Source organism: Eubacterium xylanophilum ATCC 35991, assembly GCF_000518685.1.
GTDB classification, from domain to species: domain Bacteria; phylum Bacillota; class Clostridia; order Lachnospirales; family Lachnospiraceae; genus Eubacterium_F; species Eubacterium_F xylanophilum.
Genome location: NZ_JAEB01000012.1, coordinates 1 through 57,671 on the forward strand (window position 1 = coordinate 1; position 57,671 = coordinate 57,671).

At 40.9% G+C, this 57,671-nt stretch carries 54 protein-coding genes and 1 riboswitch (1 of these 55 running past the window's edge); of the genes, 48 read left to right on the plus strand and 6 right to left on the minus strand.

The window, feature by feature from the left end; all coding sequences use genetic code 11:
- The 8 genes from L877_RS11925 to L877_RS0103080 form a co-directional block, all read left to right on the plus strand.
- On the plus strand, positions 1-575 hold a 575-nt coding region (locus tag L877_RS11925; RefSeq protein WP_034784963.1), incomplete at its 5' end, for a hypothetical protein.
- Between the two features lie 41 nt (positions 576-616).
- Positions 617-1,702, plus strand: coding sequence for a DUF6273 domain-containing protein (locus L877_RS0103050; protein WP_207637220.1), 1,086 nt, complete (start codon positions 617-619; stop codon positions 1,700-1,702).
- A 79-nt stretch (positions 1,703-1,781) separates the two neighbouring features.
- On the plus strand, positions 1,782-2,762 hold the full coding sequence (locus L877_RS0103055) for a phenylacetate--CoA ligase family protein (RefSeq protein WP_169729780.1): 981 nt from the start codon (positions 1,782-1,784) through the stop codon (positions 2,760-2,762).
- Between the two features lie 4 nt (positions 2,763-2,766).
- The gene (locus L877_RS0103060; protein ID WP_207637221.1) at positions 2,767-3,009 is read left to right on the plus strand and encodes a hypothetical protein; all 243 of its coding nucleotides are present in this window, start codon (positions 2,767-2,769) and stop codon (positions 3,007-3,009) included.
- A gap of 4 nt (positions 3,010-3,013) precedes the next feature.
- Positions 3,014-3,289 (plus strand): acyl carrier protein, encoded by a 276-nt coding sequence (locus L877_RS11930; protein ID WP_034784965.1) that lies wholly within the window; start codon positions 3,014-3,016, stop codon positions 3,287-3,289.
- The gene (locus tag L877_RS0103070) at positions 3,286-4,128 is read left to right on the plus strand and encodes a cupin domain-containing protein (RefSeq protein WP_026834841.1); all 843 of its coding nucleotides are present in this window, start codon (positions 3,286-3,288) and stop codon (positions 4,126-4,128) included. The genes L877_RS11930 and L877_RS0103070 overlap by 4 nt, the downstream gene beginning before the upstream one ends.
- A gap of 14 nt (positions 4,129-4,142) precedes the next feature.
- Complete coding sequence (locus tag L877_RS0103075) at positions 4,143-5,486, plus strand: AMP-binding protein (protein WP_026834842.1); 1,344 nt, start codon at positions 4,143-4,145, stop codon at positions 5,484-5,486.
- Complete coding sequence (locus L877_RS0103080; protein ID WP_026834843.1) at positions 5,483-6,955, plus strand: hypothetical protein; 1,473 nt, start codon at positions 5,483-5,485, stop codon at positions 6,953-6,955. The genes L877_RS0103075 and L877_RS0103080 overlap by 4 nt, the downstream gene beginning before the upstream one ends.
- 90 nt (positions 6,956-7,045) lie before the next feature.
- On the opposite strand, the gene L877_RS14045 is transcribed toward L877_RS0103080, so the two are convergent.
- Genes L877_RS14045 through L877_RS11940 form a run of 3 tightly spaced genes read right to left on the minus strand, consistent with a single transcriptional unit; the run spans position 7,046 to position 9,049 of the window.
- Positions 7,046-7,183, minus strand: a complete 138-nt coding sequence (locus tag L877_RS14045) for a hypothetical protein (RefSeq protein ID WP_156922972.1) — start codon at positions 7,181-7,183, stop codon at positions 7,046-7,048.
- 38 nt (positions 7,184-7,221) lie between these two features.
- Complete coding sequence (locus L877_RS14050) at positions 7,222-7,671, minus strand: IS256 family transposase (RefSeq protein ID WP_051437640.1); 450 nt, start codon at positions 7,669-7,671, stop codon at positions 7,222-7,224.
- Between the two features lie 55 nt (positions 7,672-7,726).
- Positions 7,727-9,049 carry a carboxylesterase/lipase family protein gene (locus L877_RS11940; protein WP_051437641.1) on the minus strand — a complete coding sequence of 441 codons (1,323 nt, stop codon included), beginning with the start codon at positions 9,047-9,049 and terminating at the stop codon, positions 7,727-7,729.
- Between the two features lie 161 nt (positions 9,050-9,210).
- Positions 9,211-9,387: riboswitch (Lysine riboswitch) on the plus strand.
- An 81-nt stretch (positions 9,388-9,468) separates the two neighbouring features.
- Between L877_RS11940 and dapA the strand changes: the two genes are divergently transcribed.
- The 25 genes from dapA to rnr all read left to right on the plus strand — a co-directional run bounded on the left by dapA (position 9,469) and on the right by rnr (position 37,464).
- Positions 9,469-10,362: a 4-hydroxy-tetrahydrodipicolinate synthase gene (dapA, locus tag L877_RS0103095; RefSeq protein ID WP_026834844.1), complete on the plus strand. Its 894-nt coding sequence runs from the start codon at positions 9,469-9,471 to the stop codon at positions 10,360-10,362.
- 27 nt (positions 10,363-10,389) lie between these two features.
- Positions 10,390-11,151, plus strand: a complete 762-nt coding sequence (gene dapB, locus L877_RS0103100) for a 4-hydroxy-tetrahydrodipicolinate reductase (protein ID WP_026834845.1) — start codon at positions 10,390-10,392, stop codon at positions 11,149-11,151.
- 10 nt (positions 11,152-11,161) lie between these two features.
- Complete coding sequence (locus tag L877_RS0103105) at positions 11,162-12,553, plus strand: UDP-N-acetylmuramoyl-tripeptide--D-alanyl-D-alanine ligase (protein ID WP_026834846.1); 1,392 nt, start codon at positions 11,162-11,164, stop codon at positions 12,551-12,553.
- A gap of 13 nt (positions 12,554-12,566) precedes the next feature.
- Positions 12,567-14,786: a replication restart helicase PriA gene (priA, locus tag L877_RS0103110; protein ID WP_026834847.1), complete on the plus strand. Its 2,220-nt coding sequence runs from the start codon at positions 12,567-12,569 to the stop codon at positions 14,784-14,786.
- A gap of 18 nt (positions 14,787-14,804) precedes the next feature.
- Positions 14,805-15,290 carry a peptide deformylase gene (gene def / locus L877_RS0103115; protein ID WP_026834848.1) on the plus strand — a complete coding sequence of 162 codons (486 nt, stop codon included), beginning with the start codon at positions 14,805-14,807 and terminating at the stop codon, positions 15,288-15,290.
- Positions 15,290-16,216 carry a methionyl-tRNA formyltransferase gene (gene fmt / locus L877_RS0103120; RefSeq protein WP_026834849.1) on the plus strand — a complete coding sequence of 309 codons (927 nt, stop codon included), beginning with the start codon at positions 15,290-15,292 and terminating at the stop codon, positions 16,214-16,216. Before def ends, fmt begins: the two co-directional genes overlap by 1 nt.
- Entirely contained in the window at positions 16,197-17,495 is a 1,299-nt protein-coding gene (gene rsmB / locus L877_RS11945; protein WP_051437642.1) for a 16S rRNA (cytosine(967)-C(5))-methyltransferase RsmB, read from the plus strand. Before fmt ends, rsmB begins: the two co-directional genes overlap by 20 nt.
- Before the next feature lie 2 nt (positions 17,496-17,497).
- On the plus strand, positions 17,498-18,541 hold the full coding sequence (gene rlmN, locus L877_RS0103130; RefSeq protein ID WP_026834850.1) for a dual-specificity RNA methyltransferase RlmN: 1,044 nt from the start codon (positions 17,498-17,500) through the stop codon (positions 18,539-18,541).
- A 34-nt stretch (positions 18,542-18,575) separates the two neighbouring features.
- On the plus strand, positions 18,576-19,298 hold the full coding sequence (locus L877_RS0103135; RefSeq protein WP_026834851.1) for a Stp1/IreP family PP2C-type Ser/Thr phosphatase: 723 nt from the start codon (positions 18,576-18,578) through the stop codon (positions 19,296-19,298).
- A 68-nt stretch (positions 19,299-19,366) separates the two neighbouring features.
- Positions 19,367-21,394: a Stk1 family PASTA domain-containing Ser/Thr kinase gene (gene pknB / locus L877_RS11950; protein WP_051437643.1), complete on the plus strand. Its 2,028-nt coding sequence runs from the start codon at positions 19,367-19,369 to the stop codon at positions 21,392-21,394.
- On the plus strand, positions 21,394-22,293 hold the full coding sequence (rsgA, locus tag L877_RS0103145) for a ribosome small subunit-dependent GTPase A (RefSeq protein ID WP_341349121.1): 900 nt from the start codon (positions 21,394-21,396) through the stop codon (positions 22,291-22,293). The genes pknB and rsgA overlap by 1 nt, the downstream gene beginning before the upstream one ends.
- 51 nt (positions 22,294-22,344) lie before the next feature.
- Positions 22,345-23,004: a ribulose-phosphate 3-epimerase gene (rpe, locus tag L877_RS0103150; RefSeq protein ID WP_026834853.1), complete on the plus strand. Its 660-nt coding sequence runs from the start codon at positions 22,345-22,347 to the stop codon at positions 23,002-23,004.
- A gap of 25 nt (positions 23,005-23,029) precedes the next feature.
- Positions 23,030-24,127: a redox-regulated ATPase YchF gene (gene ychF, locus L877_RS0103155; RefSeq protein ID WP_026834854.1), complete on the plus strand. Its 1,098-nt coding sequence runs from the start codon at positions 23,030-23,032 to the stop codon at positions 24,125-24,127.
- A gap of 12 nt (positions 24,128-24,139) precedes the next feature.
- A complete protein-coding gene (gene lgt, locus L877_RS0103160) occupies positions 24,140-25,003 on the plus strand; it encodes a prolipoprotein diacylglyceryl transferase (protein WP_034784968.1) in 864 nt (287 codons plus the stop codon).
- Positions 25,004-25,294: 291 nt separating this feature from the next.
- A complete protein-coding gene (gene mraZ / locus L877_RS0103165) occupies positions 25,295-25,723 on the plus strand; it encodes a division/cell wall cluster transcriptional repressor MraZ (protein WP_341349122.1) in 429 nt (142 codons plus the stop codon).
- A 15-nt stretch (positions 25,724-25,738) separates the two neighbouring features.
- Positions 25,739-26,674, plus strand: a complete 936-nt coding sequence (gene rsmH, locus L877_RS0103170) for a 16S rRNA (cytosine(1402)-N(4))-methyltransferase RsmH (RefSeq protein WP_026834857.1) — start codon at positions 25,739-25,741, stop codon at positions 26,672-26,674.
- A gap of 35 nt (positions 26,675-26,709) precedes the next feature.
- A complete protein-coding gene (locus L877_RS0103175; protein WP_026834858.1) occupies positions 26,710-27,150 on the plus strand; it encodes a hypothetical protein in 441 nt (146 codons plus the stop codon).
- A 114-nt stretch (positions 27,151-27,264) separates the two neighbouring features.
- Positions 27,265-29,190, plus strand: a complete 1,926-nt coding sequence (locus L877_RS11955) for a peptidoglycan D,D-transpeptidase FtsI family protein (RefSeq protein ID WP_207637222.1) — start codon at positions 27,265-27,267, stop codon at positions 29,188-29,190.
- 44 nt (positions 29,191-29,234) lie between these two features.
- Positions 29,235-30,200: a phospho-N-acetylmuramoyl-pentapeptide-transferase gene (mraY, locus tag L877_RS0103185; RefSeq protein ID WP_026834859.1), complete on the plus strand. Its 966-nt coding sequence runs from the start codon at positions 29,235-29,237 to the stop codon at positions 30,198-30,200.
- A gap of 33 nt (positions 30,201-30,233) precedes the next feature.
- The gene (murD, locus tag L877_RS0103190; RefSeq protein ID WP_026834860.1) at positions 30,234-31,565 is read left to right on the plus strand and encodes a UDP-N-acetylmuramoyl-L-alanine--D-glutamate ligase; all 1,332 of its coding nucleotides are present in this window, start codon (positions 30,234-30,236) and stop codon (positions 31,563-31,565) included.
- Positions 31,562-32,749: an FtsW/RodA/SpoVE family cell cycle protein gene (locus L877_RS0103195; RefSeq protein ID WP_084554748.1), complete on the plus strand. Its 1,188-nt coding sequence runs from the start codon at positions 31,562-31,564 to the stop codon at positions 32,747-32,749. Before murD ends, L877_RS0103195 begins: the two co-directional genes overlap by 4 nt.
- Positions 32,750-32,761: 12 nt before the next feature.
- The gene (locus L877_RS0103200) at positions 32,762-33,490 is read left to right on the plus strand and encodes a cell division protein FtsQ/DivIB (RefSeq protein ID WP_026834862.1); all 729 of its coding nucleotides are present in this window, start codon (positions 32,762-32,764) and stop codon (positions 33,488-33,490) included.
- 146 nt (positions 33,491-33,636) lie between these two features.
- Positions 33,637-34,968, plus strand: a complete 1,332-nt coding sequence (gene ftsZ / locus L877_RS0103205; protein ID WP_423219297.1) for a cell division protein FtsZ — start codon at positions 33,637-33,639, stop codon at positions 34,966-34,968.
- Between the two features lie 40 nt (positions 34,969-35,008).
- Complete coding sequence (gene secG, locus L877_RS0103210) at positions 35,009-35,251, plus strand: preprotein translocase subunit SecG (protein WP_026834864.1); 243 nt, start codon at positions 35,009-35,011, stop codon at positions 35,249-35,251.
- A gap of 80 nt (positions 35,252-35,331) precedes the next feature.
- Positions 35,332-37,464 (plus strand): ribonuclease R, encoded by a 2,133-nt coding sequence (gene rnr, locus L877_RS0103215; RefSeq protein ID WP_026834865.1) that lies wholly within the window; start codon positions 35,332-35,334, stop codon positions 37,462-37,464.
- An 853-nt stretch (positions 37,465-38,317) separates the two neighbouring features.
- Here the strand turns inward: rnr and L877_RS13335 are convergent.
- On the minus strand, positions 38,318-39,181 hold the full coding sequence (locus L877_RS13335) for an AraC family transcriptional regulator (RefSeq protein ID WP_051437645.1): 864 nt from the start codon (positions 39,179-39,181) through the stop codon (positions 38,318-38,320).
- A gap of 320 nt (positions 39,182-39,501) precedes the next feature.
- On the opposite strand from L877_RS13335, the gene L877_RS11965 reads away from it, so the two are divergent.
- The 6 genes from L877_RS11965 (at position 39,502) to L877_RS0103260 (ending at position 45,911) form a co-directional block, all read left to right on the plus strand.
- A complete protein-coding gene (locus L877_RS11965; RefSeq protein WP_084554749.1) occupies positions 39,502-40,941 on the plus strand; it encodes an MATE family efflux transporter in 1,440 nt (479 codons plus the stop codon).
- 244 nt (positions 40,942-41,185) lie between these two features.
- Positions 41,186-41,650 carry an SsrA-binding protein SmpB gene (gene smpB / locus L877_RS0103240; RefSeq protein ID WP_026834867.1) on the plus strand — a complete coding sequence of 155 codons (465 nt, stop codon included), beginning with the start codon at positions 41,186-41,188 and terminating at the stop codon, positions 41,648-41,650.
- Positions 41,651-41,737: 87 nt separating this feature from the next.
- Positions 41,738-43,219 (plus strand): threonine synthase, encoded by a 1,482-nt coding sequence (thrC, locus tag L877_RS0103245; protein WP_026834868.1) that lies wholly within the window; start codon positions 41,738-41,740, stop codon positions 43,217-43,219.
- A gap of 21 nt (positions 43,220-43,240) precedes the next feature.
- The gene (locus tag L877_RS0103250) at positions 43,241-44,089 is read left to right on the plus strand and encodes a damage-control phosphatase ARMT1 family protein (RefSeq protein WP_026834869.1); all 849 of its coding nucleotides are present in this window, start codon (positions 43,241-43,243) and stop codon (positions 44,087-44,089) included.
- A gap of 13 nt (positions 44,090-44,102) precedes the next feature.
- Positions 44,103-44,876, plus strand: coding sequence for a phosphoribosylformimino-5-aminoimidazole carboxamide ribotide isomerase (hisA, locus tag L877_RS0103255; RefSeq protein WP_026834870.1), 774 nt, complete (start codon positions 44,103-44,105; stop codon positions 44,874-44,876).
- A gap of 54 nt (positions 44,877-44,930) precedes the next feature.
- Positions 44,931-45,911 carry a Gfo/Idh/MocA family protein gene (locus L877_RS0103260; protein WP_026834871.1) on the plus strand — a complete coding sequence of 327 codons (981 nt, stop codon included), beginning with the start codon at positions 44,931-44,933 and terminating at the stop codon, positions 45,909-45,911.
- 818 nt (positions 45,912-46,729) lie between these two features.
- Here L877_RS0103260 and L877_RS0103275 read toward each other — a convergent pair.
- Both L877_RS0103275 and L877_RS0103280 read right to left on the minus strand, forming a co-directional pair.
- A complete protein-coding gene (locus L877_RS0103275) occupies positions 46,730-47,476 on the minus strand; it encodes a DUF3169 family protein (RefSeq protein WP_026834872.1) in 747 nt (248 codons plus the stop codon).
- Positions 47,477-47,480: 4 nt separating this feature from the next.
- Positions 47,481-47,684, minus strand: a complete 204-nt coding sequence (locus tag L877_RS0103280; RefSeq protein ID WP_026834873.1) for a helix-turn-helix transcriptional regulator — start codon at positions 47,682-47,684, stop codon at positions 47,481-47,483.
- A gap of 268 nt (positions 47,685-47,952) precedes the next feature.
- Between L877_RS0103280 and thiS the strand changes: the two genes are divergently transcribed.
- The 9 genes from thiS to L877_RS0103325 form a co-directional block, all read left to right on the plus strand.
- Entirely contained in the window at positions 47,953-48,147 is a 195-nt protein-coding gene (gene thiS, locus L877_RS0103285) for a sulfur carrier protein ThiS (RefSeq protein WP_026834874.1), read from the plus strand.
- Between the two features lie 79 nt (positions 48,148-48,226).
- Entirely contained in the window at positions 48,227-49,006 is a 780-nt protein-coding gene (locus L877_RS0103290; RefSeq protein ID WP_207637223.1) for a thiazole synthase, read from the plus strand.
- 129 nt (positions 49,007-49,135) lie between these two features.
- Positions 49,136-50,290, plus strand: coding sequence for a 2-iminoacetate synthase ThiH (gene thiH / locus L877_RS0103295; RefSeq protein ID WP_341349123.1), 1,155 nt, complete (start codon positions 49,136-49,138; stop codon positions 50,288-50,290).
- Positions 50,283-50,882: a thiamine phosphate synthase gene (locus tag L877_RS0103300; RefSeq protein WP_026834877.1), complete on the plus strand. Its 600-nt coding sequence runs from the start codon at positions 50,283-50,285 to the stop codon at positions 50,880-50,882. Before thiH ends, L877_RS0103300 begins: the two co-directional genes overlap by 8 nt.
- Before the next feature lies 1 nt (position 50,883).
- Positions 50,884-53,199 carry a leucine-rich repeat protein gene (locus tag L877_RS13815; protein ID WP_084554751.1) on the plus strand — a complete coding sequence of 772 codons (2,316 nt, stop codon included), beginning with the start codon at positions 50,884-50,886 and terminating at the stop codon, positions 53,197-53,199.
- Positions 53,189-54,388 (plus strand): AAA family ATPase, encoded by a 1,200-nt coding sequence (locus L877_RS0103310; protein WP_026834879.1) that lies wholly within the window; start codon positions 53,189-53,191, stop codon positions 54,386-54,388. The genes L877_RS13815 and L877_RS0103310 overlap by 11 nt, the downstream gene beginning before the upstream one ends.
- Positions 54,385-55,554: a cysteine desulfurase NifS gene (nifS, locus tag L877_RS0103315; protein WP_026834880.1), complete on the plus strand. Its 1,170-nt coding sequence runs from the start codon at positions 54,385-54,387 to the stop codon at positions 55,552-55,554. Before L877_RS0103310 ends, nifS begins: the two co-directional genes overlap by 4 nt.
- A 232-nt stretch (positions 55,555-55,786) precedes the next feature.
- A complete protein-coding gene (locus L877_RS13340) occupies positions 55,787-56,278 on the plus strand; it encodes a cell wall hydrolase (RefSeq protein WP_026834881.1) in 492 nt (163 codons plus the stop codon).
- A gap of 887 nt (positions 56,279-57,165) precedes the next feature.
- Positions 57,166-57,671 carry the 5' portion of a hypothetical protein gene (locus L877_RS0103325; protein ID WP_026834882.1) on the plus strand. The gene runs 256 nt beyond the window's last position, so only the first 506 of its 762 coding nucleotides appear in the window; the start codon lies at positions 57,166-57,168; its stop codon lies beyond the right edge, outside the window.

Sequence of the window (57,671 nt, forward strand, 5' to 3'; positions counted from 1 at the left end):
ATATGAGAATGAGACAAGGAACGTTGTTAAAGAACAAATCGCCTTATGATACCTTGATAGATTTTTTCAAGAGAATCAAACAGCAAAAAGATAATGGAATGGAGTTTATTGATAATCGTAAATTAATATATGATTATCTTAAAGGTATGAAGAAAGAAAATGTAGTAATGTACAAGTATTATTATGAAGACTTTAAGAAAAAGAATAAAAAGAAATTGAATACAACAGAAGCTCTTATGTATCAGTGGGATTTTATAAAAAGACAAATAGACGTGGAAAAAGACCCGTTTTTGTTGGATTTGCCTCCTGGAGACTATTATTATGCCAATCAGGATGTCGGTCATCAAGTGCTCGTTCTTGGATACAGGCAGTATGATTATGCAAGCAAACAGTTTGATACGGGTTTGAATATGAGTGGTTATCTTTTGATTAACGATGGATGGTCAAAAACAGGACATTGGAACGATGGAGACTATCATACAGACTATACATTTAAAGATAGATTTATCAATTATAGTTCGTCAAAAATATACGAATCATGGATTATGACAACATGTCATTTTATTGGAAAGTAGGTGAAAACATGTACAAAAAAATTATAATAATGATCACATTTTTGCTGTGTACATTATTCTTGAATCATAGCAAGGTAGATGCTTCTTTACAACAAGGAGATAAAGAAATAACTCATGTTTATTTTGGAAACTATTGGCAAACGGATGCAGGTAAAAAAGAACCTATAGAATGGGAACTAAAAGGAGTAAAGAATAATGTGGCGTTTCTTCAATCGGCCAAAATACTTGAATATATGGTTTATGATGATACCTGGAGTGGAAACTCTACTTGGGCCACATCTTTTTGTAGGCAATGGCTTAATAACAAGTTCCTCTTTGATGCTTTTAATGCACGCGAGAGAAGTATGCTAAAGCAAGTCTTACAAGATGAATATAGAAAACAGGATCTTAGCACAGTATATTTATCAGGAATATTTGAAGGTTACGCAATAAAAGCAACAAATTATGCTCTGAGGAAATATCCTGGAATGGATCCTTATGTTTGGTGGATAACAAATCTATGGATTCAATCCGAAGGAAGAAAAGTTGCATACAGTACAGTGGAGGATACTATTGCACCTGGAGTGTATGTAGGTTATTGGAAAACGCAAGAAGGGAATACATTGACTGTTAGAAATGTTATGTTTGGGATAAGACCGGCTATATATTTAGACATATCCAAAGCTGATTGGAAAACTTCGCGATTTAGAAAAAAAAATATTGAGACCAATGAGTATGAAAAATATAAAATAGAGTATCTAAACGAACAAGATAAAGTTGGAGTTGAGACAGTTGACACAGAATATCCAAATCAAATTGGTGGGAAATCACAATCTGTGTCTAATGGTGGAGTTATCAAATACAAGATAAAAAAACCAAGTATCGTATCAGCCAAAAGATCGAAAAGCAAATCGGTTATTCAGTGGAAGAAGACAGACGATTCTACCTCATATGACCTTTGGTATTCGACGTCTAAGAAGTTTACAAAGAAAAAGACCAAGAAGATTAAATTGACGAAGACCAAGTATACTATAAAGAAATTAAACAAGAAAAAGAAGTATTATGTCAAAGTCAGAGGAAAGCTAAAGGTTGATAGAATATCAGCTAACGGGAAGTGGTCAAAAGTTAAAGTAATTAAACGGAAGTAAGAAGGAATATATTTTCTTTACAGTTGTCAGAAAAGAATATATAATATTTAATATATTAAGTTGAATGGGAGGAAGAGTGATGCAATTAAACCAAGACCAAAAACGGTTTTTTTCAGAATGTTACAATAGCATTGAATTGTACCAGGATTTGTCTCGGAACATGAGAATTACAGAACAAAATATCGAGGAATTATGGGACGATTTACCTATCTTAGATAAGACAGATATCGTCAATAACCAGGATAGAATCATATATCCTCCGGCAATAGCGAAGAATCTTAATGGAACTCTGCACGAAGTTTATACATCCGGAACTACCGGAGAGTGCTTACAAGTGACATGGAGCTACGGAGATGCTAGAAGGTCATTGAGTTCGTTATGGGCTGTTAGAAAACAAAGATTTGACATTGCTCCTCCTGAGCGTATGTGCTTTTTCCGTGCTTCTTCACGCAGTTGTAATAGTGAAAAAGCTATATTTGAAAAGGTTTCTGAAACTCAAATTGCAATATATAAGGAGAGTGTAACTTTAGAAAGTTCATCACGTATACATAATTTAATTAGTTCTTTTTCGCCTGTTTGGATGATAGTACAACCATCTATTATTCAAATTATAATTAGCGCTTGGAAGGAGAAGGGATTAAAGCCGCCCAAGTCGATAAAGTATATCGAGTGTACAGGTGAGATGCTTTCCGTTCCGGAGAAAAGAGAAATTGAGGATTTTTTTGGATGTCAAGTGATGGATCAGTATGGCACAATGGAGGTAAATTCTATCGCATGCTCATGCGAATGTGGGAAGATGCATGTTATGGACAGTAACGTTATAGTTGAAGTTGTTGATAAACATGGGAAAACACACAGAGAAGGAGAGGGAGAAATTTGTGTTACATCTTTAACCAACAGAAGTATGCCATTTATTAGATACAAAACCGGAGATCATGGACGATTGGTTTCCAAAACTTGTTCATGTGGAAGAAGAGGTTCGATCCTGGAATTGTCATATGGCAGGGTGAATGATAAGCTTATTGTTGATGGGAGAGAGAAGTATTTATACATTGTTTAAGCCAATGGCACGATTGGTCAATGAGCATGGTTTTGATATAAAGCAATTCAAGGTAGTTGAACTAAATAATAGAAACTATGTATATTATTTGGTTATGGACGAAAAACTTAAGACTGAAGTTGATCAATTTATTATTGATACGGTTGAGAAGGATTTTGGATCGTGCCAGATCACAGTAAAAACATGTGACCGCATTGTTCCTTGCGCTAAAACAGGGAAAATGTGTATATTTGAAAGGAAATATTAGCAAAATGAATGAAGATATAATTGACAAAATTATTGAGATATATAGCGAAAAGCGAGAGTGTTTATGTGACCCAAGTGATTTGTTAAATAAAGATATTTATGACGATTTGGGTTTTGATTCCGTAGATGCCGTAAACCTTATGACCTACCTAGAGGATAAATATAAAATCAGTTATGAGGATGCAGGTTATGGAATTACTAATCATTCTACTTTAAAGGATTTTATAAATTTTTGCGAGAACATATATGATGGAAGTGTAATTGAAGAGGGGAGAAGATGAAAGAAAACATAATTGAAAGAGATTATGTACACGATTTTTTATGTTTGCATAAGAAGTCAGTTACAAATGGGGACCATGAACTTCATAAGCATAATACGATTGAATTGCTATTTATAATTCGCGGGGAAGGTGACGTTTTAATAGGAGAGGATAAGTATAACTTTACTACTCCGTGTATCTGTGTGATCCCTTCTTGCGTGAGTCATGGAATTCTCGGACTAGAGCAAGACCAAATATATGAACGGTATACAATTAATATAAGTGTTAATTATGTGAGGCTACTTTTAGATAAGATTGGAAATAATAATCTCATATCTTTTTTAAGTAAACCATTATATATTTCAAATAATACACTTGGTTTGTTTGAAAGTGAGATGGAATTAGAACTTGAGATACTGGATCGTTTAGTATTTAGCAACTCACGAGAAGAGGTTGATCGGATTCAATTTGATTTAATACTCTTACTGGGATATATCATATCCCTAAAAAATAGAAATCGGGCGCTCTTTTTTACTATCAAGGAATTTAGTAAAATTAGAGAATTAGATTACCGTGATGGCAGTATAGATTATTCATTTAAAAACATTCCGTACACTGAGAAAACCATTAATAGGGCACTTAAGAGTGCTTTTGGAATCACAAAAAGGGAATTGATTTGCAAAAGCAAGCATATTGTAACAGATGAACTGGACAGATGCATGTGTAACGACATCGATATTTGTAAAACTCTCGGATATCGAGACGTTCGTTCTATAAAAAAACTTAAAGACAGTGACCGGGCTGATAGTTACAGAGTATCTGAGAAGCAAAAGATTAGAATGATGTATTTTTTAGGTTAGGGAGTTGGAGTTATATGAGAGATTTTTGGCAATTTCACAGATTTGGGAATAAAATTGCAATAATTGAAGAAGATCGTCGGGATGTGACGTACAGGGAATTTGATTCATTAATTTGTCAGTTTAGCGCTATTATCCAGCGCAAAAGTGTGGTTGCTATTGTGTGCCGCAATAATATTTCCACAGTTTGTGCATATTTTGCATGCTTATATAATAATAGTATTCCTATCCTTGTATCAGATGAGTTGGATGGAGATTCAGTATTAAATATTGTGCTTAGATATAAATCAAATTATATTTGGATGCCAAGTGATCGTGCTGAAGAAATAAAAAGAGATTACTCAGTGGTTTATTCTAATGATGATTATGTTCTGTGTAACATTCAAACTGAGAAAATTAAATTCAATGAAAATCTTGCTCTATTATTAAGTACGTCAGGCACAACTGGCAATAGTAAATTTGTTAGGATTAGTAAAAGTGCTCTTATGACAAATACGACAGATATATGCAAAGCTCTTGATATAAGCTCAAATGATATAGCTATAGCCTATCTGAAGTTAAATTACACGTACGGTTTATCTGTGCTCCAAACGCACTTGTATGCGGGAGGAACTGTAGTTTTAACAGAGAAAAATATAATGAGTAAGAGCTTTTGGAAACTCGTAGATAGAAGTAGAGTGAATACTTTTTCAGGTGTTCCTTTTTGTTATGAGATCATACAATGCATGAAAATAGATTTCTCTAAATATAAAAATATTAGAAAATTTACTCAAGCGGGTGCTGCAATGCAGATTGAATTATTGCGGCACTGGTCAGACTTGTGTGAGATTAAAGGATATCAGTTTTATGTCATGTATGGACAGACCGAGGCAACGGCAAGGATGACGGTATTAGATTTCGACAAGCTTAATGATAAGCTGGGCTCAGTTGGTAAACCCATAGGAAATGGAAGAGTTGAACTATCGCAAGAAGGAGAGATTATATACAAGGGCCAAAATGTTATGATGGGATATGCACATGATTATAGAGATATGTACAGAGAAGATGATTTGAAGGGGGTACTAAGAACTGGTGACTATGGATGGATTGACAAAGATGGTTACCTGTTCCTAGACTCCAGAAAATCTAAAATAAGTAAGGTAAACGGTAAACGGCTAGATGTTAAAGAGCTTAGAGAGATGCTTGTTTTAGAAGATGAATTTAAAGTCGATTATCAAGTGCGAATTGAAAGTGGAAAATTGTGCATTTGCACAAAAGAGAAACCAGATGTTGACTTAGTCAAGCATGTGGCAAAAAAAATCCAAAAGACTGTAAATATTCCATATAAATTGATTCAGATTAGGCAGGGGGTGTATCATTGATTATTGTAAAAGGAATGGACTGTATAGAAAACGCGATGTTAGATGTATGTAAATTCCATTTAAGTGAATATGAAATATTGTTCTATAATAGTCTGCAGATTAGCTATAAAAAAAAGATCCCGATCGGTGACGGGGCTGTTTATGACGACAAAGTCCTAATAAAAAATGTAGAAGAGATATTCGGATATGAATTCAAACCTCTTGTCTTTGAAAGTGGGTTAGTGAGAAAAAACGTGGAAAGAGCTTTTGATCAATATGGCAGGCTTATACTCGGAATTCGTTCAAATTACTGTCCTTGGCAAAAAACATATGGAACATCTGCAGGGAGCTTGCACTTTTTAGTTTTGACCGGAATTGACGAAGAAGGACTCATTTGCGCGGATTCTCTTCCTAAAAGAGATAATGCACGCATTAAATGGGAAGATGCTGAGCAAGGCTTGAAGCAGATTGTAGTCTTACAAAAATGTAAAAAAGTTAAATTAAAAAAGATTGATAAAGAAACGGTAATAGCCCAGACTAAAAAATCATTTAAACCGAAGACGATAAAGAAGCTAACAAAATTAATTTCTCACAATTTTGATCCCGGGACAGAATTCAAATCAGAAACTTATATTTGGAGAGTTCCGATTTACGGTCTAGTTCAAAAATGGTACAGTATGCATATGCAATTTGATGTTTTCTTGAAAAAATATGACAATAAAATGCAGTGGAATAAAGAAATTGTTGAGTTAAATAATAGTATAGTAAGGATATATGAAGAGATAAAAATATATATTGTTAAAATTTTTGGGCTTTATTCGGAGCGATGTTTAAGTAAAAATGATATAGAATTGCTTACAAGAATAATTGTAAAAAAAATGGATATTGCTGCAGAAAAAGAGATTTATCTCAAGAATATGATTATTGGGATAGAAGGGTATATACCACAGAATAATATAACTCAAAAATCTATAACAGACAGCAAATACAAGATGTATAGCGTTCCAATAAAATATACTGAGAAGACTCACTTTGTAAGTGGAAGAGATTATAAGACAAGTATTCATATTCCTTATGGCAAAGAGATAAGTATTGGAGAGGACAAGTATTGTGTTCCTGCTTTGGATTCTTTAAATGACTGCATGCCTATGAATGGACAGGAGTATGTTATTGATAAAAAAATAAATAAAATTGTAATAATGGGTTATGGTACATATGAATCTCAAATTGATTTCATTAGAATTTATTACGGAGAGAAAAGTGAAAGTAAGACTATCGCTTTTTCCGACTGGACCCAAGAACCGCTAAATGGCGAGGAAGTTCTTGTATCAGGGAAATTTTATCCGTTAAATCCCGATGGTATGATACATAAAGGAAAGCTTGTGGCGGTTGAAGTTCCGGTTGAACGAGAAGAAATATGTAGCAAAATTGTATTGCCAAGATGCAATAGGATAATAGTTGTGGCAATGTGGATTGGCACCAATGAATAATTGACAATTCTGTCCGAGATTCATTGGTAGCCATGCCATTTGCCGTGTAATATCATGCGCTTGAATCAAACAAATTAAAAGAAGAATTAATCAATAATCTTCTGACCCGGTAACCATACTGGTGGTTGAGATTTTCTTATTCCCTGCAGCAAAAACCAATACGGTAGGTGAGCCTGCGTCGCTAAACATGGAGGACGCGGTAATACCCTTGCCTTTCGTGCTATCCATGCAAAGTTTTCCGAGTCAAGTCCTTTTCTTGGTGTAAATTAAAAAATCTCACCATCCCAAGTACTTTTACTTTCATTTTTATACACATCAAAACCGATTATTTCTCTTACTCCGGAACTTGATACTGCATATGCAATCATTAGTGCCTTTGATACAATTCTCGAGTTCTCTCGAACTTTAAAATATGTTGCATCCACTGTTATAAATGGGTATTCACAATCTAAAGGACGATTTCTAAATTCATTAACCTTCTGATCTAACTCCTTACAGGCCTCAGATACAGTAGATTTTGAAAAAGATTTGTCACATAATGTTTCCATAACTTTTGCAACTTTCCGTGTTGAAACGCCATTTACAACCATCTCTGCCATTGATGTGATTAGCGCAGCTTCACTTCTACAATAATTGTCAAACACAAACGTCTTGAATGGTTCTCCATTCCGCTCATAAGGTTCAGCCTTCAATTGTTCAGCGGATTCCGCTTTCATGATACAATTAATGCTTTCTTGCAGAAGCTTTGCAAAAGCATCCCCCTTTAGTGGTCTATGAAAAGATTGTAAAATTAGGATTATTCATATCGCTTGTTTTCCATTGTGGAAGGTCATTCTCACGAAAATCTTTTCCGTTTGGATTACCGGTTTTAATAAAATTGACAAAGTAGCTGGACATAGTATTGGCCAAATCATAGTGATGACCGGTGAATGGCCTCCAGCACATAGCCAGGGTTTCAAACCAAAACCACAAGTCAACTGAGTGAAAACATCCTGGATTGTCAAAGCCAGGTATATGAGGTTTAAACCCATATGTATAGAGTGAACGCTTCGGATTATTTTTCAAAATCTCCTCGACGGCATATCGAACAGAGTTTTCAACTATATTGGTATCTCCTTCTATAAATTCATCTTTGGTGAATCCTGTGATAATAGGGACAGGATTTGCTTCACCGCACACCAAACGATCAAGGGGATTGCCAATGTAATTAACTCCGTCGTCAATTGGAAACATTCGAGGATGATTTAGTGAGAATTCTCCGTACTTATCGCGTATGAATTCGGCGGGTAATCTGCGGGCTTCTTCTAAACTTGATACTCCAAGAAAATCAAAGAAGGCCTCACCCAGTTTCTCAGCTTCGGTTAGTGAGATAGGTGTAAATATATCCTCTTCTGGCTTGGTAGGCATAATTAAGCCGCTGAAGATAGCTGCGCTCTTGACTTTTCCGGCGTTTAAGTGAGTGGTGAGCTGTTGCATTGTACTGGCACCACCTGCTGACTGACCTGCAATACATATATTATCGGGATCACCGCCGAAGGAGGCGATGTTTTCAATTACCCAATCTAGTCCCGCTTTTTGATCTAGAAGTCCGAAGTTAGAAGGGGCATCAGGGGCCTCCGCGCTCAACTCAGGATGAGCCAAAAATCCCATAACTGCTATTCTATAACTAACTGTGACAACTACGATTCTACGCCTGGCGAGCATCTCGCCGTCAAATTCCATCTCGCTGGTGTATCCCCACTGGAAAGCACCGCCAAAGTACCAAACAACCACCGGAAGCTTCTCGTCAGCTTTTTTTGCAGGTGTCCAGACGTTGAGATAGAGACAATCTTCACTGACGGGGATTTCTGAATCCACATGCCACTCTCTACAGTATATATCGTCGCCGATACCCGGCACGTCCTGCATTGGGATAGGAGCATAGCAGTAAGCATCTCTAATTCCTTCCCAGCACTCACAGGGCTTTGGAGCCCGCCAACGGTTCTCGCCGATTGGTGGAGCAGCGAATGGTATACCCTTAAATGCGGTTATCCTTGCGTTATTTCCTCTAATTCCACGTAATTCTCCATATTTTGTTTTGACTGTTCGCAACATAGTCAAGTTCCCCCTTTAGTGTAGTATTGTTCACTACTTTAATTATAGTATGAATCTGTTAATTTGTGAAGAAATTTTTCTTCAAAATAAAAAATGTTCTGATAATTTAAAAAAAACGGTTGACAGTTTTTGGGTTAAGTGTTACAGTAGTTTATAAGTTCATAGATTGTAGAGGCGCAGTTATTCATCAGTAACAATCAATACGTGACAGAACACGGTTTATGTGTTTGTGAAAGGGAAGACTGCCGAAGGACGCATGTTTCTGTGCATGTGGGCCTGGGCATATGTTTAAGAGACATATGACTGTCATCAGCTTTTGATGGAGTGCTACGTTGATTATATTGATTAGACTAAGAGTATTCCATGAAGGAATACTTTTTTTTATGGAAGTGATATTCCAAACTGAAAGGAGAATTTTTATGTCAGTATTTACAGGAGCAGGTGTAGCTTTGGTTACCCCTATGAATCAAGATGGAAGTGTCAATTATGAGAAGTTGGCAGAGTTGGTGGAGTTCCATATCAAGAATTCTACAGATGCTATCATTATTTGCGGAACAACAGGAGAGGCTTCAACTCTCAGCGACGAAGAGCACATTGAGTGCATCAGGTATTGTTGTGAGGTTGCAGACAAGAGAATCCCTGTTGTCGCAGGAACAGGTTCTAACTGTACACAGTCAGCTATAGACTTGTCTGTCAAGGCAGTTGAGGCTGGTGCAGATGCATTGCTCGTTGTGACACCATATTACAACAAGTGCACACAGAATGGACTTAAGGCTCACTATAAGGCTATTGCTGAGGCGGTAAATGTTCCAATTATTATGTACAATATTCCTGGACGAACAGGAGTTAAGATTATGCCAGAGACAGTAGTTTCTCTCTGTGAAGAAGTGTCAAATATCGTTGGTGTTAAGGATGCGACAGGAGATCTCTCAGAAGTTGCAGATGTACTTGGACTAGCTAAGAAGAGAGGAGTTCAGGTGGATCTTTACTCAGGAAACGACGATCAGATTGTGCCAATTCTTTCACTCGGTGGAAAGGGCGTTATCTCAGTTCTTTCGAACATTTTGCCACAGGAGACACATGATATGACTCAGGCTTACTTCGACAAGGATACAGAAAAGGCAGCTGACCTTCAGCTCAAGTATTGTGATCTTATCAGAGGTTTGTTCTGTGAGGTCAATCCAATTCCTGTGAAGAAGGCCATGAACCTTATGGGAATGAACGTGGGAAGCCTCAGAGCACCACTTACAGAGATGGAAGACGTTAATGCTGCAAAGCTTGAGAAGGCTATGAAGGATGTAAAACTCATCTAGAGATTGTTTCTTACAGGAGGAAAACTAATGAAGAGAATTATTATGAGCGGCTGCAATGGCGCTATGGGAAATATGATTACCAAGATAGTCAGTGAGGACAGTGAGTCACAGATTGTTGCCGGAGTTGATATTAATGACGATGGAAGCAAAGATTATCCAGTGTTTTCAAGTATAAAGGATTGTGATGTTGAGGCAGATGCTATCATCGATTTTTCAACACCGGTAATATTGAATGATTTGCTCGATTACTGTAAGGATAAGAAAATACCTATCGTACTTTGTACAACCGGATACTCCGATGAGCAATTAAAGCTCATAGAGTCATCAGTTGATGAAGTTGCAATCCTTAAGTCAGCTAATATGTCTCTTGGAATTAATACACTTATTAATCTTTTGAAAGAGGCCACAAAGGTGTTCTCTCCCGAGGGATTCGATATTGAGATTGTTGAAAAGCATCACAGACTTAAGCTTGATGCCCCATCCGGAACAGCTCTCGCTTTGGCAGATGCTGTAAATGAGGCCGCTGATAATAAATACGACTACGTATATGACAGATCTCAGAGAAGAGAGAAGAGACCTGATAATGAGATTGGATTGAGTGCAGTCAGGGGTGGAACAATCGTAGGTGACCACGATGTTATCTTTGCCGGCACGGATGAAGTAATCACATTCTCTCATACTGCATATAGTAAGGCCGTATTTGCCAAGGGTGCAGTTGCAGCAGCCAAATTCATGGCTGGAAAGACATCCGGAAGATTTGATATGCAAGATGTTATAGCTGCAAAGTAGGAGAGTATATATGAAAGCGATGACTATAGAAGAGGTGATAGAAGCCACTTCCGGTACACTTCTCAAGGGAAATCCATCTGATGAGATTACAAATGTTGTATTTGATTCAAGGGAAGTCGGAGAGGGAACATTGTTTGTTCCGATTATCGGAGAGCGAGTGGATGCTCACAAGTTTATCCCGGATGTTATGAAAGCAGGGGCTGTGGCTACATTTACCTCTAACAAGGATATCCAGTTGTCTGATGGAAACTATATATTGGTTGAGGACACTTTAGCTGCTATGCAGGATTTGGCAGGTTACTATAGAAAGCAATTTGACATTCCCGTCATAGGAGTTACGGGAAGTGTTGGAAAAACCACAACCAAAGAGATGATCAGCGCTGCGCTTGGGGCTGGATATAAAGTTCACAAAACAGCGGGCAACAGCAATGGTCAGATAGGGCTTCCAATCACACTTTTTGGAATAGACGATGAAACAGAGATAGCTGTAATTGAGATGGGAATGAGTCTTCCGGGCGAGATGGCTAGAATTGTCGATATTGCTCGTCCCCAGACGGCAGTGCTAACCAACGTCGGTGTTTCCCACATTGGAAACCTGGGAAGCAGGGCAAATATTGCCAAGGAAAAGGGCAATATTGTGAAATATCTGACGGAATATTTTTACATATGTGGAAACGGTGATATGATACCTTTGACCAAGGAAAATGTTCCGTACGACATATGCGAAAATGACATAAAAACCATATATTATGGCGAAGATGAATCTCTTGATATATATGCCAGTGACATAGAGGTTGGTGAGAATTCTCAGAGTTTTGTCTACAATGGAAAGAGTAAAGTTAAAGTAACTCTCTCTGTTTTGGGAAGTCATAATATTAACAATGCTCTAGTGGCAATGGCCCTGGCAGAACAGTATGGAGTGGATCCGACAAAAGCGGCAGAAGCATTGAGCGAATATAAGAGCTATGATATGCGTGGTGTTGTCAAAGAAGTTGATGGCATCAGAGTCGTAGATGATACATATAATGCAAGTCCTGATTCTGTGAATAGCAATGTAAAGATGCTGTTTGATTATCCGGGTGAGGGAAGAAGAATAGCGGTATTGGCAGACGTTCTGGAGTTGGGAGAGCAATCAGAGGAGCTCCACAGAGGGATGGGAAGCTTTATTGCTGGACTTGCCAGAGAAGGTAAGCGACTGGACCTTGTGGTGACTTATGGCGATATGGCAAAGTATATCTGCAAACAGATTTCCGAGGAAAGTGATATTCCGACAGAGAGTTTTGACGATCACGACAGCGTTGCTAAGTATCTAAAGGACTATGCCAAAGCCGGAGATGTGATTCTTGTCAAGGGCTCCAGGGGAATGCAAATGGATAAGGTCGTAGATATGATTTGCAATTGAAAGGATGTAAGGAATGTTCGCAGATGTGATAATTGATATTAGTGCAGAAGCACTCGACAGAACATTTCAATATAGGATTCCAGAGATCCTAAGAGAACAAGTTAAACTAGGGACACCCGTGAGTGTCCCTTTTGGTCGTAATAAAAAGCTTAGACAGGGATATGTGGTTAATATTTCGGCAGAGCCATCCTTCGATCCGTCTAAGATTAAGGAAATTGTAAAAGTAGAGAAAAATCTAGTATCCATAAAGTCCCAGTCGATACAGTTGGCGGGATTTATCAGGGATCGCTACGGGACAACTATGAATGAGGCCCTTAAGACAGTTATTCCCGTCAAGAAAAAGATTAAAAATCTAGAAGAAGTATTCCTGACCCTGAGGGTGGATGAGGAAGAGGCGAGAGCAAGACTCAGTGAATATAGGAGAAAGAATCACAAGGCAAAGGAAAGGCTTTTAGAGGCAATCTGTGACAACGAAGTTGTAACGTCCAGGGATGCAAAGCATGAACTAAATATTTCTAAATCCACTATTGATGCACTGGTAAAAGATGGTGTTATAAATGTGGACAGGGAGAGAAAATACAGAAATGTTGTTTCGGATAATGTCGACAACTCTGCCGGTGAGAAGGTATTAAATACAGAACAACAATTCATAGTTGATGATTTTAAAAAAGAGTATATGTCCGGCGTAAGAAGACCGTATTATATTTATGGAATAACCGGAAGCGGAAAGACAGAAGTCTATATAAATATAATTAAGGATGTTGTTGCACAGGGCAAGCAAGTGATTGTCCTGATACCGGAGATTTCCCTTACATTTCAGACGGTTGCGAGATTTAAAAATGTATTTGGAGACCGGGTATCTGTTCTTCACTCAAAGTTATCAGAGGGAGAGAGATATGATCAGTATGACAGAGCTCAAAGAGGTGAGCTCGATATCATGATCGGCCCACGTTCAGCGCTGTTCACACCATTTTCTGATCTGGGACTAATAGTTATGGATGAGGAACATGATGGCGGATATATAAGTGACAGAAGTCCCAAGTATCATTCCGATGAGGTGGCGTTATTCAGGGCGGAAATGACAGGGGCTAGTGTTGTTTTTGGATCGGCGACGCCAAGTGTGAAGGCATATCTCAAAATGCAGAAGGGTATTTACAAGACTTATAGGTTGGATAAAAGGGCGGGAAATGCCAAGTTGCCTTCGGTTAGTGTGGTGGATTTGCGAGAGGAGTTCCGCTCGGGGAACAGATCGATTCTCAGCGAATTATTGCAGGAAAAGATATGTGACAGGCTCAATAAAGGCGAACAAACTATACTTTTTTTGAATAGAAGGGGATATGCAAGTTTTGTTTCTTGTAGAAATTGCGGAAATGTGATACAATGTTCACATTGTGATATATCTTTGAAGGCCCACAAGGACTACAGCGGTAGAATAAGAAAACTGATGTGTCACTACTGTGGCGATACCGTTCCTATGCCGGAGAAATGTCCCAAGTGCGGAAAACCCTATATTGGAACATTTGGAATGGGAACACAGAAAGTCGAGGAGATGTTGCAAAAGAGGCTGCCCAATGCAAGGATAATGCGCATGGATGCGGATACTACTGCCGGAAAGCGGGGACATGAGCGTATTATCGAAGAGTTTAGAGCAGGGCGGGCTGATATATTGATTGGGACCCAGATGATTGTCAAGGGACATGATTTTCCTGGTGTTACTCTTGTCGCAGCTTTGGCGGCTGACATGAGTATGTTCGACAATGACTATCAAAGTATGGAGCGAACATTTCAACTGCTTCATCAGGCCAGTGGAAGAGCAGGCCGTGGTGACAAAGAGGGAGAGGTAATCATTCAGACATATTCACCCGACAATTATGTCATTAAGAGCGTGAAAGCACAGGATCCGAGCATTTTCTATGAAAATGAGCTGGCATACAGAAACCTGATGAGTTATCCGCCTTATCAGTATCTCTTGATGATAAATATAAGCGGAAATAGCAAGAGTTATGTGGAGAAACTGTGTAGCAAACTTGCGGGTTGGATAAATAAGAATTACGAGGGAATCAAGTTGATTGGTCCCAACCTGGATTTGATAACCAAGAGAAATGATAAATATGTTATGGATATGTACTTGAAGTCTGAAGAGCAGGAAAGGCTAATCGGATTAAAGGAGGATATTCAAAAAGAGGTTGAGGGGAGTCGCCTCCCTGTAAGGATACAATTTGAAATCAAGTAAAGATTTGGAGAGAAAGATATGGCATTAAGACAAATTAGAATTTATGGAGATGAGATTCTCACAAAGAAATGTAAAGAGGTTAAGGAGATAACTCCGAAGATTGAAACTTTGGTCAATGACATGTTTGAGACTATGAGAGACGCTGAGGGCGTGGGACTTGCGGCACCTCAGGTTGGAATTCTCAAGAGAATTGCAGTTATCGATGTTTCGGAGGAACAAGATCAACCAATAGTTCTTATTAACCCTGAAATCTTAGAGACATCCGGAGAGCAAGAGGGCTCTGAGGGATGCTTGAGTGTTCCAGGAAAAGCCGGAATTGTCAAAAGACCAAATTATGTAAAGGTAAGAGCTACCGATCTCGACGGACAGGAGTATGAGATTGAGGGCGAAGAACTGCTTGCAAGAGCACTTATTCACGAGATAGAGCACCTTGATGGACAGCTTTATGTTGACAAAGTCGAAGGCGAGCTTGTGGATGTGGAAGACATGATGGAGGAAGAATAATGAATATAATATTCATGGGTACTCCGGACTTCGCCGTTCCCGTCTTGCGAGAATTGATAGAGTCTGGGAAACACCAGGTTACAGCGGTTGTCACACAGCCGGATAAAGCCAGGGGAAGAAGTGGTAAGCTGACATTCACCCCCGTCAAGGAATTGGCCCTAGAGCATGGAATTCAGGTCTATACACCTGAAAAAGTTAAGGCGCCTGAGTTTGTGGAAGTCTTGAGGGGAATTCCGTGTGATTTGATCGTAGTTGTGGCATTCGGACAGATTTTGAGCAAAGAGATTCTAGATATGCCCGAGTATGGATGTGTAAATGTTCACGCGTCTTTACTTCCTAGGTGGAGAGGAGCTGCACCTATTCAGTGGTCAATTATAGCAGGAGATGCAAAGACGGGAATAACTACCATGCAGATGAATGAGGGACTTGACACAGGAGATATATTGCTCACTGAGGAGATAGAACTCACAGGTGAGGAGACTGGCGAGAGCTTGTTTGATGATTTGTCTAAGATGGGAGGACCGCTCCTTATAAAGACCATAGAGGGACTCGAAAAAGGAGAGATAACACCTGTCAAGCAAAATGATGAAGAGAGCACATATGCCAAGATGCTCACGAAGGATTTGGGAAAGATAGATTTTAGCAAATCAGCTGTAGAGATTGAGAGACTTATAAGAGGCCTCAATTCTTGGCCAAGTGCCTATACATATTTTGGCAAAAAGATGCTCAAGATATGGGAAGCCAGGGTTTCTGATGTGGAGAGCGTTGGAAATATAGGCGAAGTAGTCAGAGTTGACAAGGAGAGTTTTGGAATCCAGACGGGGCAGGGAATCTTGCAGATTCTCGAGGTTCAGCTGGAGGGAAAAAAGCGAATGAAAACAGCTGATTTTATGAGAGGAAATAATATTGAGGAAGCAAGCTTTTGAATCGGTATATAATACTCTTGAAAAAGGTGATAATATAAGGTATAATTCTGATGAGCGATTTGTAAAGAGACTCGTCTATGGAACAGTAGAGAGAGCTATAGAATTAGATCATATAATTGATCACTTTGCGAGTAAGAATATAGCTGATATGGATGATAATCTTCGGACCATTTTGAGGATGGGGGCATATGAGATTATATATATGGATTCGGTACCTGAATCTGCCACCTGCAACGAGATGTGCAATTTGGCCAAGAAGGTATGCGAGAAGTATGTGCCTGTTGTCAATGGAATTCTTAGAAATATTGCCAGAGCTGATATTGAAGAGGTAAGAGAGGAGATTTCAAAGAGCATAAGGGATGTTGTAAAGAAACTATCATTCCTTTATTCAACTCCGGAAAACCTGGTGAAGCTGTTGATTGACAGCTATGGTAAGAAGACTGCAAAGAAGATTATGGCATCATTTTATGATGATAAGCAGATTAGCCTCAGAGCATTTACAAAGAATGCTACTGTTTCAAAGGTCAGAGAACTCTTTGAAGCGAATGGGATTGAGACGATAGATAGCGAGTATAATCCCAATATGTTTTTGATTGAATCCCAGAGCGTGGAAAAACTGCCGGGGTTTGCTGAGGGGTATTTTACCGTTCAGGATGAAAGCGCTTCACTACCTGTTATGGTTGCGGGAGCCAAGGGCAGAGATTGCATAGTTATGGATGTCTGTGCCAGCCCGGGAGGGAAGACATTTCAAATGGCGGACCTTGTGGGACCTAATGGGATTGTATATGCCGGGGATAAGACGGATGAAAAGGTCAGACTGATTGAATCAGGGATTAAGAGACTTGGAATTTCCAATGTAAAAACCGCGGTGAGAGATGCTTTGGTAGATCATCCCGATCAAACTGAGATGGCGGACATAGTAATATGTGATGTGCCATGTTCAGGAATAGGAGTTATAGGAAAAAAGCCTGAGATCAAGTACCATGCAGTAGAGAGATGTCAGGAGTTAATAGAATATCAGAGGCAGATAGTTCGTTCTTCGGTTGGGGTGTTAAAACCCGGCGGAACATTTATCTATAGTACTTGTACTATCAATCCCGCAGAGAACGAAGATAATGCTCGGTGGATAGAAGAGGAATTGGGTCTAGAACCCGTCAGCCTAGACGAGTATCTGCCGGAGAAATTGGTCAACAAGATGACCGGAAAGGGCATGCTAACGATGTTGCCGGGGATACACAGAGGCGATGGATTTTTCGTAGCTAAGTTTAGGAAGGTGTAAAGATGGAGCTCCGAGACCTTAAGAGTTTGACAATGGAAGAGTGTATAGAGGTTGCCGAGAAACTCGGTGAGAAGGGTTTTAGGGGCAAGCAACTATACAAGTGGTTGCATCACAACCGAGTAGAGAATTTAGATGATATGAAAAATCTTCCCGGTAAATTTAGGGATAGGTTAAAAGAAGAATACTATATAGCCAATGTGAAAATAGTCAGAAAGCAAGTATCTAAGAATGGAGATACGGCAAAGTACTTGTTTGAGCTAGAAGATGGAAAGTTTATCGAGAGTGTGCTCATGAAGTACAAATACGGTAATAGTGTTTGTATATCTTCTCAGGTAGGATGTCGCATGGGATGCACATTTTGTGCCTCAACTTTGTTGGGGTTGGAACGAAGTCTTACGGCAGGTGAGATGCTGTCTCAGATATATAAGATCAATGAAGAGACAGGGGAACGAGTATCCAATGTCATTGTCATGGGAATGGGCGAGCCGATGGATAACTATGACAACTTGCTCAGATTTATAAGGATTATCAATGACGAAGATGGGTACCATTTGAGCCAGAGAAATATCACAGTATCCACATGCGGAATTGTTGAGGGGATTAGAAAGCTTATGCAGGAAAAGTTGCAAATAACTCTGGCAATAAGCCTTCATGCACCCAATGACGAGATTCGCAGACAGACCATGCCTGTGGCGAATAAGTATAGCATGGATGAGATTTTTGAGGCATGTCGCGAATACAAGGATGTAACGGGACGAAGAGTGACATTTGAGTATACGGTTATCGACGGAGTAAATGACAGTAAGGATAATGCTCTGGAGCTTGCGAGACGATGCAAGGGCATGGGTTGTCATATTAACCTCATCCCACTCAATGAGGTCAAAGAGAGAAAATGCCGTCGTGCAAAAGAAGAAAACATAGAAGATTTTAAAATAATACTTGAAAAAAATAAAATAAATGTTACTATTAGAAGAGAGATGGGTGGCGACATAGATGCCGCATGCGGTCAGCTTCGCAACACACATCTCGAACAAAGCGCGCATTAGAGCGGGTTTTGCTAACGATAAGGAGGTCACATAAGTGCAGTGTTTTTCGATGACAGATGTGGGGCTTGTCAGAAATTCTAATCAGGATTTTGTATTTTGTTCCGGAGAACAAATAGGGGAGTTTCCCAATCTGTTTATTGTGGCTGACGGAATGGGTGGTCACAGAGCTGGAGATACAGCTTCTAGATTATGTGTCGAGAGTTTTGTATCTCAAATCAAACAAAGTGCCAAGACTACGCCGATAGGATTGTTCAATGAAGCTGTGGAAGTGGCAAATGCCAGTATTTTTGAGAAATCAAGTACAGATGAGCACTTGCAGGGCATGGGAACAACGGTAGTTGCGGCGGTTGTTATAGGTGATACTGCCTATATTGTCAACGTTGGAGACTCCAGACTCTATTTGTATGGTGAGGGATTTAGACAGATTACAGTCGATCATTCCCTTGTAGAAGAGATGGTTCAGTCTGGAAAGATTCAAAAAGAAGATATGAGAACTCATCCGAATAAGAATATTATTACACGAGCTCTTGGAACTACTTCAAAGGTCAAAGCAGATTGCTTTGAAGTTGAAGTGAATCAGGGGAACGTGCTTTTGTTGTGTTCAGATGGACTTACCAATATGCTCGAGGATACGGAGATAGAACGGATTATAAGTGAGAATATTGATAATATGGAAGAAGCGGGCAAGAAGCTCGTGAATGCAGCAAATTCATCAGGTGGAAAAGACAATATAAGTGTTATATTAGTTAAAATATAGTAGAAGATTATATTACAGGTTATTTCTTATTATGGAATAGTTAAGGAAGCGAAATTAAGGAGGAAACCGTGTTGATAGAAGCAGGAACCATTATTGCAGATCGCTATGAGATTTTGGAAAAAGTCGGAAGTGGCGGTATGGCAGATGTTTACAAAGCCAAATGTCATAGGCTTAATAGATATGTGGCAATCAAAATCCTCAAAAATGACTACAGCGAGGACACTAAATTTGTCACAAAATTCAAGGGCGAAGCACAGGCCGTTGCCGTGTTATCTCATCCCAATGTAGTCAGCATTTTTGATGTAGGCGAGGAGAGAGGGATGTACTATTTCGTCATGGAGTTGATTGACGGAATCACCTTGAAAAAGTACATAGAAGAGAAGGGAAAGCTCACCATCAAGGAGGCAGTTGGAATCGCACTTCAGATTGCCAACGGACTTGATGCAGCCCATAGAAATAATATAATTCACAGAGATATAAAGCCTCAGAATATTTTGATTGCGAGGGATGGAACAGCAAAAGTTACCGATTTTGGTATAGCTAAGTCGGCAAGTTCCAATACAATTACAGCTAATGCTATGGGGTCAGTACACTACATATCTCCGGAGCAGGCGAGAGGTGGATATAGCGATGAGAAGAGCGATATCTATTCACTGGGTGTTACAATGTATGAGATGCTCAGCGGAACACTTCCATTCAACGGAGAAACTGCAGTAGCTATTGCATTGGCCCATGTTCAGGAGGATGTGGCGCCGCTTGCAGCTATCGATGCTACAATCCCTAGGGGACTAAGTAATATCGTTGCCAAGTGTATGCAGAAAAAGCCGGAACTTAGATACTTGTCTGCAGCAGATCTCATCGCAGATTTAAAGATGTTTATGCAAGATCCATCCGGAGAATACGGCATTATCGGTGGCTTATACGACGATGAAGCTACTAAGTATATGTCAAGAGAAGAAGTTAAGACCATTCGTGAGGCTTCTAGAAACAATATTGGAAGTCCGGTTAAGGTTGCTGAAAATGAGCCGGAAGATGTGGATGACAACCAGAAGATGCTAAACCGCGCAGTTGTCGGGGGAAGTATCGCAGCAGCACTGGTTATCGGCGGAATTGTGATATATATTCTCGGACTATTTATAGGACTTTGGGGCGGAAGCTCACCGGCGACACCACAAGATCCTGCGACTTCTGCGACTCCAACTCAGGCGGCACAGCAGCAAGGAGAGGCCCTTCCGGACTTTTCGAATGAGTTAAAGGACAAGGTAGTTGTAGAACTTGGCAATATGGAACTCAAGTATACGCTCGTGGAAGAGGCGTCTGATACTGTTGAGAAGGATAATGTCATAAGAACTAATCCGGCAGCAGGATCAATTGTAAAGCCGGGTGATTCTGTAGAGCTTGTGATTAGTACAGGCGTTGAGCAGATTAGTGTGCCGGATGTATCTAGAAGCACTGTGGGAGATGCTATGAATGACCTTCAACAGAAGGGATTTACTGTAAAGCAGGGAGACGACGTATACAGTAGCGTTCCTGTCGGAAGAGTGGCATATACAAAGCCTGCAGCAGGAAAGAAAGTGAATAAGGGTGCAACAATCACTCTCTTTGCAAGTAAGGGCGAAGAGGTTAAGGTTACAACCGTTCCAAATATCGTAGGAATGAGAAGGAGTAAAGCTAAGGCGGCTTTGAAGGCAGCAGGTCTTGTCTATGGAAGCGAGTCTCAGAATTACTCATCGACTACTCCTAAGAACCGCGTTTGTGTTCAGAGTGTAGCTTCCGGAAAACAGGTGGAAGAGGGAACCCAAGTGGATGTTACAATCAGTCTTGGTGAAGAGACCACTTACTCATATGTAGGTAGCGTGACTATCGATAATCCATTTGAATATGAGACGGATCCATCTGCTAAGTTTGAGTTTGTGCTCACACAGTCCGGTGCATCGGATAAGGTAGTAAGAAAAGCAACTCTTAGCTACAACAGTTTCCCATATACAATCAGTGATGTGGAGGGAGCTAATGCCAATACAGGTAAGATTGTTGTTTACAAGGATGGCGAGAATGTTGCCTCGTATTCAATAAGCTTTAAGAAGGTTGCCAACTGATGATTAAGGGTAAGATAGTCAAAGGTGTAGGTGGTTTCTATTACATCAATACCTCGAAAGACGGAATCGAAGATATCTATGAATGCAAGGCCAAGGGCGTTTTTCGCAAGAAGAAGGAAAAGCCACTCGTGGGAGACAATGTAAAGATAAATATTGTAGACTACGAAAAAAAGCTTGGCAACATCGAAGAGATTCTCCCACGAACCAATAGGTTGATCAGGCCGGAAGTCGCCAATGTGGATCAGGCCATGATAATATTTGCAATGGAAAATCCAAAGCCAAACTTTAACCTTCTGGACAGGTTTCTTCTTTGGATGGACCAGGAAAATGTTCCGACAGTGATATGCTTTAACAAAGAAGATTTGGTTAGCGAGAAATACAAGGATGAGATTGCTGCCATCTACGGGAAAAGCGGAAAGAAGATTATATATGCCAGTGCCAAAAATGGCATCGGAATAGAGAATATAAGGGAGATCCTTGAAGATAAGACTACGGTTGTTGCCGGACCATCAGGTGTAGGAAAATCTAGTATTATCAACGGAATATTTTCAAGGAATATTTCTAATACAGGCGATATAAGCGAAAAAATAGGGCGAGGAAAGCATACTACAAGACACTCTGAGTTGTTTTTTGTCGGAGGAAATACATATCTTTTTGACACTCCCGGTTTCAGTTCCTTAAAGGTTCCGGAAATCGACAAGGAGGAGTTGGCTGGATATTATGAAGAATTCTCCGAGTACATTGGTGAGTGCAGATTTCTTGGATGTACTCACACCCATGAGCCGAATTGCAAGGTCAAAGAGATGCTAAGTAAAGGAGCTATATCAGAAGTGAGGTATAACAACTATATGCAGATTTTTGATGAGCTTAAGGAATGGGAAAAGAACAGATATAAATAGTCTATGTGGTATTTAGAAAAAAAGTCTATAAGGAAGGCAAGAGGTAATTATATGACATACAAGCTAGCACCGTCGATATTGGCGGCGGACATTTCAAAACTTGGTGAAGAGTTGGAGGCTGTAAAGAGAGCAGGAGCAGATTATATTCATATTGATATTATGGATGGGATGTTTGTTCCCAATATTTCCTTTGGAATAACGGTAGTTGAAGGAATTAGAAAATGCGTAGATACTTTTTTTGATGTCCATTTGATGGTTCATGACCCTATTAGATATATAAGGGATTTTGTGGAGGCGGGAGCTGATGGACTTACTGTTCATTATGAAGCATGTGACGATTTGGATGCGACAATTGATGAGATTAAAAGCTTTAACAAAAAAGTTGGAATAGCTATTAAGCCTATGACAGACGTGAGTGTCGTTTTGCCATATATGGAAAAAGTGGACATGATTCTCGTTATGACAGTAGAGCCTGGATTTGGTGGACAGAAAATGAGAAAAGAAATGTTCGAAAAGATAAAAACTATTAGAAGTTATGCAGAAGAGATTGGCCATGAAGTTGATATTGAGGTAGATGGTGGAGTTGGTGTTGACAACCTAGATGAGGTTCTCGATTCAGGCGCCAATGTCATAGTTGCCGGAACCAAGATATTCAAAGGCGACATAGTGGCAAATATGGATAGCTTTAAGAGTATAATTAATAAAAGATAAAAGAATAATCTAAGGAGATGACATAATGAAACTAGGAATCGTAGGATTGCCAAATGTAGGTAAAAGTACACTATTTAATTCGTTGACCAAGGCCGGAGCGGAGTCAGCTAACTATCCGTTCTGTACAATTGATCCCAATGTGGGAGTTGTGCCTGTGCCAGATGAGAGACTGGATGTCTTGGCCAAAATGCATAATTCTGGTAAAATCGTGCCCGCAGTAATCGAGTTCGTAGATATTGCAGGACTTGTTAAGGGGGCTTCTAAAGGTGAGGGACTAGGAAATCAGTTTCTCTCCAATATTCGTGAGGTTGATGCCATAGTCCACGTAGTTAGATGCTTTGAGGACAGCAATATTGTCCATGTAGACGGAAGTATTGATCCACTTCGCGATATCGAGACAATTAATCTCGAGTTGATTTTCTCTGATATCGAAATCTTAGATAGAAGACATGCCAAGGCAGTTAAGGCTGCGAAGTCAGATAAGAAGGCACTTGGCGAAGTTCAGTTTATAGAGAGATTGAAGACATTCCTCGAGGAGGAACATCTTGCCAAGAACTTTGAGTTAAACAATGAAGACGAAGAAGGTTGGTTTAGTGAGTATAATCTGCTCACTGCGAAGCCGGTTATATATGCTGCCAACGTGGCAGAAGATGATCTTGCAGACGATGGAGTAAACAATGCACAGGTTGCCAAGGTCAGAGAATTTGCAGAGGCAGAAAAATCAGAAGTATTTGTAATCTGCGCTCAGATCGAGCAGGAGATTGCAGAGCTTGATGATGAAGAGAAGAAAATGTTCCTCGACGACTTGGGATTGTCAGAGTCGGGTCTTGAGAAGCTTATCAGAGCTAGTTATAAACTCCTTGGTCTTATAAGTTATCTCACAACAGGTGAGATGGAGACGAAGGCGTGGACAATTACCAATGGAACCAAGGCTCCACAGGCGGCAGGAAAGATTCATACGGACTTCGAGCGAGGATTTATCCGAGCTGAGGTTGTTTCATATGATGATATTGTTGCCAATGGTGGTAAGAGCGGTGCTAAGGAGAAGGGACTTGTTCGTTCTGAGGGTAAGGAATATGTAGTTAAGGACGGAGATGTAATCGAATTCCTTTTCAATGTGTAAGAGAGGAGCATTATGGGCGACATTTCATTTCCACATCTTGGAATTACTATAAGTAATCTTCCCAAGGGGTTTGAAATCTTTGGGTTTCACATCGCATTTTACGGTATAATAATTGCCCTGGGGATGATTGCAGGACTTGCAATAGCAACTCGCGTGGCCAAGAGAACAAATCAGAATCCGGAGTTGTATACGGATTTTGCTATGATTGCCATTATAGTCTCGCTGATAGGAGCGAGAGTATACTATGTGGTATTCAGCTGGGATAGTTACAAGGACAATATTATTGATATTTTTAATGTCAGACAAGGTGGTTTAGCCATATACGGAGGCGTTATAGGGGCAATAATCACGGCGATTATATTTTCTAAAGTGAAGAAGTATAATCTTAAACTTTTGCTGGATACCGGTGTTGTTGGCTTGATATTAGGTCAGATTATCGGAAGATTCGGAAACTTCTTTAATAGGGAAGCCTTTGGAGAGTATACGGATAATATCCTTGCGATGCGTCTGAGATATGACCAAGTTAACACGGATACTGTTACAGACTTGATGCGCCAACATATGGAAACTGTAGATGGAGTGAGTTATTTTCAAGTTCATCCCACCTTTTTGTATGAATCATTGTGGAATCTAGGGGTACTGATACTACTACTGGTATTTACCAAGAGAAAAAAATTCCACGGTCAGATTTTCTTGCTATACTTAATTGGTTATGCTCTCGGCAGAGTGTGGATTGAGGGACTTCGAACTGATCAACTTCAGATTGGATCCACAGGAATTGCTGTATCCCAGGTTTTATCGGGGGTATTGATTGTTGCCGGCATAGTTATGTGGGTGATTTTTAGCAGGAAAAAGCTTCCGGTGGAGACTGAATAAAAAGGGTGGAGCGATGTGGTGAATAAACAAAAATAATTTTTTTGCAATATGCGTGAACGAAATGCAAAGCACAAGATATTGTGCTTTGTGTTTTTTTTGTGCTTATTTTGTCCTAGATGTGGTTGTACGCACATTGTAGAACCTAGTAAAATGGGGATTTTTGCCCCGTTTTTTTGAAAAAAAACACTTGCATTTCTTCGCGAGTTATTATAAAATTTATATTGTGAGGTGGGGGAATGTGGTAGATTATAGTAACAATGTGGATTGAAGTGGGGTAAATGTATTATGTTCATGAGTACATATCAACACAGTTTTGATACAAAGGGTCGCGTAATCGTTCCTGCGAAGCTTAGAGCTGAGTTGGGAGATTCTTTTGTTGTGACCAAAGGTGTTGATGGATGTCTTTATGGTTTCCCCACAGAAGAGTGGAATAAGTTCCTGGTAGAGCTTAATCAGCTGCCTAATAATAAAAATGGTCGTAGAACCAAGAGATACTTTATGGCAGGAGCTGCTGAGTGCGATATTGATAAGCAGGGACGTGTGCTGATTCCTAATATGTTGAGAGAATTTGCCTCAATGGAGAAAGAGGTTGTGTTTGTCGGCATGATGACCAAGTTTGAAATATGGAGTAAGGATGCTTGGGAGAGAGAATGTGCTGAAAATGGAAGTGACATCGATGAGGCTATCGAAGATCTTTCAGAATTGGGCATTTCTTTGTAGAGGAGACGATGAACGATGGAATTCAATCATGTATCAGTACTCTTGGATGAGTGCATAGAGGGATTGGCAATCAAAGAAGACGGAATATACGTCGATGGTACACTCGGAGGTGCCGGTCATGCGTACGAGGTATGCAAGAAATTGTCGGACCGCGGAACATTTGTTGGTATCGACCAAGATGCAACGGCAATTGCAAAGTCCACAGAGAGACTAAGTGAATTTGGCGGTAAAACGCGCATTGTGAAAAGTAATTATACATATATCAAGTCAGTCCTAACCGACCTTGGGATTGACGGAGTGGACGGGATTCTGCTGGATCTGGGCGTGTCTTCGTATCAACTTGATACCAGTGACAGAGGTTTTTCGTATCGAATGGATGCGCCACTCGATATGAGAATGGACCAAGACCAGCAGCTAACTGCCCGCACTATTGTAAATACTTACGATGAGCGTACATTATATGAAGTCATAAAGACCTATGGCGAAGAGCGTTTTGCGAAGAATATTGCAAGAAATATTGTAAAGGCAAGAGAGCAGAGCCCTATAGAGACAACTTTTGAGTTGGTGGAGATTATCAAGAATTCTATGCCGGCTAAGGCGAGAAACTCCAAAGGGCATCCTGCAAAACGCACATTTCAGGCGATAAGAATAGAACTTAACAGAGAATTGGAAGTTCTTCAGAATTCTCTTGATGATATGGTATCGGCGTTAAATCCCGGAGGCAGACTTTGTATCATAACATTTCACTCCCTTGAGGACAGGATTGTTAAAAAACAGTTTAGGACATGGGAAAACCCTTGTACATGTCCACCTGATTTTCCGGTATGCGTGTGTGGGAAGAGACCTCTTGGCAAAGTGGTTACCAGAAAACCGATTTTGCCGAGCGACGAGGAGATGGAAGTTAATCCTAGGTCAAAAAGTGCGAAGTTGAGGATTTTTGAAAAAAGTTGAGTATGGATTGGAAAAAGCTAAGGAGGAAGTTGAGTATGGCGAGAAACACAACTATATATGTTGATGGAAGCACGGCCAGAAGATTGGTTAATAATCAAGCAGTGCCAGAAAGACGGCGTGAGTATGAGCCAGGGAAGAGGCCATCTACCCGTCCAATTATTAAGAGAAAGATCGATCCGATTGCCGTTATTGTTGTGGTTTTCACCATTGCAGCTGCTGCTTCTCTGATATTTTGTACAATAAATATGAAAACAAATGAAACAATTAAGGCAGAAAGTGTTGCAAACCTACAGAGTGAAGTGATAGAATTAGAAAAGGAGAATTCTAACGCGGCACAGAACTTGGAAGATTCTGTGGATTTAGGAGCAGTATACAAGAAAGCGACCAAGGAGCTCGGAATGCAGAATGCAAGTAGCGAACAGATCATGAGCTATGAGAGCAAGAAGAGCACCAAGGTCAAAGTCCATAATAGATAATATCAATAAGCATTAGAATTTTCCCACCTTGTAGCATGGCTCAGGGTGGGAAAATTGAGTGTATGGATAAATATGTGATAGAAGGGTTCATATAACATGGATAGGGATTACCGTATGGATAGAAGATATAGAAGAAAGAAAAGTGTGACTAGAATGAAGCTGACGAGAGGGATGAAGATTTCCCTTTTTGTTGGCCTTGTTGTGTTTTTATTGGCATCAATCGGTATGGTTGCCAGAATTATCTATATTAATCGTGTTCACGGAGATGATTATAAGAAGCAAGTTCTTTCGCAGCAATCTTATTACAACAAAGTTCTCAATTATAGGCGAGGAGCCATCATGGATCGCAACGGAACCATATTGGCTCAGAGTATCAGAAAATTTAATCTTGTTTTGGAACCTAGAACCTTGGGGGAGGATCCGGAGCACAAGACGATGGTATTTAACAAAATTGCCATGATTTTTGGAGCGGATGTCACGGAGCTTGAGGCAGTTATGACCAAGTATCCGGATTCAATGTATCAAAAGATTGATTCTCTCAAAAATATTCCGACGGACAAGGTGGAGCTATTCAAGGAGTCAATGGGTGAGTCGGACAATATCCCGGGAGTTTGGTTTGAAGAGACATTTGTAAGACAGTATCCTTTGGATACAATCGCCTGCAATATTGTTGGTTTCACTTCGGCTGAAGACAGTGGAACATATGGAATAGAAGGATCTTGTAATAGTCAATTAACAGGTACAACGGGAAGAGAGTATGGTTACTTTGATGCCGACATGAATTATCAGCAAACGGTGAAAAAGGCGACCAATGGAAACTCTGTTGTGTTGACAATAGATGCCAATGTTCAACGCGTTATAGAAGATATGATTCAGAAGAAGAACAAGAGTCTCGGCGCAGAGAATATTGCTGTAATGGTGATGAATCCCAATAATGGAGAGATTCTTGCCATGGCATCTCAGAATAAATTCGATCTCAATAATCCGCAGAATATGGAGATGACTTATTCCAAGGAGGAACTCTCCAAGATGAAAAAGAAAGAAAAATCTGCTGCGATTATGAGGATGTGGCAAAACTACTGCGTATCCACGTCTTATGAGCCGGGATCGACATTTAAGCCATTTACTGTAGCGGCTGGGCTGGAAGAGGGAGCATGCAGCCCTTCGAATTACTATAATTGCCCGGGATCAATGACCATTGCCAATCAACAGATTCACTGTGCTAACAGAAGCGGTCATGGAGTTGTCTCCCTTGAAAAGAGTTTGAATGAATCTTGTAACTGCGCTATGATGCAGATTGTACAAAAACTTGGAGTTAAGAAGTTCCACAAGTATACCAACATCTTTGGCTTTGGAGAGATGACCGGTGTGGATGTGCCTGGAGAGGCATCCGGATACTGCCACAGCCTAGAGAGGTTTGGACCGGTGGAGTTGGCTACAAGTAGTTTTGGTCAGACACAGACTGTGACTATGGTGCAGATGGCAGCTGCTTTTTCTTCTGTGGTTAATGGTGGAAACTATTACCAACCACATGTTGTAAAGGAAATTCAGAACGAGAGCGGCGTCAAGGTTGAAGGCAGGGAGGCAGAGCTTATCAGAAAGACTGTTTCCGAGTCCACAAGCAGAAAACTTAGAAAATATCTCAAGTCAACAGTGGAAGTTGGAACGGCAAAACCGGCAGGTGTAGTTGGCTATGAGGTTGGAGGTAAGACCGGTACAGCCCAGATGCATGACAGACATGGAACTGTAAGAGGAAAGTATCTTGTTTCGTTCTTGGGATGTGTCCCAGCTGACAAACCGGAAGCAGTTATCTATGTAATTATAGATAGGCCTCATGTGGAGGATCAGGCTCATAGTACATATGCTACGGAATTTGCATCGAAGATTATGAAGAAGATTCTTCCGTTTATAGGACTTTACGCATCTGACAAGGTTGGACCTAAGGAGACAAGTGCTCCTGAAGATACCAAACAGGACGAAGTCAATCAAAGTGGCGATAACGATAATCAGGACGAAGCTAATCAGAGTGGCGATGAATAATATGCTAATATAGAATATAAATATAAAAACTGGAGGAAACAATAATGATCGATTTTTCAATATGGATGCCAATAGTACTTTCTTTTGGCTTGACTGCAATTATAGCCCCAATGGTGATACCTTTCTTGGTAAAGCTCAAGTTTGGACAGTTCGTGCGAGATGACGGACCGGAATCACATCTAAAGAAGGCCGGAACCCCGACTATGGGAGGAATCATCTTCCTGGCGGGAATCGTGCTGACGAGTATTGTCTTTGCATGGAAATATCCTGCAATTATTCCTGTGGCTTTTATGACAGTCGGATTTGGAATAATCGGTTTTATAGATGATTACTTGAAAGTGGTTAAGAAGCAGTCTGAGGGCTTTAAGCCAATGCAGAAAATGTTCGGACAGCTTATTGTCACATTGGCATTTATAGTATATTATTATAAAGTTGCCGATCTTGGATCTGAAATTAGAATTCCTTTCACAGACGGTATGATGATTACTATGCCAACATGGCTTTTCATAATATTTGTTTTATTCGTTGTTCTGGGAACAGTTAATGGAACTAACTTCACAGATGGACTTGATGGACTTGCATCAAGCGTGACAATTATAGTGGCAGGATTTTTCTTAGTGGCTTCTATGAAGCTTTGGCCGGAGATTGCTCCGATTAATGGTGCTGTTATGGGTGCATTGATGGGATTTTTGCTCTATAATACGCATCCCGCCAAGGTATTTATGGGTGACACAGGATCACTTGCATTGGGTGGATATGTAGCAGGTATTGCAATTATGTTAAAATTGCCTCTTTTCATTGTGATAGTAGGTATGATATATTTGATAGAGGTGTTGTCAGTTATTTTGCAGGTTGGATACTTTAAGTTGACCCACGGCAAGAGAATATTTAAGATGGCACCAATTCACCACCACTTCGAGTTGAGTGGATTTAAGGAGACACAGGTTGTTTCCATGTTTACAATTATTACAGTTATTCTTTGCATTTTGGGCTTAATTGCCTTAAAATAGATGAGATAGATAATATCAAGGAGTAGTATTATTATGGATTTAAAGGGAAAGAAAGTCCTCGTTGTAGGACTTGGAAAAAGCGGATATGCAGCATATGAATTGCTCAAGGAGATGGGCGCTGATATATCTTTGTATGACGGAAATGAGTCGCTAGAGGTAAAAGTAGATGATGTGGATGTATACCTCGGTGATTTTGATAGGAATATTTTCAAGAAATTCGAGATTGCAGTATTTAGTCCCGGAGTTCCACTCGATATACCTATTGCCGATTTTCTGAGGGAAAATGGCACGGAAATTATCGGAGAGATTGAACTTGCATATTTGTGGGAGAAGGGAACAGTTGTTGCGATAACCGGAACCAATGGAAAAACCACTACAACAACTCTCGTTGGAGAGATTTGCAAGGCCTATAATCCTAAGACCTATGTGGTTGGAAATATCGGAAATCCTTATACCAAAGAGGTTTTGAAGACATCTGAGGATTCAATTACAGTGGCGGAAATCAGTAGTTTCCAGCTTGAAACTATGAAGACATTTAAGCCTAAAGTTAGTGCAATTCTCAATATAACACCGGACCATTTGAACAGACACAAGACCATGGAAAACTATATTGCAGCCAAATTATCCGTGGCCAGCAATCAAGGACCTAAGGATCTGTGTGTAATCAATTATGAGGATGAATTGCTCCGTAAAAACTTGTCAAAGATTATTACTAAAATCCAGTTTTTCAGCAGCTCCAGAGTGATTGAGAAGGGCATGTACAAGGACGAAGAGGGATTCATAGTAGATGGAATTACCAAGAAGAGACTCTTAGATCAGAGAGATACAAAGCTCCCCGGCGATCACAATGCTGAGAATATCATGGCTGCGCTGTTGATAGTAAAGAAGCTTGGCGTGCCTATGGACTTGGCGGTGGAAGTTGTGAAGAATTTTTCTCCGGTTGAACACAGAGTTGAATTTGTGGAAACTGTAGATGGTGTAGATTACTACAATGACTCCAAGGGAACCAATCCGGATGCCGCAATCAAGGGTATTCAGTCCATGGATCGTCCAACGGTACTCATAGGAGGAGGATATGACAAGGGCGGTGAGTTTGATGCTTGGATTGAGAGTTTTGATGGAAAGGTCAAGAAACTTTTGCTTATGGGTGAGACGAGAGAGCGAATCGCTGAGACCGCCAAGAAGCTCGGATTTACAGATTATGAATTTGTAGACAGTCTTGAGGACGCAGTAGCCAGAGCCGAGGAAATCGCTGTAAGTGGCGATGCGGTACTACTTTCCCCAGCATGTGCTAGTTGGGATATGTTTGATTCATATGAGCAGAGGGGAAATATCTTTAAGGAATTAGTAAGAAAACAGAGGTGATTGATTTGGCTGAAAATATCAGATCAAGTAGATTGGGCGATAAAGTGAAGACAAGAGTAAAGGACAGTACTTTTGATTACAGTCTTTTGCTTGTTGTCGTATGCCTTATTGTCTTTGGATTGCTGATGATATTTAGCTCAAGTTCATATATTACACAAAATTCCAGAAGATATGGCAACGATCCGCTATATTTTTTAAAAAAGCAAGGGCTTGGTATAGTGATGGGTATCGGCTTGATGCTTGTTACAACTACTCTGAATTATAAGTTTTTTCTTCATAAGTTCAAATTTAGAGTTGTTACGATTTATTATTTTATAACGCTTATTATGCAGACGATGGTACTCTTTGTGGGAATGGAGGTAAATGGTGCGAAGAGATGGCTTTCAATCGGAGGATTGATCACAATTCAGCCGTCAGAGTTCACTAAAATCGCGCTGATTCTCATGCTTGCCACGTTCTGGCAAAGTAAGTACAGATGGCCATATGAGAGGCACAAGCTCCTTTATGTCGGCTTTATTTCAGGCCCACCTATTATTCTTGTTGCCCTTGAAAATGTTAGTACGGCTATCGTGCTTTGCGTGATAGTAATGGGCATGTGCATAATCGCAGCAAAGAAGAAATCCATGTGGATAGGCCTGACACTTTTGGGTGCCACAGGAGTTGTAGTGGTACTAACCAAGATGGCCACGGGATTTAGAGGACAGAGAGTTAAGGACTGGATTGCAATAGGCAATGGACTTAAGCCAAGCCAAAGCGGTTTTCAGATTTTGCAAGGTCTCTATGCAGTGGCATCAGGTGGATTAAAGGGAGCCGGAATCGGCAATGGAATCCAAAAGCTCCACAATATTCCGGAGCCTTATAATGATATGATCTTTGCAGTTGTCTGCGAGGAACTTGGAATAATCGGTGCTGCAGTGGTATTGTTCATGTTTATTATTCTTCTTTGGAGAATATACAATACGGCTGTAACTGCTCCTGATATGTTCAGTGGATTAATCTGCGCAGGAGTATTTATCCATATTGCAGTTCAGGTTCTGATGAATGTAGCGGTTGTGACCAACAGTATGCCGTCAACAGGTGTGCCGCTTCCGTTTATAAGCTATGGAGGAACCAGTGTATCTATATTGATGGCGGAGATAGGAATTGTTTTGGGAATATCCAGACGCCGAGTATTTGTAGAATAGGAGGGGATCGGTATGAGTCGAAAATTAAAGACGATTCTCATTACAGTGGGTTCCCTTGCGGTGGTAATACTTATTTTGGGATTTCTGTTTGAGGTAAAAACAATCCAGGTTGAGGGCAATACATTCTTTTCAGACGAGGTAGTTGCCAAGGAAGTATGTAATTCAGTGATAGAGAAAAATGTTCTGACAGCCAGAATGAGATTTCTCTTGGGTCTCTCACCAAAGCTTCCGTATGTGGACAGTTACGAGATGACATTTCCCGACCGTGGTACGATTAAGATTACGTTGAATGAGAAAAAGATTGTGGCTGGTATAAGATATATGTCTCAGTATATATACTTTGACAGAGCGGGGATTGTTCTCAGAAGTTCAGATGTAGAGGAAGAGGGAATACCGGTTTTTGAGACTGAGGCGGAGACAACATTTTCACTATATGAGAAGGTTCAGATGAAAAATGCCAGTCAGCTGGGACAGATTATGAACCTGGCAGAGCTTTTTGAGGCATATGACGTTCATTGGGACAGAGTGGAGTTTGATTCCATGGACAATGCAACACTATATTGCGGGGAGACGGATATTAAGCTCGGCAAGAAAGATGACTATGACACGCAGATTTCTGCTCTCTCTGAGATTTTGAAGAAAATCGAGAAAAACAAACTCAGTGGCTCGATTGACATGACAAATTACAAGTATAATGACGATGTGAGCCTTAGAAGAAAGAATAAAAATCAGTCAAAATAAAAAAAATTATAAAATTGACTTGATATTTTTGTAAAAAAAAAGTATTATATAGTATATATGCATAAATTATTATTGAATAATTCTACTATAATGTATCTATAAAAGGTGTGCAATTATGCGATATATATTACCAAGGAGGATTTATCGTGAGTATTGAAGTAAGCAATGCGGGATCACAGTATGCCGCAAAGATTTTGGTTGTAGGAGTAGGTGGAGCAGGCAATAATGCTGTCAATCGTATGGTCGATGAAGGTGTGCAGGGTGTAGATTTTGTATGCATTAACACAGACAAGCAGCATTTGCAGCGTTGCAAAGCCCCAGAGAATATCCAGATTGGTGAGAAACTTACTAAGGGATTGGGTGCAGGTGCAAAGCCTGAAGTTGGAGCAAAAGCAGCAGAAGAGAATCATGAAGAGATTGAAAAACTTGTTCAGGATTATGATATGGTATTCATCACTTGTGGAATGGGTGGTGGAACAGGTACAGGAGCAGCTCCTGTTATTGCAAGAATTTCCAAAGAGTGTGGAGCTCTTACAGTAGGTGTCGTTACAAGACCATTTACATTTGAGGGAATGACTAGAAAGAAGAATGCAGATGCCGGAATAGATGAGATTAAGAAGAATATTGATACATTGATTGTTGTTCAGAATGACAAGTTGCTCGCAAATTGCGACAGACATACAAGAATGGATGATGCATTTGCTATGGCCGACTCAATTCTTCAGCAGTCAGTACAGGGAATCACGGATTTGATTAACCTTCCAGCTCTTATCAACCTCGACTTTGCCGATGTTGAGACAGTTATGCGCGATAAGGGTATTGCACATATCGGCGTTGGAAGCGGACGTGGAGAGAATAAGTGTATCGATGCGGTTCAGGCTGCTATCTCAAGTCCATTGCTTGAGACTAGTATTGACGGAGCTACTGATGTTATTATTGGTATTTCCGGAGATCTTGGTATGCTTGAGGTTAACGATGCAATCACATATGTTGGAGATCGTCTCGGCGAAGATGCCAATATCATCTTCGGTGCCAGAATCGAAGGCGAGGAATCAGAAGAGGTTGTTGTTACTGTTGTTGCCACAGGTATCAAGGAGACAGAGCAGGTTAAGAGAGGAAATGTGTTTAAGCCTTCTATGGGAAGAGCACAGGCACCTACACTTGACTTTAGTTCACCATCCAATATCAATGTGGCTCGTCCAAAGCAGTATGAGAGACCATCATTCCTCAGTGGTGGATCTGCCAATAGAACAGCACCAACATTTGGTTCAAGCATGAGAACAGAGACTGCGAGTGCACCTACACATCGCCCTGCTACTTCAAGCGTAGCACCAAGTCCTGCTAGCTCATCACCAGCTCCATCAGTAGGTGCTTCTAGACCAAGCGGCAACGGAATCGGCATTAGCCGTCCAAGCGCAGCAAGTTCAGAAAATGATGGAATCAAGGTTCCTGCTTCATTGATGAAGAAGAGGAAATAATTAGATAATCGATAATATTAGATTAGGAGGAAAACAAGACATGAGTACTATGGTAAAGACAATCATTGAGGTTGCTTACATTGTTGTTTCAATTGCAATTGTTATTGTTGTATTGATGCAGGAAGGAAAGTCTTCTGGTCTCGGAGCTGTGACAGGTTCAGCTGACACATATTGGAGCAAGAACAAGGGACGTTCCGCAGAAGGAAAGCTTGTAAGAATTACAACCGTTCTCGGTGCATTGTATATCATTGGATCATTGGTATTGTGCAAGTATATGGCATAGTCAATGACAATAATTTAGAAAGTATAACCTCTGACTTCTAATTAGAGTCAGGGGTTTTTTTTGGAAATAGGAGAATGATAATGGCGAAAGATCGCAGTGACATATTATATGAATTCATAAAAGACAAAGATTACAGACCGATGCGGGCGAGAGAGTTGGCTGCATTTTTTTGCGTGCCCAAAAACGAGAGGGGGCAGCTCCACGATATCCTAGATGATTTGGAGAGACAAGGTAAGATTTCCATGGATTCTAAGGGGAGATACCTTCCTATTGCGGAGAAAAAACACATCGGAACATTTATGGGAACCGCTAGGGGCTTCGGTTTTGTGGGCCTTGAGGGCCGTGATGAAGATATATATATACCGGAGAAGTACATAGGGAGTGCGTTGGATGGCGATACTGTCAGAGTTCAGATTTTCAAAAGCAAGCGCAACAATAAGAGCAAAGCCGAGGGAAAGATTGTAGAAGTTGTGGAGAGAGCCAATGAAACTGTAGTTGGTGTATTTGAAAAAAATCAAAACTTTGGATTCGTAATTCCGGACAGAGACAAGCTGATGACTGATTTCTATATTCCCAAATCGAAGACCATGGGAGCCAGAAATGGCGAGAAAGTCGTGCTTCGAGTGACTGATTTTGGAGATGGGAACAAGCATCCCGAGGGAGAAATAGTAGAGGTCTTGGGGAAGCCCGGGAAACCCGGTGTGGATATTCTATCTGTGGTTAGGAGCTATGGAATTCCGGAAGATTTTCCTGATGAAGTGGTGAGACAGACCCATGAGGTTCCTGATTCTATAGACGAAAAGGGCATGGCGGGGAGGACAGATTATCGCTCCTATATGACGGTGACCATAGATGGCGAGGACGCTAAGGATCTGGATGATGCCATAACTCTTGTGAAAACGGAGGACGGATTTGAGCTGGGAGTTCACATAGCCGATGTGACATATTATGTAAAAGAGGGCTCCCAAATCGACAAGGAGGCGCTAAAGAGGGGGACAAGTGTCTATCTTGCAGACAGAGTAATCCCGATGCTGCCGGAGAAATTGTCTAACGGAATTTGTTCTCTAAATGCAGGTGTTGACAGGTTCACTCTCAGCTGCTTGATGAAGTTTGATAAAGATGGCAAGATGCTCTCCAGCAAGATAGAAGAGTGTATCATAAACGTGGATCATAGAATGAGTTATTCTGTCGTAGGTGATATTATAGGAGCGGAAAACCAGGAAAATGTTCCGCCTGAGTATAAGAAGCAATACGGCGGCTTTGTGCAGATGTTTTTTGACATGCAACAGCTGGCCAGAATGCTGAAAAAAAGGCGAATCAAGCAGGGTTCTATAGAATTTGATAGCACTGAATCCAAGGTGATATTAGATGATAGAGGAAAAACAATTGATATAATACCTTATCCCAAGAATGAGGCCAATGATATTATCGAGGAATTTATGTTGGCGGCAAATCAGGCTGTTGCAGAGGAGTCCTTCTGGCGTGAAATCCCATTTGTTTACAGAGTACACGCGGAGCCGGATCTTGAGAAAATCAAGGAACTTAGCAATATAGCAGCAAAGTTTTCATATAAGCTTCGAATAGCGGATGACAAGATTTACTCCAAGACGCTGCAGAAGTTTTTGGAATCGCTTGAGGGGTCGGAGCACAGAGGATTTCTGGATAGACTTGCTCTTCGATCTATGAAGGGAGCGGAGTACTCAGTAAATTGTGATGGCCACTTTGGGCTTGCCATGAAATATTATTGTCATTTTACATCGCCGATCAGGAGATATCCGGATTTGCAGATTCACAGGATTCTGAAGGAGAACATAGGAACATCCATGGCTGACAAGAGGTTCAAACACTATGAAAAAATCCTAGAAAATGTTGCCAGCGAGTCAAGCCGTCTGGAACGCCGTGCAGAGGAAGCAGAGCGAGAGGTGATTAAGCTTAAGAAAGCTGAGTATATGCTTGGAAGAATCGGTGAGACTTTTGAAGGTAAGATTAGCGGCATTACATCTTGGGGAATCTACGTGGAGTTGGAAAATACTGTGGAGGGAATGATTAGACTATCTGATCTTCGCGATGATGTATATTCTTGCATTGAAAATGAGTACAGAGTTGTGGGAAAATATTCCGGTAAGGAGTACAACCTTGGCCAGAGCGTCACGATTCGCGTGGCAGATGTTAATCTTGCACTCAGAACAATTGATTTTACAATAGAAGAGTAAGACAATAAGGAAACGCATATTGCTGGTCTTACTCACGTCGTTCGTAAGACAATAAACGCATACTGCTGGGGGGCTGTCGCACTAACAATTAAAAAATTGTTAGTGTTCAGCTCCTTTTTCTTCTCGGTACGTTCTTCTATACTTGTCTTGCTCTGGGGGGAAACGTACGGATAGATTTCTTTTTTCTTGCTTTTTTTCCGTACTTTTCTTTTTCTCGTCTTCTGTTTTAGATGCGGATTACGGCTAGATTCTCTTATTTCTTGTTTTTTTGCCGTACTTGACTTTTTTCTCGTGGATCCCGTCCTCTGTTTTGTGTGCAAATTACGGCTAGAATCTAATATTTCTTGTTTTTTGCCGTACCCACGCCCCAACCCCCTGGTACACGCTTCCACCTCTTTCCTCTCGGTACGGCTAGATTTTCATATTATTCTTTTTTTGCCGTACTCACGCTCCAATTCCCTGGTACACGCTTCCACCTCTTTCCTCTCGGTACGGCTAGATTTTCATATTATTCTTTTTTTGCCGTACTTACACCCTAATCTCCCGTTACACGCTCCCCATCTTCCCCCTCAGTACTTTCTGCAAGAACATTGGCAGCACCTTTTGTCAGATACTTCTAAATTGCATATCCTGCTAATGTCTTACTCACGTCGTTCGTAAGACAATAAACGCATATTGCTGGTCTTACAAGCTTTGCTTGTAAGACAATTATTTTTTTGGAGGAATGTCAGCACTAGATAAGTATAATAAAACAGGAAGAGGTCAACCAGAGAGAGACTTCAATGCGCATGCATTGCGTCTCGAGTAGGTTGGACTCTTCCTGTTTTTAGACTGTCTTAGTGCGACAGCCCCATTACGTATGTAATTTCCTATAATCTCTTGGGGTGCATCCCTTGAGTTCTCTGAAAACTCTATTGAAACTGGACAAGCTTTTGAATCCCGATGAAAAGGCGATATCTGTGATGGAATTATCAAAATCCGCCAGAAGTTGCCCTGCGAGCTTAACTCGCTGCAGATTCAAGTAATCGATATATTTGTAGTTAGTTACTTTTTTGAATGTTTTTGAGAAGTAGCTGGGACTAAATCCACAGTAGTCTGCCACTTCGTTGAGCGAGATATCTCGCTTGCAATTATCAGCTATATATCGCACTGCATCGTTTATCGCATCGATTGTTTGCTTGGAGAAATTATTTGTTTGAGTTGGCATACTCCAATAATTGTTCTTTAGAAGCATGGAAAAGCTAATAAAGAAATTGAAAAGCGAGATGGTTTTATAGATAGAACTAAACTCGTTGCCAACTCGGGCATAATTGAATATTTCCATGATATAACTTATCATGCGCGAACAGTGCTCGGATGTATTGCTCATGTTGTGGGAGATATAGTGTATATCCTTCATGTGATTATATCGGGATGAGAAGTCCTTTTGTTCTGTTATAAGACCTGGATAAACCTGGAGTGCGATAATCTCTTTGTTCGGATTCGCCACGATTTCGTGCAGGTCTCCGGGCCAGATGAATAGCAAATCTCCTTTGTTTAGAGAATAGGTCGTTCCGTGAATATTTATCTGATTATGACCATCTCCCTCGCCATATCCCAGTAGAATTTCTATGTGATTGTGCCAATGCGCGGGATACTTATCCGGATAATTATCCTGATTTATAGTATTTATGTCCTCGGATAGGTTGAGTATCTCCTGCGTATCTGATTTTTTCATAATATACCCCCTTGAATTACATATTTTTTGGGAAAATATTCCGACTCGGACTATTTTCTCACATATCCATTATATCCCATATTTTGACACTTGTGAAGAAAAAAACAAGAAAATACAAAAAAATTTTTTAATCATGACAAGATAATACATTGAAAAGTGCGTAAATATCGTGTATTATCAGAAAAGTTATTTTTTTAAAGTTTTTTTATCTTGTGCTTAATAGAACAAAAAATGGGCAGTTTTAGACAAAAATTGATTAGCTTCTTTTTTTGGATAATGTAAAATCAATATTGAAAGAATGAATGGAGAGTGGTAACGATATGAATAAATCAAAAGTTGTAGATATGACAAGCGGAACACCTATACGTCATATTTTGGTATTTACAATACCGTTATTGATTGGTAATATTTTCCAGCAGTTATACAACATGGTTGATTCTATTGTTGTCGGAAAGTACGTAGGAAAGGATGCACTGGCTGCAGTTGGTGCGTGTGGATCTATGAATTTTCTGTTTTTTGCTCTTAGTTCTGGATTGTCAATTGGAATAGGAGTTATTGTTTCGCAATACTTTGGAGCAAAGGATGACAAAAATGTTCGCTTAACTATTGCAAATTCCGTGTATGTTTTGTGTGCTTCCTCACTCATTGTCTCCTTGCTTGCCATAGCATTGGCAAAGTATATTCTTATTCTTCTTGGCACGCCTGAGAGCATATTGGCAGATTCGGTTCTATACGCAAGAACAACTTGTGCGGGAATTTTGGCCATTGCAATCTACAATGGAGTTGCCTCTATACTCAGGGCTTTGGGTGACTCCAGGACGCCTTTGTGCTTTTTGATACTGTCAAGTATTGTCAATGTCTCACTTGATTTATTTTTTGTGATACTACTTCACATGGGAATTTTAGGGGTTGCGCTCGCGACTGTCGTAGCGCAAATAATTTCAGCTGTCACATGTGTGATATATGCATTAAAAAAAGTCGACTATTTTCGCTTGAGCAAAGAGGAGATGAAGCCTAATAAGCTTCTTATCGTCAGATGTTTCAAGCTCGGTGTGCCACTCTCACTTCAGTCTTCGATGATTGCTATATCCTGTATGGCATTACAGGGTGTGGTTAACACTTATGGGGAAGATGTTATAGCTGCCAATACTATAACTAGTAGAGTAGAGATGATTGTACAGATGGGATTTTCGTCAATTGCTTCGGCGTTGACAGTATTCTCAGGCCAAAACATCGGTGCTGCCAAGGTTGAACGTGTTAAGAAAGGGTTCTGGCAATCCGTTGTTGTTGCAGTCATATTTAGTATTATACTAATTCCTTTTATGTACATCCTTGGTTCAAAGATTACATCGATATTTGTCAGTGAACAAAGTGTTGTGGACATTGGATATGGAGCTCTCAAATTCACCAGCCTTTTCTACATTTTCTTGGGAATGATATATATGCCAAGAGCTCTGTTAAATGGATGTGGTGACACAGCATTTTCGATGATCAATGGAGTTACAGAGGTTATATGTCGCGTTCTGTTCTCTCAGTTGTTCATGCACTTGGCATTTCTCGGATATTGGGCTGTATGGGGTACAACGGTAGCTACCTGGTTCTTTACATCGATTGTATGCATGTATAGGTATTTCAGGGGCAAATGGATCAGTAAGTCTCTCGTGGCAGCAGACGAGAGTCTTGGTGAGCCAAAAGAAAATAGAAAAAAAGAGAAAGGCTTGTTGGGTAGAATTAGATTATCCGCAGGTCGAGCAGGATGAAAGCAATGCTTGTGAAATGATGAAAAGCTGTTTACCACCTATTGCTAACCAGGGTGATTACAGCTTTTTTTCTTGCTCTCTGGCGTGCATATTGTTGACTTTACGGAACATTTTCGCTATAATTGATATGTCTATGCAAATTCGTGATAAAGGAATCGCATACTGCTGGTCTTACTCCCTAAGGTCGTAAGACATTAAGGATGCAGATTTTGTATGTGAAAACTGCGAGAGATGAGGTTATATAATGGCAAAGGAAAGCACGAAGTTAATTGCCAACAACAAGAAAGCTTGGCATGACTATTTTATAGAAGAAAAGTACGAGGCGGGGATTGAGCTCTCAGGAACAGAAGTCAAGTCCATTCGCATGGGGAGATGTAGTATCAAGGAGTCTTTTGTGCGAATTCAGGATGGCGAGGTGTTTATCTATGGGATGCATGTCAGCCCCTATGAAAAGGGAAATATTTTTAACAAAGATCCACTGAGAGTGCGAAAACTCTTACTTCACAAGTCGGAGATAAGAAAGCTTGTTGGAAAAATGGCCCAAAAAGGTTTTACCATTGTTCCGTTGCAGGTATACTTTAAGGGAAGTTTGGTAAAGGTGGAGATAGGGTTGGCAAAAGGAAAGAAACTCTATGATAAACGCGCGGATATTGCCAAGAAGGATGTTAAGCGCGAGGCAGAGAGAGATTTTAAAATCCGCAATTTGTAATTTTTTATTTGGTTATCACACTTTACAACCTTGTGTTTTCGTGATAAACTAGATAATTATGAATATAAGAAAGGAAAGGTGTCAAAGATGGCAACACTTTACAAGAGTACAAGAAGTGAAGGAACTAAGGTAACAGCGTCTGAGGCGATTCTCAAGGGACTTGCAGATGACGGAGGTTTGTTTGTGCCAGAGAGCATTCCACAGCTCGACAAGAGTTTGGAGGAGTTATCAAAGCTTGGCTACAAGGAAACTGCATATGAGATTATGAAATTATTCTTCTCCGATTTTACAGAGGAGGAGTTAAAATATTGTATTAATGGTGCATACGATGAAAAGTTTGACACAGATGTGATTGCACCACTTGTAGAGAAAGATGGAGCATATTATCTTGAGTTGTTCCACGGAAAAACTATTGCATTTAAGGACATGGCGCTCTCAATCTTGCCATATCTTATGACTACATCAGCAAAGAAGAACGGAGTTAAGAATGAGATCGTTATCCTCACAGCAACATCCGGAGATACAGGAAAAGCTGCATTGGCTGGCTTTGCAGATGTTGAGGGAACAAGTATCATTGTATTCTATCCTAAGAATGGAGTTAGCCCAATTCAGGAGAAGCAGATGCTCACACAGAAGGGTGCCAATACTAAAGTTGTAGGTATCATCGGTAATTTTGATGACGCTCAGACAGGCGTTAAGATGATGTTTAATTCCAAGGAACTTGCAGCAGAGATGGATGCCAAGGGATATCAGTTCTCTTCAGCGAACTCTATCAATATTGGACGTCTCATCCCACAGGTTGTTTACTATGTATATGCATATGGACAGCTTGTAAAGGAAGGAAAGATTCAGGTAGGAGACAAGATTCAGGTTGTTGTTCCTACAGGAAACTTTGGAAATATTCTTGCAGCTTACTATGCTAAGAACATGGGACTTCCTATCGAGACTCTCTACTGCGCATCAAATGAGAACAAAGTTCTCTTTGACTTCTTCGAGACCGGAAAGTATGATAGAAAGAGAGATTTTATTCTCACAACTTCTCCTTCAATGGATATCCTCATCTCAAGCAACCTTGAGAGACTTATTTACCTCATCGCAGGAGAGGATGCTGCTAAGACCAAAGAACTCATGGATGCATTGGTTAATGAGGGTGAGTATACAATCACTGATGATATGAAAGCTAAGCTTAGTGACTTTGTAGGCGGTTATGCAACTGAAGATGAGACACATGATAGAATCAAGGAAATCTATGACAAGACAGGTTATATCATGGACACTCATACAGCTGTAGCCAGTGCAGTATATGCTAAGTGTGCAGCTGATAAGGACATTCCTACGGTTATTGCATCAACAGCAAGTCCATATAAATTTACCAGAAGCGTTATGAACTCAATCGACAAGAAGTATGATTCTATGGGAGACTTCGAGTTGGTAGATGAGCTCAACAAGCTTTCAGGTGTTAAAGTTCCTAATGCAATTGAGGAGATTCGCTCTGCTGACATCCTTCATGACATTGTCTGCGACAAGTCAGAGATGGAGAAGACAGTCAGAGATATTCTTGGAATCTAATTAATTACCGGGAGAGTTAACTTGAAGATATCAGAAAAATGTGTTAAGTGTCTCTATGATAAGCAAGCCAAGAGGGCTTCTTATCATGGAGAGTACTTAGCTGAAATAAAGAAGATAATTGATAACCGCACAGATAGTGATTCAGCGCCTTATATGGTTTATAAGTTCAATAAGGTGTACGAGCGATATTTTGGTGCGGTTAAAAGTTTATGTGAGGAAAAGAAAAAGTACAACAATATGGTCCTAGAGATGGAAGCTAGATTAAGGGAGAAGATTCTTCAATCAGAAGATCCCCTTAAAACTGCTCTTGTTCTATCGAGGATTGGAAACTATATCGACTTTGCCGCGCAGGATGATATTGATGATGAGACCTTTTTGGAGCTTTTCAGTGATATAGCTATGCGCGATGATGAGCAGAGTGTATATGAGTCATTTCTAGAGCAGTGCCAACGGGGTAAAAGTTTTTTGCTAGTGGCTGATAACTGTGGAGAGATTGTACTGGATAAGCTTTTTGTGGAGGAACTCCAAAAGCAGTTTCCGCATTTAGAAGTATATGTAATGGTGCGTGGAGCCGAGATTCAAAATGATGCAACCTTGGAGGATGCCAATTATGTGGGAATTCAGAATGTAGCTAAACTTGTTACAAATGGAGCTGCAATCCCCGGTGTTGTCTATTCAAAGCTTGATAGTGAGGCGCGGAATATTTTTCTTGAGTCGGATATAATTCTGGCAAAGGGGCAGGGGAACTATGAGTCGCTATCGGGGAATGGTTGGCATATTTTCTATACTTTTTTGTGCAAATGCGAGGGATTTACAGAGCGTTTTAATGTAAGCAAATTGACGGGGATGTTTGTGGAGGAGATGGAATAGAGGAGGAAGACTTGTGAAGTTTAGACCGTGTATTGATATACATAATGGAAAAGTAAAGCAGATTGTGGGCGGCTCGCTCAAGGATGAGGGTGATGTGGCGCTTGACAACTATGTGTCGGAGCTACAGGGCGCCGATTATGCAAGGTTATATAAGGAGCGTGGGCTTATAGGTGGCCATGCTATCATACTCAATCCGGTTGGGAGCGAGTACTACGATAAGGATGTAGAGCAGGCCAGAGGTGCCCTCGAGGAGTTTAGTGGGGGCTTGCAGATTGGCGGCGGAATCAATTCTTCTAATGCAGAGCGATTTATAGATTATGGTGCGAGCCATGTCATAGTGACTTCTTATGTTTTTGTCGATGGAAAGATTTACCGCGACAGATTACATGAGATGATATCAGCTGTAGGAAAGGAGCATCTGGTACTGGATCTCAGTTGTAAGAAGAGAGATGACAAGTACTATATAGTCACGGATAGGTGGCAGAAGTTTACCGAGCAACCTCTGGATAGGGAACTTATGGAAGAGTTGGCTGACAGCTGTTCTGAGTTTTTGGTTCATGCTGTGGGTGTAGAGGGCTCCAAAAGCGGTATAGACGGAGAATTGGTAAGCCTATTGTCTGAGAATATTTCTCTTCCAATTACATATGCGGGTGGAATTGGAAGTTATGAGGACATTGAGGAGATTGACAGACTGTCTGATGGAAAACTTGATTTTACTGTGGGAAGTGCACTTGATCTGTTCGGTGGAACTCTTGAGTTTGAAAAACTCGCGGCAAGATATAAGTAGGATAAGCAGCTTTTGAAGCTTGCTATCAAATAAATTTATAAGGGGATATGAGGTATGAAGACAAAATGGGGAATTTTAGGAACTGCAAATGTGGCTGATTGGGGGACAATCCCGGGAATGCTAGAGGCTGAAGGGTGCGAGATCTATGCCATCGCCGGCAGAAATGCCGAAAAAGTTGAGAGGTATAAAGAGAGATTTGGCATCAAAGTAGGATATGTGGGATATGATAAGCTTCTTGAGGATGAAAATGTTCAGGTGGTCTATATTCCATTGCCGAACCATATTCACAAGGAATGGGTAGAAAAAGCGATTCTCGCAGGAAAAAATGTTCTGTGCGAAAAGCCTATTGGAATGAATGCAGCGGAAGTAGAGGAGATGTATGCTCTTGCGAAGGAGCATGGTGTGGTTTTGATGGAGGCATATGCATATCTTCACAGCCCTTATATAAAGGCGCTTAAGAAGATTGTATCTTCCGGAGAGTTGGGCGATATAAAGTACATTGAGACGGCTTTTCTCACTCAGGGATATGCGGATGACATCAGGAACAAGAAAGAGTACGGTGGCGGTGCCATGTATGACCTGGGATGCTACTGCACGACTATGATTCTATCTCTTATTGATGCCAATGTGGTAGACGCCAAGGGAATTGCTGAGTTTTCAGACGGAGGCGTGGACACCAATACGGCGGGTCTTATGCGATTTGACAACGGAACGACCGCTTCCTTCAATGTCGGAATGAACCTTGGAATAGACAAAGTGGATGGTTATGCGAGATTTGACAGATTATTTATCCATGGAACCAAGGGAAAGGTTTTCTCAGATGTGGAGTACAATCAGGCCGGAGAACTTGAATTCACAGTGGAAACCAACGGCGTGAGAAGAACTGAGAAGGTCAGCGTCGGAAATAACTATAAGTTGGAAGTTGAGCAGATGAACAGAGTTACAAATGAGGGAGAGGATGCATATATCACTCCTGAGTTCTCTGTGAAGAATGCCAAAGTTATAGACATGATATTGAATTCTATGGGTTACTAAATAATACATGAAAAGGGCGTCCCCGTTAGATGGTGAATATCCATCTTGGAGACGCTATTTCTTTAAGGAAACGCATGTTGCTGGTCTTGCTCCCTGCGGTCGTAAGACAGTTTATGAGAAGAATTCTTGAGTCGGAGGAGGGTAAAATATAGAATAGGCATGCCCCGAAAGTGGAATGAGGAGATCCCGGGAGAGAGAAGGGGCATGCCAAAAAGGGAAATATAAAATAGGCATGCCCCGAAAGTGGAATGAGGAGATCCTGGGAGAGAGAAGGGGCATGCCAAAAAGGGAAATATAAAATAGGCATGCCCCGAAAGTGGAATGATGAGGTCCTGGGAGAGAGAAGGGACATGCCAAAAAGGGAAATATAAAATAGGCATGCCCCGAAAGTGGAATGAGGAGATCCTGGGAGAGAGAAGGGGCATGCCAAAAAGGGGAATATAAAATAGGCATGCCCCGAAAGTGGAATGAGGAGATCTTGGGAGAGAGAAGGGGCATGCCAAAATGGGGAATATAAAATAGGCATGCCCCGAAAGCGGAATGAGGAGACTCCGGGAGAGAGAAGGGGCATGCCAAAATAGGAAATATAAAATAGGCATGCCCCGAAAGTGGAATGAGGAGATCCTGGGAGAGAGAAGGGGCATGCCAAAAAGTGGAATATAGAATAGGCATGCCCCGAAAGTGGAATGAGGAGATCCTGGGAGAGAGAAGGGGCATGCCAAAATGGGAAATAAATACGGATGAAAAATGAGTTTTTCATCCGTATATAGAGGAATCGCATATCGCTGGTCTTACTCCTTCCAGTCGTAAGACATTTATCACTCAACTTCGATTTTATCCTTGCTATGAATTATATAGGATATATTAAGTGTTGCCCAGATTATAAAGACAAATACAGCTGACATAAAGTTAGCTCCCTGAGCCATGCATGACATATGTGCTATAATCCAGAGTATGATACATACGATATTTGCCTCTGAGAATGCGTGATATCCAGCCTTGTAGATCTGATATTTTTCGGCTTCATCACAGCTTTTAATCCAGACATCCTTGAATTTTAGGTCGAGAACTTCGCCTTCCTTTTCTTCATTAAACTGCTTGATAATATTAACAGCTTTTGATTGGAGTACCACAATCCAGGTAAGAGTGAATACGAAAGCGACCATCGAAGCTATAAACAATGGAAAGTTGCTCTTAACCAATGTAGCTCCATGAGAAGTAGCTGTGAAAAGGAAGAATGAGATGATCATAGTAAAGTTGGTGATACTGAGGATCTTCTCAAGTTTTTCCATTATGATATCGATGGAATCATAGTCTTCGGGATCAACTGTTTTAGCCATGGAACGTGCCCTGGACAGAATGTATAGTGCGCATATAAAGGCGATAACTGTGTATGCTATCAACAAATATGGTGCAATAAACTTAAATCCATTGAAAATGGTCGAAAAGTCAAGCTTATGTCCGCGCTGGATTCGCATGGTGATAACACCTACGATTCCACCAAGAATTGTTGAAAGCAACACTGTAACAAAAAATTTAATTGTAATACTTTTTTTCTTATTCATAAAATTATTCCTCCGTATATTCAAAAACATCTTCTACTCTGACTTCGCACTGCTTTGCAATCTTAAGTGCCAATGTCACTGAAGGAGAGTAGTCTCCTCTTTCAATCTGAGAAATGGTCTGCCGACTGGTTCCTACTAGCTTCCCCATTTCTGCTTGGTTAATACCAAGTCTAGCTCGGTACTCTTTTAGGTGGTTTATCAATGGCATATGATATCCTCCTTTTCTTGTTATAAGTTATTTGATATTTCCGGAAAAAATAACTAATCATCGCTTGACAATCATTCATGTCAAAATGACAAGGATAATTGTCATTTGCTATGACACTATATTATCATTGACAAGGAAACTTGTCAACACTTTTTTTTTAAAACTTGAAAAAAATTTGCAGATATGGTAAAATTTTACGAGTGATTGTAGAGTAATCAAGCGTGGGTTTACCCCCAAAAACTCAAGTAAAATCAAAGGAAGTGAGCAGATGGTTAAGATTAACGGAGAAATTCATGATTATGCTGGCTTGACTATTGCCGACATGCTCGAGAAGATGAATTATAAGAGAGAAAAAGTTGCAGTTGAGGTCAACTACGAGATCGTCTCTAAAGCTGATTACGAAGCAACCCTCTTAAAGGACGAGGATAATGTAGAAGTTGTTCAATTCGTCGGTGGGGGTTGATTCTTGTAGGAATATTTTGCGGATATATCGCAGATTCTGATGGATATAGTATATAAACCAAAGAAAAGAGGTTAACAAGATGAGCAATATTAATGATGATAAGTTTGTATTAGCAGGACATGAGTTTTCTTCAAGATTTATTCTTGGTTCGGGAAAGTACTCTTTGAAACTGATAGAAGCTGCAGTAAAGTACGCAGGTGCTGAGATCATCACTTTGGCAGTTAGAAGGACAAATTCTAAGGATGATGAGAACATTCTCGATTATATTCCAAAGAATGTAACTCTATTGCCCAACACATCGGGAGCCAGAAATGCCGATGAGGCTATCCGAATAGCTAGATTGGCTAGGGAGCTTGGATGTGGAGATTTTGTAAAAATTGAGATTATGAGAGATACCAAGTATCTCCTTCCAGATAATCAGGAGACTATCAAGGCGACAGAGATTCTCGCCCAAGAAGGTTTTGTTGTTATGCCTTATATGTATCCTGACTTAAATGTTGCAAGAGACCTTGTAAATGCCGGCGCAGCATGTATTATGCCACTTGCTTCTCCTATTGGATCTAACAAGGGACTTGCCACCAAAGATTTCATCCAGATTCTCATCGATGAGATTGATCTTCCAATTATCGTTGACGCTGGAATCGGAAGTCCGTCACAGGCATGTGAGGCTATGGAGATGGGATGTGCGGCTGTTATGGCGAACACAGCTCTCGCCACAGCGGGAGACCTTCCGGTAATGGCAGATGCCTTTAGACAGGCGATTATCGCAGGAAGACAGGCTTACAAGGCAGGTCTTGGAAGAGTTCTCACAAGAGGGGCGGCTCCTAGCGATACATTAACAGGATTTTTGAGAGATTAATAAGAGAGGAAAGTGAAAACTTTGAGTAATCAGGACAATCAGTATTTTATCGATTCAGACGAATTATCTGAATCCGCACTTAAGAAGAAGCATTCTTTGGAAAATGATCCGTCATCCAGAACCAACCATATGGAATATATGGAGGGCATGGAGCATATCAAATCAGATATTATGGACAAAGTTTTGAGTGAGATGGAGTCCTATGACTATAATTCATATACGGCAAGAGATGTCAGCAGAGCATTGGCACATGACACTTGTTCTGTGGAGGACTTTAAGGCACTTTTGTCTCCGGCGGCAGCGCCATTCCTCGAGAAAATGGCTGAGAAAGCTAGACTTGAGACACAGAAGCACTTTGGAAATACAGTATATCTTTTTACACCTCTTTATATCGCCAATTACTGCGAGAATTATTGTGTATATTGCGGATTTAACTGCTATAACAAGATTAGACGTGTAAAGCTTGATATGGAGCAAATAGAGCACGAGATGCAAGTTATCGCCGACAGTGGTATGGAGGAAATACTTATCTTGACCGGTGAGAGCAAGGCATGGAGTGATATTAAGTACATTGGAGAGGCTTGTAAGATTGCCCGCAAGTACTTCAGAATGGTAGGAGTGGAAATCTATCCGGTCAATACTGAAGACTATCGCTATCTACATGAATGTGGCGTTGACTATGTCACAGTTTTCCAGGAGACATATAACAGTGATAGATATGAGGAATTGCATCTTATGGGACATAAGCGAGTATTCCCATATAGATTCGAGGCCCAGGAGAGAGCACTTATGGCAGGGATGAGAGGAGTAGCCGGCTCAGCGTTGCTGGGTCTGTCTGACTTCAGGAAGGATGCCCTTGCCAGCGCCCTTCATATGTATTATCTTCAGAGAAAATATCCGGCTGCCGAGCTATCATTGTCTTGCCCAAGACTCAGACCGATTATCAACAATGATACTATCAATCCGCTGGATGTTCACGAGAAAGAGCTTTGCCAGATTCTCTGTGCATATAGAATTTTCTTGCCATTCTGTGGAATCACGGTTTCCTCCAGGGAGAGCGAAGAGTTCCGCAATGGGATCGTGAAGATTGCAGCTACTAAGATTAGCGCCGGAGTGTCTACAGGAATAGGAGACCATGAGAGCAAGTATACAGGAAAGGAGAGCGAATCAGCTGAGGGTGATGAGCAGTTTGAAATCTGTGACAACAGAAGCTTTGGACAGATGTACAAAGACATGTCAGATGAGGGATTGCAGCCGGTGCTGAATGATTACCTGTATGTTTAAGATTTTGAGTATTACCAATCGAAGATTGTGTAAAGAAGACTTTAAAATTCGAATAAGAAAAGTTGCCTTGAGTGGAGTAGATGCTGTGATTCTGAGAGAGAAGGATCTATCGGAGTCAGAGTATCTTATGTATGCCACAGAGGTACTTAAGATATGTGAAGAATGTGGGATTACCTGCATTCTTCATACTTTTTATAATGTGGCAAAGGAGCTTGGATGTAGGAATATTCACATGCCTCTTTCGCTACTTGAGAGAATGGATGCCTGCGACAAGGATTTCTTTGACATGATAGGAACTTCGGTTCACTCAGTGGAAGAGGTGAAGCTTGCAGACAAGCTTGGTGCGAGATATGTTTTGGCCGGCCATGTATTTGCTACAGATTGCAAGAAGGGACTGGAGCCAAGGGGACTTGAGTTCTTGAGTGATGTCTGCGATGAGGCGGATATGCCTGTCTTTGCCCTGGGAGGGATAGGCCCTGAAAATGCCAAGCTTATCAGAGGGACAGGTGCGTACGGACTGGCAGTCATGAGTGGTTTGATGGATTGCGACAATCCGACGGACTATGTCAATTCGCTAAAGGCGGAGGAGTAAAATGTGGTATTGGTACAGAGAAGATGATGATGGAATAACTGTCTTGCGAGTTTGGCACGATAGTCCAAGTCTTGCTATAGCAGAAAGAATCGAGGGGAAAAAAGTAGTGGGTCTTGCTCCCTATTGTTTTTCTGAAAAGTGTAAATATTCCGGCGACGAGGAATTTGTCAAAATTGCAGAGGTAAATAGCGAGATTTCGAGAAGTTCTACGAAAGTAGAATTCGATGAAACGCTTTCTTCAGGGAAAATCAAATCTGCCGGCGGAGACTATCTTCAGGAAATCATACTTCCCACATCATTAAAAAGTATCGGGGATTTATGCTTCTACCAATGTAGAAAACTTATCAGTATAGAGTTTGGAAGCGAAGAAATCGACATCGGAAGCGATGCATTTATGAACTGTCGCTGCTTCAAGACAATTAAGATTAGAGGAGTGCTTGGTAAACCATCAGGACTTCGGGGAATACTAGCTCAGAGGAGTCAGGCTATGGATGTATTCTTTGATGACGGAGCAGTTCACTTCCCAGAGTATTCTGAACAATATGAGTTGATTGGTCCCGCCCATATATTTGAGTTGAATGTAGAGGGAGAGGGCTTTCGCGCGAGACAGTGTTTCGCGGGAGAAGTATTCCAGGTTGACAGATATGATGAGGTTTTTTCAAAGGGAGCAGATGTGGAGAGCATAGGGACTCTCTGCAAAATCGCCTTTTTGAGGCTATCTAATCCAGCTAACTTGGCCCCAAGCCATAAAAAGAATTATAGAGAGATTCTTCTGGCGCATATTTCCCAAATGAGCGAACTTATGATAAAACATCAGAATATGACGGTTCTAGATGAGATGATGCGAGATGGTTTGTTGACTGAGGAAAATTTGCAAGAGGTCATAAGAGTATTTTCCAGATCAAAGTGGATACAGGGAATAAGAAATTTGCTGGCCATTATTCCTGCTACGACAGGAGTAGAACCTAGTAAAAAGAAGGTCAGTAAGAATAATGTCAAGAAGAAAAAAATAGAGTTTACAGAGGAGAATATTCATCAGACAGATGATATTAGGTGGGAGATGGGAGTTTGTGACAAGATTCTCAGATATGTCAGAGATGAATTGTTTATGGACTTTAGATTTATGACAATAGCTCTGTCAGCCCTTGAGTACAAGAGAGGCGAGAACCTTGGAACCATGGCAACCAATGGGGAGAACATGTACTATAGCTCCGAACAACTCATGAGAGTTTTCGAGAAGAATCCCAGGTATTTGAACAGGTTGTACCTCCATACAGTTCTTCATTGCCTTTTTTCGCACCTTTGGATAGCAGGGACCAGAGATAGGTTTAAGTGGATGGTTGCCTGCGACATTGCGGTGGAGTATACTATCGATCACATGAATAAGCCAAGCGTAAGTAGGATTCTCGGACTTTTGCGACAAAACTTTTATGCGGAGTTGAAAAGAGAGGATATTCCCGTATCTGCTCCCGCGATATATAGCTACATAGATAGATTGCCATTGCCAAGGCTACGGGAGCTTCACTTGGAATTCTTTGCAGATGATCACGGAATGTGGCCAAAACCGGAAGAAATGGACGACAAACAGTTTGTTCTACAGCAGCAGTGGAGCAATATGGGCAGGCAAACTCAGATGGAAGAGAAGCGAAAAGGAAGCCAAGATGAGGAGGATGAAGAGAGTCTTCTTGCCAAGCAGATAAGAGTTGCCAGAGGAAGAAGAAACTACAGGGATTTTCTCAGGCAGTTCACGGTAATGCGCGAAGAGATGGGGATAGATATGGATGAATTTGACATGGGATACTATACTTATGGACTGTCAATTTATGGGAACATGCCACTTATAGAACCCATGGAGACCAGAGAAGTTAAGAAGATAAAAGACGTGATTATAGCGGTGGATACAAGTTATTCTACAAGTGGAGAATTGATCAGAAACTTCCTCAAGGAGACTTTCACACTACTGTCTGATGAGAGCAACTACTTTAGAAACTTTAGAATCCACATAATACAGGCAGACGAGAAGGTTCAGTCGGATAGTATCATCACATCGGTGAGAGATATAGACGGAATATTTGACAACTTCGAGATCAAGGGCGGAGGCAATACTGATTTTCGTCCGGTGTTCGAATATGTGGCGAAACTAGAGGAAGCAGGAGAGTTTGAGGATTTGTGTGGTCTGTTGTATTTTACGGATGGGAAGGGAGTCTACCCTAGTAGAAAACCTTCGTTTAAGACTGCATTTTTGTTTATGGACGAGTACGATGAAGATAAGGTACCTGCATGGGCCATAAGAGAGGATTTAAGTTATGAATATTAGAGATGCAAAAGAAGAAATAATCAATACTATAAAAGTTTACCTTGAGAGGGACAAAGAGGGAAATTATCGAATTCCCAGAGTCAGGCAGCGTCCGATTCTCATGATAGGACCTCCCGGAGTGGGGAAAACTCAGATTATAGAGCAGATTGCTGAGGAGTGTCAGGTGGGGCTGGTTTCGTATACCATCACCCATCATACCAGACAAAGCGCCGTGGGCCTGCCATTTATCAAGGAGGAGGAGTTTGAAGGAGAAAAATATTCCGTCACCGAGTATACAATGAGCGAAATCATAGCCAGTGTCTACAGGCAGATGCGGGAGACCGGAAAGAAAGAGGGAATTCTATTTATAGATGAGATCAACTGTGTGTCAGAAACCCTCGCCCCAACTATGTTGCAGTTCCTTCAGTGTAAGCGCTTTGGCAATCAAGATGTACCCGAGGGATGGATTATTGTAGCTGCGGGAAATCCGGTGGAATATAACAAATCTGTCAGAGAATTTGACGTGGTTACCCTTGACCGCGTTCGCCAGATAGATGTACAGGCCGATTACCGCGTGTGGAAGGAATATGCCAGAGAAGTTGGGATTCATAGGGCAATCCTGGGATATCTTGAATTGTATCCGAAGAATTTTTATAGGATAGAAGCTGACGTTGATGGCATGAAATACGTTACTGCCAGAGGTTGGGAGGATCTCAGCAACTTGCTTACGCTATACGAGGAGAAGGGCTTTAAGATCACCACCGACATTCTCAGAGAATATATAGCTCATGAGGATGTGGCGGAGGACTTCTACGCATATCTCGACCTTTTCCATAAGTACAGAGAAGAGTATCCTATCGGAGATATTTTTGCCGGAACAGTAAACAGTCAGATATATGAGCGCTTGACTAGAGCGGGATTCGATGAGAAAATAACAGTAGTAGAGCTTTTGGTGGATGGGTTGACAACATTATATGATCAGCTTGAATCCGCGGAATATTTGTCTGCTTCGCTTGAAAATGCATTCTCCTTTGTGGAAAGTGCATTCGGCGATGAGGAAGAAATGGTCCTATTCGTGACGGAAATCACCATGATTCCAAAGCTTGTAATGTTTTTGGCGGAGCATCCAAGTGAATCATATCTGGTTCACAGCGAGAAATTGTTGGCCCAGGAGAGAAGAAGAGAGATTTTGAGGGAAATGAAAAAATGAATGATTTAATTTATCTTGACAATGCCGCTACCACTCGAACTAAGCCGGAGGTAGTGGAGAAGATGTTGCCGTACTTTACGGAGAATTTTGGCAATCCATCGGCCATCTATGATTTTGCTGCTAGGAACAAAAAAGCCATTAATGACAGCAGACAGATAGTTGCAAAGGCCTTAAATGCTGACATGAGAGACATATACTTTACGTCTGGCGGAACGGAGTCGGACAACTGGGCGCTTGTGGCAATCGCCGAAAACTATGCCTCCAAGGGGAAGCATATCATAACCACCAAGATAGAGCATCATGCTGTACTTCACACATGCCAATACTTAGAAAAGCAACGTGGTTTTGAGGTTACTTACCTAGACGTGGATGAGAGTGGAATTCTGGACATTTCAAAGTTGGAGAGCGCCATCAGACCCGATACAATCCTCATATCGGTAATGTTTGCCAACAATGAGATTGGAACAATTCAGCCCATAGCTGAGATTGGCGCCCTGGCAAGAGAAAGAGATATCGTATTTCACACGGATGCAGTTCAGGCCTTTGGCCACGTTCCAATCGATGTGGAAACCATGAACATAGACCTTCTCAGCGCCAGCGGCCACAAATTCGGCGGCCCCAAGGGCGTGGGAATACTCTATGCAAGAAACGGCATTAACATCAAGTCCTTTATGCACGGAGGAGCGCAGGAAAGAAATAGACGCCCGGGCACGGAAAATGTTCCGGCAATCGTTGGCCTCGGCGAGGCCGTGAGAATTGCAACAAGCCATATGGCGGAAAATGCAGAGAAGACTCGAAAGGTCAGAGATTATATAATTGATGATATTCTCGCGGACGTAGACCATTGTACATTGAACGGCCACAGAGAGAAGAGACTTCCCAACAATATCAACATGAGCTTTAACTTCATCGAGGGTGAATCCCTTCTAATAATGCTTGACATGGAGGGAATATGTGCCTCCAGTGGTTCTGCATGTACCTCTGGTGCCGTGGAGCCATCTCATGTTTTGCAGGCTATAGGCCTTTCGGAGGAGATGGCCAAGGGCTCTGTCAGAATGACCCTTGATGAGAACATTTCTCTGGAAGACGCGAAAAAAGTTTGTAACAAATTGAAAGAAATTATTAACAGACTCAGAAGTATGTCTCCGGCGTACAAAAATATGTAAAATATTAAATACAATTCAATAATATAGCGCAAATCACCCTGTAATCGCATGCAGGGTGATTGTTATATAATTTTTTTTCCAAAAAAGCCTTGACAAATTTTACAAACATGTTATAATTATTACATAAATGTTACAAATTGTAACAAAAAATATTCAAAATGTTGCGCATATATTTAACAAAAACACAATATTTTGTGTGACATTGCAAGATTAAAGGAGATTATTGATTAACATGTTTACTAAGAAAATAATCAGGGTGGTTTGTTCTTTGGCAATTGTAATGATGTTGGCGATGTGTGTTAAGACAACAGATAGTTCAGCAGCAAAGAGAAGGTATACAACTAATGACTTAAAGTACATGGCAGCAATTATTTATTGTGAAGCCGGCATTGAACCATATGCAGGAAAGCTTGCAGTAGGATGCGTTATCATGAACAGAGTAAAGTCTCGTTCATTCCCTAACAAGATCCTCTCAGTTATTAAGCAACCTCACCAGTTTGGACCTGTAAGTCAGGGCAAGTTCCAGAGAGAGCTTAAGAGAATGGAGAAGGGAATGTACTCAAGAGGTCAGAGAAGAAATTCTCTTAAGGCTGCCCAGGAAGTTCTCGAGGGTCAGAGAAATATCAAGTATGCCGGAAAGAGAGTAAACTTCAGCAGATTCCATTATTTCAACGGAACATTATCTTGTCCTAAGTTTAAGATCGCAGGACATCAGTTTAAATAATTGTCTTACGACCGCAGGGAGTAAGATAATAAACGCATAGCGCTGGGGGCTGTCGCACTAACAATTAAAAAATTGTTAGTGCGACAGCTCCTTTTTGTGTCCAAATTAGAGAGATTTTATTATTATTCTTTGTTAATTGAGCGTGAGGGGCATGCCTATTTGAAAAAAGAAGATTTGGCATGCCCCGAGATGGGGAGAGACTTGATTGATACGGCGTGAGGGGCATGCCTATTTGAAGAAAGAGGATTTGGCATGCCCCGAGATGGGGAGAGACTTGAGTGATACGGCGTGAGGGGCATGCCTATTTGAAAAAGAAGGATTTGGCATGCCCCGAGAGGGGAAAAGACTTGATTGATACGGCGTAAGGGGCATGCCTATTTGAAGAAAGATGATTTGGCATGCCCCGAGACGGGGAGAGACTTGATTGATACGGCGTGAGGGGCATGCCTATTTGAAAAAAGAGGTTTTGGCATGCCCCGAGATGGGAAAAGACTTGATTGATACGGCGTGAGGGGCATGCCTATTTGAAAAAAGATGATTTGGCATGCCCCGAGATGGGGAGAGACTTGATTGATACGGCGTGAGGGGCATGCCTATTTGAAAAAAGAGGTTTTGGCATGCCCCGAGAGGGGGGGAGAGACTTGAGTGAGCCTTCTGCCTGAATACTTCGATTCATACGATATCTCAGGTTTTTCGAAGCCTGAGATTTTTATCGGAAACGCATATCGCTGGTCTTACAAGCTTTGCTTGTAAGACAATTTTTAATATAATTTAAATACAAATGCAACAATTCTTAACAGTTCTGTTATGGACAAAGTTGGGGGGTGTGCTATAATGATTAAGGATTTGAACCCAAGTCCAGATGAATTATTAAGGAGGAATATACTATGAGAAAAACAAAGTCATGCCTTATGGCAGGAGTGCTCGCACTTGCACTCGGAGTAGGAACAGTAGGAGGTTTTGGTGCTAACATATCACAGGCTGCAAAGTCAGCTTATTCTGTTTGCACAGACAAGTCAACAAAGGAAGTTGAGTCATTTGCCAAGGAAGTTAAAAAGGCAGTGATGAACGATGATTGGAAGACATTAGCAGATAAGATTTCTTACCCAATCAAAATCTACGATCAGAAAATCAAAAACAAGAAAGCATTCATCAAGAAAATGAAGAATTCTGATTTGGAGGAACAATTCTTCCAGGAAATCGGAAAAGAAGACTGCAAGAAAATGTTTAGTAACTGGCGCGGAATCATGATGGGAAATGGCGAAATATGGATTGGAGAAGTCAACAAAGAACTCAAGGTAATCTCCATCAACTCACCATTTTCATCAAAAACAATTGGAAAACCCGGAAAAATCAAGTGGAGTAAACCATCCAAAAAGGATTCTGATGCCGT

Excerpts from the sequence above, each read along its gene's own strand:
- L877_RS0103055 (WP_169729780.1), top strand. The coding sequence starts at position 1,782 with ATGCAATTAAACCAAGACCAAAAACGGTTTTTTTCAGAATGTTACAAT.
- L877_RS0103060 (WP_207637221.1), top strand. The coding sequence starts at position 2,767 with ATGGCACGATTGGTCAATGAGCATGGTTTTGATATAAAGCAATTCAAG.
- L877_RS11930 (WP_034784965.1), top strand. The coding sequence starts at position 3,014 with ATGAATGAAGATATAATTGACAAAATTATTGAGATATATAGCGAAAAG.
- L877_RS0103070 (WP_026834841.1), top strand. The coding sequence starts at position 3,286 with ATGAAAGAAAACATAATTGAAAGAGATTATGTACACGATTTTTTATGT.
- L877_RS0103075 (WP_026834842.1), top strand. The coding sequence starts at position 4,143 with ATGAGAGATTTTTGGCAATTTCACAGATTTGGGAATAAAATTGCAATA.
- L877_RS14045 (WP_156922972.1), bottom strand. The coding sequence starts at position 7,183 with ATGGATAGCACGAAAGGCAAGGGTATTACCGCGTCCTCCATGTTTAGC.
- L877_RS14050 (WP_051437640.1), bottom strand. The coding sequence starts at position 7,671 with ATGAAAGCGGAATCCGCTGAACAATTGAAGGCTGAACCTTATGAGCGG.
- L877_RS11940 (WP_051437641.1), bottom strand. The coding sequence starts at position 9,049 with ATGTTGCGAACAGTCAAAACAAAATATGGAGAATTACGTGGAATTAGA.
- dapA (WP_026834844.1), top strand. The coding sequence starts at position 9,469 with ATGTCAGTATTTACAGGAGCAGGTGTAGCTTTGGTTACCCCTATGAAT.
- dapB (WP_026834845.1), top strand. The coding sequence starts at position 10,390 with ATGAAGAGAATTATTATGAGCGGCTGCAATGGCGCTATGGGAAATATG.
- L877_RS0103105 (WP_026834846.1), top strand. The coding sequence starts at position 11,162 with ATGAAAGCGATGACTATAGAAGAGGTGATAGAAGCCACTTCCGGTACA.
- priA (WP_026834847.1), top strand. The coding sequence starts at position 12,567 with ATGTTCGCAGATGTGATAATTGATATTAGTGCAGAAGCACTCGACAGA.
- def (WP_026834848.1), top strand. The coding sequence starts at position 14,805 with ATGGCATTAAGACAAATTAGAATTTATGGAGATGAGATTCTCACAAAG.
- fmt (WP_026834849.1), top strand. The coding sequence starts at position 15,290 with ATGAATATAATATTCATGGGTACTCCGGACTTCGCCGTTCCCGTCTTG.
- rlmN (WP_026834850.1), top strand. The coding sequence starts at position 17,498 with ATGGAGCTCCGAGACCTTAAGAGTTTGACAATGGAAGAGTGTATAGAG.
- rsgA (WP_341349121.1), top strand. The coding sequence starts at position 21,394 with ATGATTAAGGGTAAGATAGTCAAAGGTGTAGGTGGTTTCTATTACATC.
- rpe (WP_026834853.1), top strand. The coding sequence starts at position 22,345 with ATGACATACAAGCTAGCACCGTCGATATTGGCGGCGGACATTTCAAAA.
- ychF (WP_026834854.1), top strand. The coding sequence starts at position 23,030 with ATGAAACTAGGAATCGTAGGATTGCCAAATGTAGGTAAAAGTACACTA.
- lgt (WP_034784968.1), top strand. The coding sequence starts at position 24,140 with ATGGGCGACATTTCATTTCCACATCTTGGAATTACTATAAGTAATCTT.
- mraZ (WP_341349122.1), top strand. The coding sequence starts at position 25,295 with ATGAGTACATATCAACACAGTTTTGATACAAAGGGTCGCGTAATCGTT.
- rsmH (WP_026834857.1), top strand. The coding sequence starts at position 25,739 with ATGGAATTCAATCATGTATCAGTACTCTTGGATGAGTGCATAGAGGGA.
- L877_RS0103175 (WP_026834858.1), top strand. The coding sequence starts at position 26,710 with ATGGCGAGAAACACAACTATATATGTTGATGGAAGCACGGCCAGAAGA.
- L877_RS11955 (WP_207637222.1), top strand. The coding sequence starts at position 27,265 with ATGGATAGAAGATATAGAAGAAAGAAAAGTGTGACTAGAATGAAGCTG.
- mraY (WP_026834859.1), top strand. The coding sequence starts at position 29,235 with ATGATCGATTTTTCAATATGGATGCCAATAGTACTTTCTTTTGGCTTG.
- murD (WP_026834860.1), top strand. The coding sequence starts at position 30,234 with ATGGATTTAAAGGGAAAGAAAGTCCTCGTTGTAGGACTTGGAAAAAGC.
- L877_RS0103200 (WP_026834862.1), top strand. The coding sequence starts at position 32,762 with ATGAGTCGAAAATTAAAGACGATTCTCATTACAGTGGGTTCCCTTGCG.
- secG (WP_026834864.1), top strand. The coding sequence starts at position 35,009 with ATGAGTACTATGGTAAAGACAATCATTGAGGTTGCTTACATTGTTGTT.
- rnr (WP_026834865.1), top strand. The coding sequence starts at position 35,332 with ATGGCGAAAGATCGCAGTGACATATTATATGAATTCATAAAAGACAAA.
- L877_RS13335 (WP_051437645.1), bottom strand. The coding sequence starts at position 39,181 with ATGAAAAAATCAGATACGCAGGAGATACTCAACCTATCCGAGGACATA.
- L877_RS11965 (WP_084554749.1), top strand. The coding sequence starts at position 39,502 with ATGAATAAATCAAAAGTTGTAGATATGACAAGCGGAACACCTATACGT.
- smpB (WP_026834867.1), top strand. The coding sequence starts at position 41,186 with ATGGCAAAGGAAAGCACGAAGTTAATTGCCAACAACAAGAAAGCTTGG.
- thrC (WP_026834868.1), top strand. The coding sequence starts at position 41,738 with ATGGCAACACTTTACAAGAGTACAAGAAGTGAAGGAACTAAGGTAACA.
- L877_RS0103260 (WP_026834871.1), top strand. The coding sequence starts at position 44,931 with ATGAAGACAAAATGGGGAATTTTAGGAACTGCAAATGTGGCTGATTGG.
- L877_RS0103275 (WP_026834872.1), bottom strand. The coding sequence starts at position 47,476 with ATGAATAAGAAAAAAAGTATTACAATTAAATTTTTTGTTACAGTGTTG.
- L877_RS0103280 (WP_026834873.1), bottom strand. The coding sequence starts at position 47,684 with ATGCCATTGATAAACCACCTAAAAGAGTACCGAGCTAGACTTGGTATT.
- thiS (WP_026834874.1), top strand. The coding sequence starts at position 47,953 with ATGGTTAAGATTAACGGAGAAATTCATGATTATGCTGGCTTGACTATT.
- L877_RS0103290 (WP_207637223.1), top strand. The coding sequence starts at position 48,227 with ATGAGCAATATTAATGATGATAAGTTTGTATTAGCAGGACATGAGTTT.
- thiH (WP_341349123.1), top strand. The coding sequence starts at position 49,136 with ATGGAATATATGGAGGGCATGGAGCATATCAAATCAGATATTATGGAC.
- L877_RS0103300 (WP_026834877.1), top strand. The coding sequence starts at position 50,283 with ATGTTTAAGATTTTGAGTATTACCAATCGAAGATTGTGTAAAGAAGAC.
- L877_RS13815 (WP_084554751.1), top strand. The coding sequence starts at position 50,884 with ATGTGGTATTGGTACAGAGAAGATGATGATGGAATAACTGTCTTGCGA.
- L877_RS0103310 (WP_026834879.1), top strand. The coding sequence starts at position 53,189 with ATGAATATTAGAGATGCAAAAGAAGAAATAATCAATACTATAAAAGTT.
- nifS (WP_026834880.1), top strand. The coding sequence starts at position 54,385 with ATGAATGATTTAATTTATCTTGACAATGCCGCTACCACTCGAACTAAG.
- L877_RS13340 (WP_026834881.1), top strand. The coding sequence starts at position 55,787 with ATGTTTACTAAGAAAATAATCAGGGTGGTTTGTTCTTTGGCAATTGTA.